Annotated in this window: 49 protein-coding genes, 2 tRNA genes and 1 pseudogene; 24 read left to right on the top strand and 28 right to left on the bottom strand. The window is 74.0% G+C overall.

Features of this window, described 5'->3' with window-relative positions:
• Window position 1: 1 nt before the first annotated feature.
• Window positions 2–1627 carry an ABC transporter ATP-binding protein gene (locus tag ACTWQH_RS26575; RefSeq protein WP_443289287.1) on the top strand — a complete coding sequence of 542 codons (1626 nt, stop codon included), beginning with the start codon at window positions 2–4 and terminating at the stop codon, window positions 1625–1627.
• Window positions 1624–2466, top strand: coding sequence for an ECF transporter S component (locus ACTWQH_RS26570; protein ID WP_443289286.1), 843 nt, complete (start codon window positions 1624–1626; stop codon window positions 2464–2466). The genes ACTWQH_RS26575 and ACTWQH_RS26570 overlap by 4 nt, the downstream gene beginning before the upstream one ends.
• Window positions 2467–2469: 3 nt before the next feature.
• Here ACTWQH_RS26570 and ACTWQH_RS26565 read toward each other — a convergent pair whose 3' ends face one another.
• On the bottom strand, window positions 2470–3393 hold the full coding sequence (locus ACTWQH_RS26565) for a peptidoglycan-binding protein (protein ID WP_443289285.1): 924 nt from the start codon (window positions 3391–3393) through the stop codon (window positions 2470–2472).
• A gap of 420 nt (window positions 3394–3813) precedes the next feature.
• Here ACTWQH_RS26565 and ACTWQH_RS26560 point away from each other — a divergent pair, with 420 nt between their 5' ends.
• On the top strand, window positions 3814–4509 hold the full coding sequence (locus tag ACTWQH_RS26560) for an HAD-IA family hydrolase (RefSeq protein WP_443289284.1): 696 nt from the start codon (window positions 3814–3816) through the stop codon (window positions 4507–4509).
• Here ACTWQH_RS26560 and ACTWQH_RS26555 read toward each other — a convergent pair.
• Window positions 4506–5123: a TMEM165/GDT1 family protein gene (locus tag ACTWQH_RS26555; protein ID WP_443289283.1), complete on the bottom strand. Its 618-nt coding sequence runs from the start codon at window positions 5121–5123 to the stop codon at window positions 4506–4508. The two genes, ACTWQH_RS26560 and ACTWQH_RS26555, sit on opposite strands and share 4 nt — an antisense overlap.
• Before the next feature lie 253 nt (window positions 5124–5376).
• On the bottom strand, window positions 5377–5973 hold the full coding sequence (locus tag ACTWQH_RS26550; RefSeq protein WP_443289282.1) for a superoxide dismutase family protein: 597 nt from the start codon (window positions 5971–5973) through the stop codon (window positions 5377–5379).
• Window positions 5974–6193: 220 nt separating this feature from the next.
• Between ACTWQH_RS26550 and ACTWQH_RS26545 the strand changes: the two genes are divergently transcribed.
• Window positions 6194–6847, top strand: a complete 654-nt coding sequence (locus ACTWQH_RS26545) for a DedA family protein (protein ID WP_443289281.1) — start codon at window positions 6194–6196, stop codon at window positions 6845–6847.
• Between the two features lie 74 nt (window positions 6848–6921).
• On the opposite strand, the gene ACTWQH_RS26540 is transcribed toward ACTWQH_RS26545, so the two are convergent.
• Complete coding sequence (locus ACTWQH_RS26540; RefSeq protein WP_443289280.1) at window positions 6922–7479, bottom strand: TetR/AcrR family transcriptional regulator; 558 nt, start codon at window positions 7477–7479, stop codon at window positions 6922–6924.
• 59 nt (window positions 7480–7538) lie between these two features.
• Here ACTWQH_RS26540 and ACTWQH_RS26535 point away from each other — a divergent pair.
• A pseudogene (locus tag ACTWQH_RS26535) lies at window positions 7539–7942 on the top strand (nuclear transport factor 2 family protein).
• A 44-nt stretch (window positions 7943–7986) separates the two neighbouring features.
• Here ACTWQH_RS26535 and ACTWQH_RS26530 read toward each other — a convergent pair.
• The 4 genes from ACTWQH_RS26530 to ACTWQH_RS26515 all read right to left on the bottom strand — a co-directional run bounded on the left by ACTWQH_RS26530 (window position 7987) and on the right by ACTWQH_RS26515 (window position 10524).
• The gene (locus tag ACTWQH_RS26530; RefSeq protein WP_443289279.1) at window positions 7987–8136 is read right to left on the bottom strand and encodes a hypothetical protein; all 150 of its coding nucleotides are present in this window, start codon (window positions 8134–8136) and stop codon (window positions 7987–7989) included.
• Between the two features lie 25 nt (window positions 8137–8161).
• Complete coding sequence (locus tag ACTWQH_RS26525) at window positions 8162–8413, bottom strand: hypothetical protein (protein ID WP_443289278.1); 252 nt, start codon at window positions 8411–8413, stop codon at window positions 8162–8164.
• Between the two features lie 306 nt (window positions 8414–8719).
• Window positions 8720–10291: a TROVE domain-containing protein gene (locus ACTWQH_RS26520; protein ID WP_443289277.1), complete on the bottom strand. Its 1572-nt coding sequence runs from the start codon at window positions 10289–10291 to the stop codon at window positions 8720–8722.
• A gap of 104 nt (window positions 10292–10395) precedes the next feature.
• Window positions 10396–10524: transfer RNA gene (locus ACTWQH_RS26515), tRNA-OTHER, on the bottom strand.
• 363 nt (window positions 10525–10887) lie between these two features.
• Here ACTWQH_RS26515 and ACTWQH_RS26510 point away from each other — a divergent pair.
• Window positions 10888–11760, top strand: a complete 873-nt coding sequence (locus ACTWQH_RS26510; RefSeq protein ID WP_443289276.1) for a sulfotransferase family protein — start codon at window positions 10888–10890, stop codon at window positions 11758–11760.
• A gap of 46 nt (window positions 11761–11806) precedes the next feature.
• On the opposite strand, the gene ACTWQH_RS26505 is transcribed toward ACTWQH_RS26510, so the two are convergent.
• A tRNA-Val gene (locus ACTWQH_RS26505) sits at window positions 11807–11878 on the bottom strand.
• Window positions 11879–11989: 111 nt separating this feature from the next.
• Between ACTWQH_RS26505 and ACTWQH_RS26500 the strand changes: the two genes are divergently transcribed.
• The 3 genes from ACTWQH_RS26500 to ACTWQH_RS26490 all read left to right on the top strand — a co-directional run bounded on the left by ACTWQH_RS26500 (window position 11990) and on the right by ACTWQH_RS26490 (window position 14361).
• Complete coding sequence (locus tag ACTWQH_RS26500; RefSeq protein WP_443289275.1) at window positions 11990–13303, top strand: hypothetical protein; 1314 nt, start codon at window positions 11990–11992, stop codon at window positions 13301–13303.
• A gap of 40 nt (window positions 13304–13343) precedes the next feature.
• Entirely contained in the window at window positions 13344–13574 is a 231-nt protein-coding gene (locus ACTWQH_RS26495; protein WP_443289274.1) for an FmdB family zinc ribbon protein, read from the top strand.
• A 76-nt stretch (window positions 13575–13650) separates the two neighbouring features.
• On the top strand, window positions 13651–14361 hold the full coding sequence (locus ACTWQH_RS26490; RefSeq protein WP_443289273.1) for a DUF4383 domain-containing protein: 711 nt from the start codon (window positions 13651–13653) through the stop codon (window positions 14359–14361).
• Here ACTWQH_RS26490 and ACTWQH_RS26485 read toward each other — a convergent pair.
• From ACTWQH_RS26485 to ACTWQH_RS26475, 3 genes are read right to left on the bottom strand one after another with little or no spacing between them, the layout of a single operon-like run.
• Window positions 14282–15142, bottom strand: coding sequence for an HAD family hydrolase (locus ACTWQH_RS26485; RefSeq protein ID WP_443289272.1), 861 nt, complete (start codon window positions 15140–15142; stop codon window positions 14282–14284). The two genes, ACTWQH_RS26490 and ACTWQH_RS26485, sit on opposite strands and share 80 nt — an antisense overlap.
• Window positions 15139–17625, bottom strand: a complete 2487-nt coding sequence (locus tag ACTWQH_RS26480; RefSeq protein WP_443289271.1) for a phosphoribosyltransferase — start codon at window positions 17623–17625, stop codon at window positions 15139–15141. The genes ACTWQH_RS26485 and ACTWQH_RS26480 overlap by 4 nt, the downstream gene beginning before the upstream one ends.
• A complete protein-coding gene (locus ACTWQH_RS26475; protein WP_443289270.1) occupies window positions 17622–18800 on the bottom strand; it encodes an HpcH/HpaI aldolase/citrate lyase family protein in 1179 nt (392 codons plus the stop codon). Before ACTWQH_RS26475 ends, ACTWQH_RS26480 begins: the two co-directional genes overlap by 4 nt.
• 102 nt (window positions 18801–18902) lie before the next feature.
• On the opposite strand from ACTWQH_RS26475, the gene ACTWQH_RS26470 reads away from it, so the two are divergent.
• The gene (locus tag ACTWQH_RS26470; RefSeq protein ID WP_443289269.1) at window positions 18903–19664 is read left to right on the top strand and encodes a TerD family protein; all 762 of its coding nucleotides are present in this window, start codon (window positions 18903–18905) and stop codon (window positions 19662–19664) included.
• A gap of 172 nt (window positions 19665–19836) precedes the next feature.
• On the opposite strand, the gene ACTWQH_RS26465 is transcribed toward ACTWQH_RS26470, so the two are convergent.
• The 6 genes from ACTWQH_RS26465 to ACTWQH_RS26440 form a co-directional block, all read right to left on the bottom strand.
• A complete protein-coding gene (locus ACTWQH_RS26465; protein ID WP_443289268.1) occupies window positions 19837–21156 on the bottom strand; it encodes a hypothetical protein in 1320 nt (439 codons plus the stop codon).
• Between the two features lie 51 nt (window positions 21157–21207).
• The gene (locus tag ACTWQH_RS26460) at window positions 21208–21954 is read right to left on the bottom strand and encodes a Tellurium resistance (protein ID WP_443289267.1); all 747 of its coding nucleotides are present in this window, start codon (window positions 21952–21954) and stop codon (window positions 21208–21210) included.
• A 96-nt stretch (window positions 21955–22050) separates the two neighbouring features.
• Window positions 22051–23202 carry a DUF475 domain-containing protein gene (locus ACTWQH_RS26455; RefSeq protein WP_443289266.1) on the bottom strand — a complete coding sequence of 384 codons (1152 nt, stop codon included), beginning with the start codon at window positions 23200–23202 and terminating at the stop codon, window positions 22051–22053.
• A 59-nt stretch (window positions 23203–23261) separates the two neighbouring features.
• On the bottom strand, window positions 23262–23852 hold the full coding sequence (locus ACTWQH_RS26450) for a TerD family protein (protein ID WP_443289265.1): 591 nt from the start codon (window positions 23850–23852) through the stop codon (window positions 23262–23264).
• Between the two features lie 86 nt (window positions 23853–23938).
• Window positions 23939–24397, bottom strand: a complete 459-nt coding sequence (locus ACTWQH_RS26445) for a peroxiredoxin (RefSeq protein WP_443289264.1) — start codon at window positions 24395–24397, stop codon at window positions 23939–23941.
• A gap of 148 nt (window positions 24398–24545) precedes the next feature.
• Entirely contained in the window at window positions 24546–24980 is a 435-nt protein-coding gene (locus ACTWQH_RS26440; RefSeq protein WP_443289263.1) for a DUF3052 domain-containing protein, read from the bottom strand.
• Between the two features lie 334 nt (window positions 24981–25314).
• Between ACTWQH_RS26440 and aceE the strand changes: the two genes are divergently transcribed.
• From aceE to ACTWQH_RS26425, 3 genes are all read left to right on the top strand, one after another.
• Window positions 25315–28047: a pyruvate dehydrogenase (acetyl-transferring), homodimeric type gene (aceE, locus tag ACTWQH_RS26435; protein ID WP_443289262.1), complete on the top strand. Its 2733-nt coding sequence runs from the start codon at window positions 25315–25317 to the stop codon at window positions 28045–28047.
• A 264-nt stretch (window positions 28048–28311) separates the two neighbouring features.
• On the top strand, window positions 28312–29523 hold the full coding sequence (locus ACTWQH_RS26430; protein WP_443289261.1) for an alpha/beta hydrolase: 1212 nt from the start codon (window positions 28312–28314) through the stop codon (window positions 29521–29523).
• Window positions 29524–29576: 53 nt separating this feature from the next.
• Window positions 29577–30446: a DUF4429 domain-containing protein gene (locus tag ACTWQH_RS26425; protein WP_443289260.1), complete on the top strand. Its 870-nt coding sequence runs from the start codon at window positions 29577–29579 to the stop codon at window positions 30444–30446.
• A gap of 118 nt (window positions 30447–30564) precedes the next feature.
• Here the strand turns inward: ACTWQH_RS26425 and ACTWQH_RS26420 are convergent, their stop codons facing one another.
• The 3 genes from ACTWQH_RS26420 to ACTWQH_RS26410 form a co-directional block, all read right to left on the bottom strand.
• Entirely contained in the window at window positions 30565–31596 is a 1032-nt protein-coding gene (locus ACTWQH_RS26420) for an aldo/keto reductase (RefSeq protein WP_443289259.1), read from the bottom strand.
• The gene (locus tag ACTWQH_RS26415; protein WP_443289258.1) at window positions 31593–32150 is read right to left on the bottom strand and encodes a MerR family transcriptional regulator; all 558 of its coding nucleotides are present in this window, start codon (window positions 32148–32150) and stop codon (window positions 31593–31595) included. The genes ACTWQH_RS26420 and ACTWQH_RS26415 overlap by 4 nt, the downstream gene beginning before the upstream one ends.
• 78 nt (window positions 32151–32228) lie before the next feature.
• Window positions 32229–32948: a DUF899 family protein gene (locus tag ACTWQH_RS26410; RefSeq protein ID WP_443289257.1), complete on the bottom strand. Its 720-nt coding sequence runs from the start codon at window positions 32946–32948 to the stop codon at window positions 32229–32231.
• Between the two features lie 324 nt (window positions 32949–33272).
• Between ACTWQH_RS26410 and ACTWQH_RS26405 the strand changes: the two genes are divergently transcribed.
• On the top strand, window positions 33273–34148 hold the full coding sequence (locus ACTWQH_RS26405; protein ID WP_443289256.1) for a serine hydrolase domain-containing protein: 876 nt from the start codon (window positions 33273–33275) through the stop codon (window positions 34146–34148).
• Window positions 34149–34151: 3 nt separating this feature from the next.
• Here ACTWQH_RS26405 and ACTWQH_RS26400 read toward each other — a convergent pair whose 3' ends face one another.
• A complete protein-coding gene (locus tag ACTWQH_RS26400) occupies window positions 34152–35018 on the bottom strand; it encodes a helix-turn-helix domain-containing protein (protein WP_443289255.1) in 867 nt (288 codons plus the stop codon).
• Window positions 35019–35120: 102 nt separating this feature from the next.
• Here ACTWQH_RS26400 and ACTWQH_RS26395 point away from each other — a divergent pair, with 102 nt between their 5' ends.
• The gene (locus tag ACTWQH_RS26395) at window positions 35121–35669 is read left to right on the top strand and encodes a YceI family protein (RefSeq protein ID WP_443289254.1); all 549 of its coding nucleotides are present in this window, start codon (window positions 35121–35123) and stop codon (window positions 35667–35669) included.
• 265 nt (window positions 35670–35934) lie between these two features.
• A complete protein-coding gene (locus ACTWQH_RS26390) occupies window positions 35935–36261 on the top strand; it encodes a hypothetical protein (protein WP_443289253.1) in 327 nt (108 codons plus the stop codon).
• Window positions 36262–36358: 97 nt separating this feature from the next.
• Here ACTWQH_RS26390 and ACTWQH_RS26385 read toward each other — a convergent pair whose 3' ends face one another.
• Entirely contained in the window at window positions 36359–37141 is a 783-nt protein-coding gene (locus ACTWQH_RS26385) for a calcium-binding protein (RefSeq protein ID WP_443289252.1), read from the bottom strand.
• Between the two features lie 258 nt (window positions 37142–37399).
• On the opposite strand from ACTWQH_RS26385, the gene ACTWQH_RS26380 reads away from it, so the two are divergent.
• Window positions 37400–37816: a cupin domain-containing protein gene (locus tag ACTWQH_RS26380; protein ID WP_443289251.1), complete on the top strand. Its 417-nt coding sequence runs from the start codon at window positions 37400–37402 to the stop codon at window positions 37814–37816.
• Between the two features lie 106 nt (window positions 37817–37922).
• Here ACTWQH_RS26380 and ACTWQH_RS26375 read toward each other — a convergent pair whose 3' ends face one another.
• The 5 genes from ACTWQH_RS26375 to ACTWQH_RS26355 are packed head-to-tail and all read right to left on the bottom strand — an operon-like array spanning window position 37923 to window position 42940.
• A complete protein-coding gene (locus tag ACTWQH_RS26375; RefSeq protein ID WP_443289250.1) occupies window positions 37923–38597 on the bottom strand; it encodes a pirin family protein in 675 nt (224 codons plus the stop codon).
• A 9-nt stretch (window positions 38598–38606) separates the two neighbouring features.
• Window positions 38607–39782 carry a serine hydrolase domain-containing protein gene (locus ACTWQH_RS26370; RefSeq protein WP_443289249.1) on the bottom strand — a complete coding sequence of 392 codons (1176 nt, stop codon included), beginning with the start codon at window positions 39780–39782 and terminating at the stop codon, window positions 38607–38609.
• Window positions 39783–39831: 49 nt separating this feature from the next.
• Complete coding sequence (locus ACTWQH_RS26365; protein ID WP_443289248.1) at window positions 39832–40638, bottom strand: ABC transporter permease subunit; 807 nt, start codon at window positions 40636–40638, stop codon at window positions 39832–39834.
• Window positions 40635–42020, bottom strand: a complete 1386-nt coding sequence (locus tag ACTWQH_RS26360; RefSeq protein WP_443289247.1) for an ABC transporter permease subunit — start codon at window positions 42018–42020, stop codon at window positions 40635–40637. The genes ACTWQH_RS26365 and ACTWQH_RS26360 overlap by 4 nt, the downstream gene beginning before the upstream one ends.
• Window positions 42017–42940: an ABC transporter ATP-binding protein gene (locus ACTWQH_RS26355; protein WP_443289246.1), complete on the bottom strand. Its 924-nt coding sequence runs from the start codon at window positions 42938–42940 to the stop codon at window positions 42017–42019. The genes ACTWQH_RS26360 and ACTWQH_RS26355 overlap by 4 nt, the downstream gene beginning before the upstream one ends.
• A 121-nt stretch (window positions 42941–43061) precedes the next feature.
• Between ACTWQH_RS26355 and ACTWQH_RS26350 the strand changes: the two genes are divergently transcribed.
• From ACTWQH_RS26350 to ACTWQH_RS26320, 7 genes are all read left to right on the top strand, one after another.
• On the top strand, window positions 43062–44210 hold the full coding sequence (locus ACTWQH_RS26350; RefSeq protein ID WP_443289245.1) for a sensor histidine kinase: 1149 nt from the start codon (window positions 43062–43064) through the stop codon (window positions 44208–44210).
• A complete protein-coding gene (locus ACTWQH_RS26345; protein WP_443289244.1) occupies window positions 44207–44941 on the top strand; it encodes a response regulator in 735 nt (244 codons plus the stop codon). Before ACTWQH_RS26350 ends, ACTWQH_RS26345 begins: the two co-directional genes overlap by 4 nt.
• A gap of 129 nt (window positions 44942–45070) precedes the next feature.
• Window positions 45071–46237 (top strand): PucR family transcriptional regulator, encoded by a 1167-nt coding sequence (locus tag ACTWQH_RS26340; protein WP_443289288.1) that lies wholly within the window; start codon window positions 45071–45073, stop codon window positions 46235–46237.
• A 109-nt stretch (window positions 46238–46346) separates the two neighbouring features.
• The gene (locus ACTWQH_RS26335) at window positions 46347–47327 is read left to right on the top strand and encodes an ACP S-malonyltransferase (RefSeq protein ID WP_443289243.1); all 981 of its coding nucleotides are present in this window, start codon (window positions 46347–46349) and stop codon (window positions 47325–47327) included.
• A 57-nt stretch (window positions 47328–47384) separates the two neighbouring features.
• Complete coding sequence (locus ACTWQH_RS26330) at window positions 47385–48383, top strand: ketoacyl-ACP synthase III (protein ID WP_443289242.1); 999 nt, start codon at window positions 47385–47387, stop codon at window positions 48381–48383.
• A 61-nt stretch (window positions 48384–48444) separates the two neighbouring features.
• Window positions 48445–48696, top strand: coding sequence for an acyl carrier protein (locus ACTWQH_RS26325; protein WP_443289241.1), 252 nt, complete (start codon window positions 48445–48447; stop codon window positions 48694–48696).
• 107 nt (window positions 48697–48803) lie between these two features.
• Window positions 48804–50066, top strand: a complete 1263-nt coding sequence (locus tag ACTWQH_RS26320; RefSeq protein ID WP_443289240.1) for a beta-ketoacyl-[acyl-carrier-protein] synthase family protein — start codon at window positions 48804–48806, stop codon at window positions 50064–50066.
• The last annotated feature ends 183 nt before the right edge of the window (window positions 50067–50249 follow it).

Raw genomic sequence — 50249 nt, 5'->3', positions numbered from 1 at the left:
GATCACCTTCGACGACGTCACCGTCACCTACGACGGGGCCGCCGCGCCCGCGCTGCGCGGCGTGGACCTGACCATCCCCGAAGGGGAGCTGTGCCTGCTCGTCGGCCCCTCAGGCGCCGGCAAGTCGACCCTCCTGGGCGCCGTCTCGGGCCTCGTTCCCCACTTCACCGGCGGCACCCTTAGCGGCCGCGTCACCGTCGCCGGACGCGACACCCGCACGCACCGGCCGCGCGAGCTGGCCGACGTCGTGGGCACGGTCGGCCAGGATCCGCTGGCGCACTTCGTCACCGAAACCGTCGAGGACGAACTCGCCTACGGCATGGAGTCCCTGGGCGTCCCGCCCGCCACCATGCGCCGCCGCGTCGAGGAGACCCTCGACCTGCTGGGCCTGGCCCCGCTGCGCGACCGCCCCATCGCCACGCTCTCCGGCGGCCAGCAGCAGCGCGTCGCCATCGGCTCCGTCCTCACCTCCCACCCCCGCGTGCTGGTCCTCGACGAGCCGACCTCCGCCCTCGACCCGCCCGCCGCCGAGGAGGTGCTCGCCGTGCTGCAACGCCTCGTCCACGACCTCGGGACGACCGTGCTGATGGCCGAACACCGCCTGGAGCGCGTCGTCCAGTACGCCGACCGCGTGCTGCTGCTGCCCGCGCCCGGCGCCCCGCCCGTGCTCGGCGAGCCCGCCTCCGTCATGGCCCGATCCCCCGTGCACCCGCCGGTCGTCGCCCTCGGCCGGGTGGCGGGCTGGACGCCGCTGCCGCTCACCGTGCGCGACGCCCGCCGCCGCGCCGGGCCGCTCCGCGAACGCCTCGGCGCAGCGCAACGCCCTGTCCCCGCCACCGGTGACGGCCAGGTTCTCGCCGCCGCCGACCGGCTGACGGTCCGCCGGGGCCGCGCCGAGGTGCTGCGCGGCGTCGAGCTGCGCGTCGCCGCCGGGCAGATCGTGGCGTTGATGGGCCGCAACGGCGCGGGCAAGTCCACGCTGCTGCGGGCGTTCCTCGGCATGCACGCCCCCGCCTCCGGCGGCGTACGCCTCGCTGGCGTCCCCGGGCCGCCGCACCGCACGCGGCCCGCCGAGCTGCTGCGCCGCGCCGGGCTCGTGCCGCAGGACCCGCGCGACGTGCTGTTCGCGGAGACCGTGGCCGCCGAGTGCGCGGCGGCGGACGCCGACGCCGGGGCGGCGCCCGGCACGTGCCGCGCGCTGGTGACGCGGCTGCTGCCCGAGGTGCCCGACGCCGCCCACCCGCGCGACCTGTCCGAGGGGCAGCGCCTGGCGCTCGCCCTGGCCGTGATCCTGGCCGCCGCCCCTCCCCTGCTGCTGCTCGACGAGCCCACCCGCGGCCTGGACTACGCCGCCAAGGCGCGGCTCGCCGGCGTGCTGCGGGAGCTGGCGGCCGGCGGCCACGGCGTGGTGCTGGCCACCCACGACGTGGAGCTGGCCGCCGACCTCGCCGACCGCGTGGTGGTGCTCGCCGAGGGCGAGGTGGTGGCGGACGGGCCGACGGCCGAGGTCGTGGTCGCCTCACCGGCGTTCGCGCCGCAGGTGGCGAAGATACTCGCCACCCCCGCCGGGCCGGCGACCTGGCTGACGGCCGGCCAGGTCCGCGAGGCCCTGGGCGTCGCGCCGTGACCCGGCGGGTGAACCCGGTGCGGCTCGGCTGGCGTTCGGCCGCCGCGCTCGCGCTGGTGTCGGCGGTCGGCGTGGTGGCGTTCGGCTGGCCGCTGCTGGCACCCCCCGAGTCCGAGCTGGCCGGGCACTCGGCCGACGCGCCCTGGCTCTTCGCGCTGCTGCTGCCGCTGCTGCTGGCCGTGGTGGCCGCCACCATCGCCGACACCGGCATGGACGCCAAGGCCGTGGCGATGCTCGGCGTGCTGGCCGCGGCCGGGGCGGCGCTGCGCCCGCTGGGCGCGGGCACGGCCGGGCTCCAGCCGATGTTCTTCCTGATGGTGCTGGCCGGGCGGGTGCTCGGCCCCGGCTTCGGCTTCGTGCTGGGCGCGGTGTCGCTGTTCGCCTCGGCGCTGCTGACGGGCGGGGTGGGGCCGTGGCTGCCGTTCCAGATGCTGTCGATGGGCTGGGTCACCATGGGCGCCGGGCTGCTGCCGGGCGCGCACACCCTGCGCGGGCGCGGGGAGCTGCTGCTGGTGGCGGCGTACGGGGCGGTGTCCTCGGTCGGCTACGGGCTGGTGATGAACCTCCAGGGCTGGCCGTACCTGGCGGGGATGAGCTCGGGCATCTCGTTCGTGCCGGGGGATCCGCTGAGCGAGAACCTGGGCCGGTACGTGGCGTACGTGCTGGCGACCTCGCTCGGCTGGGACATCCCCCGGGCGCTGCTCACGGCGGTGCTGGTCCTGGCCTTCGGCGGCAGCGTGCTGCGGGCCCTGCGGCGCGCCACGCGCCGCGCGGCGTTCGACGTCCCGATCCGCTTCGAGGAGCCGGCCCGGGGCCGGCCGCCGCGCCTCGGGCCCTAGCCGTCACCCTCGGGGCTCCGCCGTGCTCTCCTCCAGGCGGGCGCGGGTGTTGACGCCGTAGACGCCCTCCTCGTCGCCCTGCACGCCGTACGAAACCTGGAAGGTGGCGACGGCCTCGCGCGTCGCCGCGTCGTAACGCCCGTGCGCCCGGCCCTCGTAGAGCCAGTTGAGCTGGAGCAGCCGCTTCTGGAGCTCGACGACCTCCGGTCCGCGGTCGCCCTCGCGCAGCACGAGCGGCACGGGGTTGTCGGTGGCGGTCGGGGCGGCCTGCCCGGGCGTGGGATCCGGGTCCGGTCCGGGGTCGGTGGGGCTGCCGGAGGCTAAGGACCCGCCGCCGTCCGTGGCGGCGGGCGAGGGCTCGGGGCTGGCCACGCTTCCGCTGCCCTCGGTCTCCCCCGGCGACGGCGAACGCCCGCCCCCCGGCGCCGGGTCGGCGTCCCCCGCCCCGCCCGGCGACTCGCTCGGGGTGTCGCGCGGCGGGCCATCCGGCGTCGCGTCCGGCGTCGCGTCGGACTCGCCGGACTCGCCGGACTCGGTGGGCCCGGTGGACTCGGTGGGCCCCGGCGTCGGCAGCCTGCCGCCGTCCGGCAACGCCCTGCTGGAGCCCTCGTCGCCCTCCGGGAGGCCGCCGAGGAAGGCGGCGGCCAGCGCCGTGCAGCCGACCACCGCCGCCACCGCGCCGCCCGCCGTCGCCGCGATCCGGCGGTGGCGGACGGCGCGGTGGCGGGGCCCGCGGCGGATCGGGGGCGGCTCCGGCCGGCTCGGCTCGGTCGGTTCGAGCGGGAAGCGGGCCACATCGGCCGGATCCGGGCCGTGTTCCGGCGGGCCGACCGGGCGGGAGAGGCTGTGCGTCAGGCAGTCGCAGGACGGCTCGCCGGACGGCAGCGCGGGCCGGCCGCACACCAGGCAGTCGGTCCCCCAGATCACCGCTGAATCACCGTGCCCCACCCCTTCCCCAGTCCCCGGAGCGGCGGTTGGCAGCGATTATGCACGAACGCCCACGTCCGCGCGGCCGGATCGGTCAACTCGGCGACGGCTTCACGACCGCTCGGTGAGCGGCTCCACGGCGGGCGGGAGCGCCCTGGTTCTTCCACGATGAACCCATGGCCGCAGCCGCTACCGAGGCGGGGACGGGCGTCGCGGAGCGCCTGGCGGCGGCGAGTGCCCGCGTCGTTGAACGGGCGGCGTCCCGCAGTCGAATTGTCGGGGAGGCGGCGGAGAGGGGGTGGCGGAGCCGGCCCGGGTTTTGTATCGTAATCAAACAAAGTGGTTCCGCCCGATTCCCCGACCACTGAAACCGGGCGGAGCCACTGGCATGTTTGCGCTACGAGCCCAGGAGTCCGCGCCATGACGACCGTGGAACTGACCGCCCGAGCCCTGCTGCTGGACATGGACGGCACCCTGGTCAACTCCGACGCCGTCGTCGAACACGTCTGGCGACGCTGGGCGGCCCGGCACGGCCTCGACATGGAGCGGGTGCTGAAGGTGGTCCACGGGCGGCAGGCGTACGTCACCATGGCCGAACTGCTCCCCGACCGGCCCATGGAGGTCAACCGCGCCGAGGGCGCCCGGCTGCTGGCCGAGGAGACCGCCACCGTCGAGGGCATCGTCCCCGTCGCGGGCGCGCCAGCGCTGCTGGCCGCCATCGCCGAGGCCCCCCACGCCCTGGTCACCTCGGCCGACCTCGCCCTGGCCACCGCCCGGATGCGGGCCGCCGGGCTGCCGATGCCCGAGGTGGTGATCACCGCCGAGTCGGTGAGCGCCAGCAAGCCCGACCCCGAGGGCTTCCTCAAGGCCGCCGCCGAGTTGGGGGCGGCCCCGGCCGAGTGCCTGGTCTTCGAGGACTCGGGCGCCGGGATCGCGGCGGGGCGCGCGGCCGGGATGCGGGTCATCGGCGTCGGCCCGCGCGCCGCCCAGTACGCGCCGACGGCGTGGGTGCCCACGCTGGAGCACCTGCGTGCCGAGCCGCTGTCCTTCCCGGGCGGCGGCGTCCGGCTCATCGTGGACGGCCCGGACGGCCCGGACGGCCCGGACGTGCGCTAGCCCGCGAGGGCCTCGAAGAGGCTGAAGCCCGCCAGCGCCAGCATCACCGCCGCCGCGACCGTGCTGATCACCCGCAGCGGCACCCAGCGCAGCAACGCCCGGCCGCCGAGGATGCCGAGCGCCGCGACCGACCACAGCGCCAGCGCCGAGCCCACCGCCACCGACAGCGGATCGTCGTAGCGGGCGGCGAGGTTGGCCGTCATGATCTGCGTGATGTCGCCGAACTCGGCGACCAGGATCAGCGTGAAGCCGCTGCCCGCCACGCGCCAGAACGACGGCTCGCTCGGCACCCGCACTGCACCCTCGTCGTCCTCCTCGCCCTCGTCGTCCTCCCCGGCGCCCTGCTTGCGCGCCTCGCGCAGGACCAGCACGGCGCCGCCCAGGAACAGCAGCCCCACCACGGCCTGGAGCGGGCGCTGCGGCAGCAGCGTGAGCACGCTCCCGGCGGCCACGGCCAGCACCACGTGCAGGACGAAGGCGGCGGCCACCCCGGCGAAGACGTAGCCCGCGCGGAACCGGGTGCCGAGCAGCAGACCGGCCAGGGCCGTCTTGTCGGGCAGCTCGGCCAGGACGATGACGCCGAAGACCACGGCGGCGGTGCTGAGGGAGAACATGGACGGTCAGTCGCTCCTCGTGTCGGCCGCCGCGCCGAGGAGCCCGCGGGGAGCGCACACTTCGGCACGGCAGCGGTCGTGGTGTGATCGCTGCGGCCGAAGGTCTCGCTGACGGGCTGCACGGCGTGACGCGCTGGGCCGCCGCCCGCTCCGGGCACCGGGCCCGCCGCCTTCCGGTGGCGGGCCAGTATGTCGATGGTCCGGCGAAGAGCTACTCCCCTTCAGTCCCCCACACCGTACCGCCGCCCGGCCCTCACTCGCCCGCGAAGGGCACCGTGAAGCAGGCCACACGCTCGCCGGCGTCACCCGGCGTTCCCCCGTGGTGGCCGCCGACGGCGGTGGCGTGCTCGTGCAGGACCACGGACCGCGCCTCGCCCTCCCGGAAGACCCACCCGTGGCGGGCCTCCTCCGCGCCCCGGCCCGAGGCGTCGGCGGTGAGGTCCAGCCACACCTCGTTCCGGGGGTTGGCCCGCCACGGCTCCTCGCCCGGGCGGTGCTGGTAGTGGCCGCCCGCGTCGTCGGGGTCGGCGGTGCAGGGGGCGGTGTGCACGTGGACGCCGAAGGCGTGGCCGGGTTCTACGCCCTCGACGGCCACGCTCACCACCATCGTCCCGTTCGTGACCCGCTGCCCGACGCCGATCCGCGCCCCGGCCGGGACCAGCTCCTCGTCGTACGTCACCGCCTGGAGGACCCCGCCGCCGCTCGGCGCCTCGAACTGCCCGCCCATCCGCAGCCCGTGGGCCGCGTGCCCCTCCCCCGCCCCCTGCACGGCCGCCGCGCCCCCGCCCGCCGCCAGGGCCACCGTCGCGGTCATCGTCACCGCGGTCATCGCCGTCATCGCCTCACGCATGCCACGCTCCCACCGTGTCCGTGTCCGTGTCCGTGTCCGTCCTGAGGTGAACAACGCCGCGCCCCGGCTCACGACACGGGTGTGATGGCGAGGTGCTGAGAGTGTCAACACACTCACCCCTGTACACCACTCGAACGTGCTAGGCGTACGCTGTACGGCGGAACGGGACGCTCGTTGGGGGGCGGCCCTCGGCAGTTGCGGTAGGGGAGCGGGGACCATCGTGGAGGAGACGTTGGGGATGCTGCTCTACGCCCCCTGGATCTACGTCATCGTCGCGGTCTCCATCCTGCTCGACGTCTTCGTGCCGGTGCTGCCCAGCGGGGCGCTCGTCGTGACCGCCGCGACCGTCGCCGCCGGCACCGCCGCCGACGTCGCGGGCCTGCCCTCCCCCGATTCCCACCTGCCTCCGCAGCTGTTCCTGCTCATCCTCTGCGCCGCCTGCGCGTCCTTCGTCGGCGACCTCGTCGCGTACCGGCTCGCCATGCACGGCGGGCGCCGCTTCAGCGACGCGATCGCCCGTTCGCGGCGGCTGACGGCAGCCCAGGAGCGGATCGGCGCGGCGCTGGCACGCGGCGGCGGCTCGCTGGTGGTGCTGGCCCGCTTCGCCCCCGCCGGGCGCGCCCTGGTCAGCCTCGGCGCGGGCGCGACCCACCGCCGGGCGCGCGAGTTCCTCCCCTGGTCGGCCCTGGCGGCCGTGGCCTGGACCGGCTACAGCGTGGGCCTCGGCTACCTGGGCGGCCAGCTCCTGGGCGCGAGCTGGTTTGCCACGGGCTTCTCCCTGCTGGCCCTGGTGGCGGCGGGCCTCCTCGCGGCGCGCCTCCTCCGGACCCCGAGCCCGGCGGAGCAGCAGCCAACCCCCGCAGCGACGCCGTGACGCGCTGAGGGCAGGAGCCGTCGTCAAGGAGAACCGGGGGCCAGGGCCCGGAGGCGGAGCCCTCGGCTCGGCGGCTAGTCCGCCGCCAGGCCCTCGCGCAGCAGCCGCAGCAGGCGCCGCGCGCGGTCGGCCCCACCGGCCGCGATCGCCGTCGCGCTCGTGAGCGCGAGCAGGTCCGCCACCGCCAGGTCCGCGCGGACCGCGCCGGCTTCCCGCGCCCGCGCCAGCAGCGCCTCCGCCATCGTCCTCATCAACGCGTGCCGGCGGTCGAAGAGCTCGCTGCGACGGGCGCCGCCGACCCCGCCGACGCCGTCGTCCGTGATCGCCAACGCCAGGTCACGCTTGGTCGCCACGTGCACCACGAACGCCTCGAGCCAGGCGAAGAGCGCCTCGGCAGGGGCGCGTTCCCGGCCCAGTTCCTCGCCGCGCCGGACGAGCGCGGCCACCTCGTCGGCGTACACCGCCACCAGCAGGTCGCCGCGGGTCGGAACGTGACGGTGGAGGGTGGCGTTGCCGACGCCCGCTCGGCGGTCCACCTCGTCGAGCGGGACCTCGGGCCCACGTTCGGCGAACAGCTCCCTGGACACCGCCAGCAGCAGCCCGGCGTTCCGCGCGGCGTCCGCCCTGCGCACCTCTGACCGTCCACGCGTTGCCAACCGGGGATCTCCCCGGAAGGAGGCTGAACGCCGCCATGTCACTCAGCACCGAGGACCGCACGGCCATCGCCGAGCTGATCGCACTCCACGGGCACCTCGCCGACGCGGGCGAACTCGACCGCATGGGCGAGGTGTTCACCGCGGACATCACCTATGACGTGACCGACCTGGGCCACGGCACCATCGAGGGTCTGCGGCCCTCCGTGACCCGGCCCTCGGCATGGGCGAGGCGAACCCGGTGGGTCACCACGTCACCAACACCGTCGTCACCGAAATCGCCGAGGACCGGGCGCGCGCCCTGTCCAAGGGCATCGGCGTCAACGCGGACGGCACGTGCGGCAGCGTGACCTACGAGGACGCCGTCGTACGCGGCGAGCGGGGCTGGCGCATCACCCACCGCCGGGTGCTGGCCCGCCGGGCCCCGCTCGGCGGCGGGTAGCGGCGCGCCGCGGCGGCGTCAGGGGGGCGGCGGCGTCACGCGGCTCAGCAGCCGCCTCCGCCGCCCCAGCCGTCGAACCATCCGCCGCCGCCCCCGGAGCCACCGCCCGAGCGGCGCCGTCCACGGCCGCCGCCCAGGGGGGAGACCAGCATGGCGAGGAAGAGCGCTCCGCACACCACGGCGATGATCGTCATCCCCGGTTCCATGGCGTCCCCCCTCTCAGCAGCCGCCCCCGCCGCCACCGCCGTCGCCGCCCCCACCGCCGCCACCGCAGTCGCCGCCCCAGCCGCCACCGCCACCACCGCCACCACCGCCACCGTCGAACCAGCCGCCACCGCCACCGTGCGAGCCGCCGCTGTAGGTGGGCCCGTAGTGACCGCTCCTGCGCTTCCTGCTGTCGTCGACGGCCAGCAGCACCACCACGAAGGCCAGCAGCAGCACCACCACGCCGAGAAAGATCATGGTCCCCATCGCATCCCCCTTCTTCGTTACCTCTACGACGCGCCGTCGCCCGGCACCGCTGCGCGCGCTCCGGAAGCGTCACACAATCTCCGCTTCCGGAGCGCGCGCCGCCGCTGGGTACGGCGCACGACGAACCGGCAGTGTGGGCCGCCCTCCCCGATGGCGGTGGGGCGTTCGAAGGCGAATCCGTGCCGCCACGTAGCGGTCGCCGCCGTCGCGGGACCACGGCGCTGACCTGCCTGTGCGGTTGTCAGCGCCGTGGCGGCGGCGACGGGGAGCGGGCGTCGACTCCGCTCCCCGCCCCGCGCCCCGGGCTCAGTTCTCCCACGGCCAGGCCGCGTCCGCGCCCGCCTCGACCAGGCCGACCAGCCGGAACGCCTGGTCGCTCAGGCCGCCGAAGACGTGCCGGTTGCCGTTGCCCGTGCCGGACGGGCCGTGGCCCGCCCGGTACCCGGCGAGGTTCCAGGTGTAGACCGGCACCTGCGGCGGAATCTGCGCCGTCGGGTCGCCGTGGTGGCTGTGGTGCGCCTGCTCGTCGGTGACGATCACCACCCGGTCGTGCCCGGCGTAGTGGCGCCGCACCGCCTCGGTGGTGTTGGTGCCACCGAGGTCGCCGAAGCGCTCCAGCACCCGCAGCACGGACTCGCCGCGCGCGAAGGGCACCGCGCGGCTGGACGTGCCGAACTCCACCAGGTCCGCCCGCTTCGCCCGCAGCGCGACCGCCGTGCCGAACACCGAGGCGGAGTCCGCCCGGTTGAGCTTCGTCCGCTGCGAGACCCCGCCGAACATGGACCCCGACCGGTCCACGAGGACCAGCGTGCGGCCCGGCAGAGTGGGCACGTTGCGCAGCGAGTGCCCCAGCGCCCGCTCCAGCGCCCACGCCCACCGCAGCGACGGCGCGTGCCGGTACGCCGCGAGGAACCGGAACGGGAACTGCCGCGAGCGCGCCACCTCGTCGGCGTCCGCCAGCCGCGCCGCGACGCGCCCGGCGACCTCGTCGGAGACGCCGGCCTCGTCGAAGTTCCGCAGGTTGCGCAGCAGCGCCATGTACCCCATGGAGGGGATGACGGACTCCCACGCCTGCCGGTCCATCGGGCCCTGGAGCCACCCGGCCAGCGCCTCCCAGGTGATGCCGGCGCGCGCCAGCCGCTCGCGCTCCCCGGCCAGCACCCGGCGGCGCTCGTCCACCGGCACGGCCATCAGCCGCTCCCGCTCGGCCAGCATCGCCAGCGACGCCGGAATCTCCTCCCCCCGGCCGTGGCGGCGGTCGATGGCGTGCCGGAACAGCTCGCCCTGCCACGGCCGCTCCGGGTCGGGTGCGGCGTGGACCAGTTCCAGCACGTCGCCGAAGCGGAACGCGTGCGAGGCGGTGTCGTACTTCAGCAGCGACCGCTCCGTGTACAGCCGCCGCGCCGCGTCCGCGACGCCGCGCTTGACCGGCTTGGGGATCGCCCGGCCGTACCGCGAGGTCCAGTAGCCCAGCATCTCCCCCGGCTCGTCGGCACGCCGCAGCACGGACGCCACGACCTGCCGCGACAGCCCCGCGGCGCCCGCGTCGAGCCGGGCCCTGGTGAACTCCGCAGCCCCGACGAGCGCGGCCGTGCGCATCTGGCCCTCGCCGCGCAGCCAGCCGAGGAGCCCGGCCGTCCACGCGGGGTCGGCCACCGCGAGCCGCCGCACGAGCCGCGCGTACCGCTCGTCGCGGTCGCCGCCGCGCTCGTAGAAGGTGTCCTGCCCGACCATGTTCGCGACGGCGAGCAGGAAGAGCTCGCCGCGCTGGTCGCGCAGGAATCCCAGGCCGCCCTCGTGGGTGGCCGTCCGGCGGCCAATGGAATTCACCGGAGAAAGGACCGCCCGGCGTACGGCGCGGGCATTGAAGCGTGCCACGACAAACCCCCTCATCGCTTTTCGGGGGAAGCCCAGAAAAAGGGGCGCCCGAGATCACGGCGACGGCGCGAACGCCCAACCAACAGGGCAACGGGGCCATGCGGTGGCCCCGAATGGAATCGAACCACTGAAGAACGCGCAATCTGCGCACCGGGCGCTCCGGTGCCTGGGCCTCCCGAGTTCACAGGCGGCTCCGGTACTTTCTCTTTCCCAAAACAGAAGCAACCAGGGCCTTCGCACCGGGAGGTGCGGACGTCTGAAGTTGTAGCAGGTGGATGACGGACGATGGACAGAAGCAGGCGGTCCAGAGTTCAAGGGTCGGCGACGGAACATAGGCGCTCTGCCTCTGAGCTACCGGCGCGAGAAAACGCCGGGCGGGATTCGAACCCGCGACCACCCGCTCCGAAGGCGAAGTAACCGTCTCCTTCGCACCTGGACCGCTTTCAGCGTATCCAGCAACTCCCGCAGCGCAAACGGAATTTCGGGCGCACGCCACCTCCCTCTGTGCCGACGGCGACACGCTGGGTGAATATGAAGGGACGTCAGGTGTCCGGGGGGCTGCCATTCACGCTTTACACTTGTTATGTTTTCGCGCCATGGAGTGGACGCGGAGAGCCAACGATGTCCTGGAACGAGCGACCGGTCTGCGGGCGACCCGCGCGACCCGCGTGCCCCGCAGATCGCGGCGCGCCCGGCGGGGCGCGCCCGTCACGGCCTCCGCCAGGCCGCCCGCGCGCCCGGCGATCGACCGCCTGCTCAAGGCCCCGGTCTTCGTGTTCTCGCCGCCCCGCTCCGGCTCCACGCTGCTGCGCGTCGTGCTCAACAGCCATTCCCAGCTGCACGCCCCGCACGAGACGCACGTCAGGATGCTCACCCTCAACCTGCGCCGGCGGCCGACGGTGGTGCGGGCGATGGCCGGCTTCGGGCACAACCGGGCCGACCTGGAACACCTGCTGTGGGACCGGATGCTCCACCGCGAGCTGCAGCTCAGCGGCAAGGAGACGATCGTGGAGAAGACGCCCGCCAACGTCTTCGTGTGGCGGCGGATCGCCACCTGCTGGCCGGACGCCCGCTTCATCTTCCTGATACGCCACCCGGCGTCCATAGCCCGCTCCTGGCACGAGGGCGACCCCGCGAGGCGGCCGATGTCCAAGGCGGTGCCGCACATACTCAGGTACGCCCAGACCCTGGAGACCGCCCGCCAGACCCTTCCGGGCCTCACCGTGCGGTACGAGGACATGACGGAGGACCCCAAGGCCCAGACGCAGCGCATCTGCGAGTTCCTCGGCCTCGACTGGGAGCCGGAGATGGTCGACTACGGCCGGAACGACCACGGCCCGTACGTCATGGGCTTCGGGGACTGGAAGGAGAAGATCAAGACCGGCACGATCCAGCCCGGCCGGGGGCTGCCGGCGCCGGAGGAGGTCCCGCACGAGCTGCGGGACATGTGCCGGACCTGGGGGTACTGAGCCCGGGGAAGCCGAGTGGGGCCGCGGGGCCGGGTGGGGCCGCGAGTGGGTGCAGACGGGTTCGAACCGCCGACATCCGCCTTGTAAGGGCGGCGCTCTACCGCTGAGCTATGCACCCGGGGGACACCGGAGAACGGTGAACCTCAGCCTACAGGGCCCGTGCCCGGCGCTCGTGGCTGGTGGGACAATGGCCGTCACGGCTCTGGCCCGAGGTCGTGAGAGGGGACAGGTGACGGTGAGGGTTGTGCTGCTGCCGCTGTCGCTGCTCGCCCTTGCCGGCGCGGCGGTGCCGGGGGCGTTCACGGGGGGCGGCACCCGGCGGTGGGGACGCGGGCGGGGCGAGGACCTGCGGGCGGCCGCACAGGAGGCGCGGGACGCGGCGGCCACGGCGTTCTACGAGCTGGACACCGCCCAGCGGGACCTGCGGATCACGATCGAGACGATCGCGGCGGCGGACGACTCGGCGGAGGGCCGGGGCGCCGAGGTCGCGTTCAAGGCGCTGAGCGAGCGGGTCGACCAGGCGAGCGCGGAGTACATCAGGGCGATGGACTCCCACGACCTGGACGCCGTCGAGCTGGACGCGGGCGCGGCCGCGCGGGCGCGGGACGAGCTGCTGCGGGTGCGGGACGCGCTGGAGCGGACCCGCGCGGAGCTGGAACGTTTCGGGCAGGGCCTGGCCGGGCTGGTGGAGCGGGCCGAGTCGCAGCTCGCGCTGGTCGCGCCGGCGGTGGAGCGGGCGCGGCAGGCGCTGCGCACGGCCACGGCCGCGCTGGACGCGGCGCGGGCCGCCGGGCTGCGGGCGGACGAGCTGGCCGGGTCGCTGGCCGCGCTCGGGCCCGAGCTGCGGCTGCTGAACGAGGGCGCCGGGCAGCACGGCATCAAGCCGACGATCCGGCGGGCCGAGCAGGTGCGGCGGCGGGCGGAGGCGATCGCGGCCGAGGCCGAGCGGCTGCCGAAGCGGGCGGCGGAGATCGAGCGGCGGCTGGCCAGCCTGCGGACCCGGGCGGAGGCCATCACCACCCGGGCGGGGAAGGTGGAGCCGGTCCTCAGCGAGCTGCGGCGGCGCTTCAGCATCGGGTGCTGGCAGGACCTCCAGGGGGTGCCGCGGCAGGCGGCGGAGTCGGTGCGGAAGGCGGAGGCGACGCTGCGGCAGGCGCGGCAGGCGCTCGCCGAGCAGCGGCTCTCCGAGGCGGAGGCGGCGCTGTCGGAGGTGCGGGGGCTGCTCGGGCGTACGGACGAGGCGGTGTCGGCGGCCGACGAGCGGCTGCGGCGGCTGAACGAGGTGTCGTTCGACCCGAAGAAGGAGATCGACCGGACGCGCTTCGTGATCCGGGACGCGCAGCGGCTGGCGATGACCGGTCGCAGCGTTCCCGACCCGCGCCACGCGAGGCCGCTGGACGCGGCGGTGGAGCGGCTGGAGCGGGCGGTGAGCGACCTGGAGAACGGCGGGCGCAACCCCGACTACTGGCTGTTCCTGACGGAGGCGGAGGCGGTGCGCGCCACCGTGGCCGCCGTGGTGGAGGAGATCCGGGGCGGGCGCTGAGCCTGACGCCGAGGCCGCCTCCGGCGCTAGTCTCTGAGGCATGCCCCGTTACGAGTTCCGTTGCCGCGCGTGTGGCGACCAGTTTGAGGTGAGCCGTCCGATGGCCGAGTCGGACGCGCCCGCGAGTTGCCCGGCCGGGCACGACGACACGGTGAGGCTGCTGTCGATGGTGGCGGTCGGCGGCCGCGCCACGGCCTCGGGAGCCGCGCCCGCCGCGGGTGGCGGGGCCGGTGGCGGCGGTGGCTGCTGCGGGGGCGGCTGCTGCGGTTGAATGAGCCGCGCCGGAGCGGGAACCTGGAAGTGCCGGAGACGATTTTCCCTGGCCCCCAGGTCCCTAGGAGGCGTCGATGGCCTCGCCCGAGCAGCGGCGTATGCAGGAGGAGCGGCGCGACTGGCGTGACCGCCTGCCGTGGAGCCAGTACGCGCGGGCCGAGCCCCGCGTCCCGAGCAGCGGCCCTCGCGCGCTGCTGGCGCGAGCCCGGCTGGACGAGCACCTGCCCGTCCACCACCGGCTGAGCCTGGTCTACCGGATCGGCGCTGGCCTGATGGGCGCGTTCCTGTGTGTGTTCGGGGTGCTGGGCGTCACCGAGAACATCGGGTTCTTCGCCACCGGCGACGACGAGGTGCTGGGCCTGAGCACCAACGGCGCGCTGAGCTGGCTGTCGATCGTGGTGGGGCTGATCCTTCTCGGCGGCATGGTGAAGGGCGGGAACGTCGCCTCCTCGCTGAACCTGGTGATCGGCGTCGCGTTCGTGCTGAGCGGCTTCGCCAATCTCGCGGTGCTGGAGACCGACGTCAACGTCCTCAACTTCCGCATGGGCAACGTGATCTTCAGCTTCGCCGTCGGCCTGATGCTGATGATCTTCGGCATGTACGGGCGCGTCAGCGGGCGGCTGCCGCACGACAACCCGTACTGGCAGGCGCGGCACCCGGGCCAGGCCGAGGCCGAGGCCGAGCAGCGCAGGCGGCGGCGCGCGGTCACGGGCGGCCCGCCGCCCGCCGGCCCTCCCGCCGCGCGCGCGTCAGCAGGGCACGGACGATCTCCTCACCGCAGATGACGCCGCGCTCCGGCAGCGCGGTGACGTGCGGCGCGCCCCAGCCCGACTCGGCGAGTTCGCCGTGGCCGGGGCGCCAGCCGTGGTCGGCGGCGAGCAGCAGGTCGGTGTCGAGCAGCGAGTCGCCGGCGGCGAGGACCGTGCCCGCGCCCGTCCGCTCCGCGATCTCCGCGACGGCGGCGGACTTGGTGAGCGGGCGCGGCACGGCGTACAGCTTGCGGCCCTGGAGGGAGACGGTCCAGCCGCGCGGCTCCGCCCAGTCGGCCAGTTCCTTGGCGAAGGTCTCCGGCAGCCGCTCGCGGTCGACGACGAGGTAGGCGAAGAGACCCTCGGCGTCGCGCTCCTTCAGCAGCCAGGCGGGGTCGGCGGCGGCGCGCAGGTGGCGCTGGACCTCGGCCAGCGGGGCGCACTCGGCGGCGAGGCGGCGGCGTACGCCGGCGTGCCAGGCCTCGTCGCTGCGGCCGTCGACCAGCAGGTGGCCGCCGTTGGCGCAGACCGCGAAGCGGGGCTGCGGGCCGGGGAGGCGGATGCGCAGGTACTGCTCGCGGGTGCGGGTCGTGGTCGGCACCAGCAGCGCGGCGGGCTCGGCCGCCAGCTCGGCGAGCAGCCCGGCGGCCGTCTCGGTGAGGAAGGACTGCGGCCGGGAGGCGTACACCTCGACGCACAGCAGGCGGGGGGCCTGGGCGTCGGGCATGCCGTCGAGGGCGAGCGCGCCGGGCGAGTAGATGAGGGTGCGGTCCAGGTCGGTGGCCACCAGCACGGGGGGCGCCGCGTCGCCGGTCACTGTGTTGCCGCCTTTCCGTCGGCGCCGGTGGCGCCCTTGGTGTAGCGGGGATGGATCAGCCCGACGCAACTGTAGGGGAGGTCGTCGCCGATGTCCGCCTCCTCGACGGGCACCCCGCGCTGTTCGGCCAGCAGCCGTATGTGGTCCAGCTCGGCGCCGGCGCCCCGGCGGGTGAGGATCCGCCAGGGCACGCGGCGCAGCAGCACGCGGGTGGTCTCGCCGACGCCGGGCTTGACCAGGTTGACGTCGCCGATGCCGTACTCCTCGCTGATGCGCTCCACGGCCCGCCAGCCCGACCAGGTGGGGGTGCGGTCGGCGGCCAGCAGCGCGGCAGCGTCGGCGGCGGCTCCGGCGGCGAGGGCGGGGTCGGCGAAGTGGGAGCCGACGGCGTCGAGGAAGTCGCCCGAGACGTCCGAGGCGGCCAGCTCGCGGTAGTGCTTGGCGCCGTGGAAGTCGTTCGGCCCGATGAGGTCGGCGCGCAGCACGGTGCGGGAGATCAGGCCGGAGACGGTGGAGTTGAGGCAGGCGGAGGGGATGAGGTAGTCCTCGCGGGTGCCGAAGGTCGTCACGCAGCGGCCGGGGTCGGCGAGGACGGCGAGGGAGGGGTCGAAGCGCCCGCGGCCGGGGCCGTCGTACGCCGCGACCGCCTGGGCGAGTTCGCGGGCGATGGCGCCCTTGCCGGTCCAGCCGTCGATGAAGACGACGTCCTCGGGGTCGTGGTGGGTGGCCAGCCAGCGCAGCGCGGTGGCGTCGAGGCCGCGCCCGCGCACGATGGAGACGGCGTAGTGCGGCAGGTCCAGGCCGTGCGCGTGGGCGGCCCAGCGGCGCAGCAGGATGCCGATGGGGGTGCCGGCGCGGGCGAGCGACACGAGGACCGGGCGGCTGCCCGGGCGGGTGCGCTCGGCCAGGATCGCCTCGGTGACCGTGCCGACGGCGCGGGCGATGCGGCGGGCCGAGGTGTCCAGGGCGGCGTGGAAGAGGCGCTGGTAGTCGGCGCTGGGCTGGTACTCGACCGGCAGCATCTCGGCGTAGTGCGCGCCGCCGTGCTGGATGGCCTCCTCGCGCTCCTCGGTGGGGCGTTCGAGGGTGACCTCGGAGAGGTCCTTCAGCAGCCAGCCGACCTCCTCGGGGGTGTAGGAGGAGAACGCCGGGCCGCGCAGCGGCTCGGGCAGGGGCGTGTGGGAGGGAATCACGGCGAGGAGGAGGTGGGGGGCGTGGGCGGCGAGGGTGTCGAGGAGGCCGCCGGGGGCGTGGAGCTGGGGGGTGTCGCCGGTCGAGTCGGTGACGGCGACGATGGCGTCCCACTCCCGGCCGGCGATGTTGTACGCGAAGCGCGGGCCGGGGCCGTCGGCGGGGGCGTCGTGGGCGGGGAAGGTGAGGCGGGTGCGGATGGCGTAGCCGGGGTCGTCGACGGCGAGGACCGGCGAGCGGGTGGTGGTGGAGAAGTACACCTCCGCCGGGTGCGCGTCGTCGAGGGCGGCGGCCAGGCGGAGCGGGGCGTACATCAGCTCCTCGGTGCCGAGGACGAGCACGCGCCGCGCGGCGCCGGGGAGGGCGGCGGCCAGGCGGGCGGCCATGTCCGGAAGGGCCGCCTGAAGGCGTTCGCGGTCCGCGGGCGTGAAGCCGTGGCGGGCGCCGTCGGGGAGGCCGGCGGGCCAGCCGAGGTCGACGCCGGCCAGGGTCCCGGGGGCCGACGGGGTGGCCAACCGGCCCTGCTCCTCCTCGCCCGCCTCGCTGGTGAGGTCGGCGGCGCGGGCCAGCACGTCGTCCGGCAGGCTCAGCCGCCCCCGGGCGAGCGAGGTGACCTCGACCACGACGCCCAGCTCGGCGGAGAACTTCGCCAGCGCAGCCCGGTCGGCGTCGGTGCGCATGTCGGCCAGGGCGGCGACGACGTACCGGTCGCGCGGCCAGCGGCGGTGGAGCGCGGCGATGGTGTTGCGCACGGTGCGGCCGGTGGACAGCTCGTCGTCGACCAGCACCAGCGGGCCCCGCGCGGCCAGCAGCGCGGGGTCGCCGGGCAGCAGCAGGTGCGAGGTGTGGTGGCTGTGCTCCTCCTCGAAGCCGCCGACCGGCGTCACGCCCGGCACCGGGCGGCGGGTGGAGTGCAGGTACGGCACGCCGCCCCCGGGCCCCTCGCCGATGCCGTCGGAGACGCTGTGGCCCAGGCCGGTGGCGGTCTCGGCGTAGCCGAGCACCACGGCGCGGCGGGCGGCGTCCTCGCCGAGCAGCGCGCGCACCTGGCGGCCGAGTGCCACGCCGGTGCCGTGGACGCGGGCGGGGCGCTGCGGCACGTGCTTGCCGAGCACCGTGGAGACCAGCAGGTGGGCGCGGCGCGGGTTGCGGCGTATGGCCAGGCCCAGCAGCTCGCGGACGGCGGCGTCGTCGCGTGCGCCGTCCGCGCCGCGCAGCTCGACGCCGAGCCGGCGGGTCACCCACTCCCCCGGCCATGTCGCACCGGTCGCTGTGCCTGTCGTCGCGCTCATGCCGTGCGTCCTTCGATGCCGGTGGCCAGCAGGTCCACGAAGTCGACGCCCTCGCGGGCCACCCCGAAGAGCTCGGCGCGCAGCACGGTGCGCTGCGCCCAGGCGCGATGGGGCTTCACCTCGTTCATCTTGTTGGTGTAGGCGGAACGCAGCACTCCCCCGCCGTCCGGCCCGGTGCGCAGGATGTCGGCGGCGTCGCTGAACTCCTCGTGGCTGACCACGGAGAGTGCGTGCACGGGGGCGACGTGGGAGGGGTGGATGCAGGTCTTGCCCATCAGGCCGTTGGCCCGGTCGAGCTCGATCTCCTGGAGCAGGCCGTCCATGTCCCGGTCGATGAGGCGGGTGCGCAGCTGCTCGGCGCCCCGGCCGCTGAACGGGCTGGTGCGCAGCTGCGGCTTGAACATGCGCTCGGGGGTGCGGAAGTACTCCCACACCGGCCCGGTGACGGTGTAGCCGGTGCCGTCGGCCCGGCCGAAGACGTTGACGACGTCGCCGATGATCGAGGCGACGAGCTGCACGTCGTAGGCGGTCATCTCGGGGCTGCGGCGCAGGCCGTAGGAGGAGCAGAAGTCGGTGACCCCGAGGCGTATGGCGGGTATGCGGTCGCGGTGCTTGTCGAGCACGCGGGCGGTGGCGCGCAGGGCCTCGGCGCGGGTCTCCAGGTGGAGCAGCTCCGGGGACTCCAGCACCGGCATGGCCAGCAGGCGGCGCTCGCACACGGCCTCGGCGGCGGTGAGGGCTTCGAGGAACGCCGGGCCCGAGGCGGCGGTGAACTTCGGCATCACGTATCCGGCGAGCAGCCGCAGGGCGGGGCCGAGCCGCTCGGTGAGGCCGGTGATCTGCTCGGGGACGCGCACCCGGATGAAGAGCAGCGGCAGCGAGGCGTGGTCCCCGGCGGCGTGCAGCTCGGTGAGGTGGCGCAGCAGGTTCTCCTCGGCGGCGGGCACCTCGGCGTCGCTGATGGAGTCCTCCAGGCACAGCACCATGGAGACGACGCCGTTGGCGGCCTGTCTGCGGATGTCTGCGGCGAGTCCGGGGCGGGTGGCCGGGGAGTAGAGGGTGGCTCCGAGGGCGATGCCGAGGGTGGTGACCGGCGAAGCCATGCCGAACTCGGCGGGCTCCTGATGGAAGAGGGCGCGTCGCTGCGCAGCCGATAGGTGCCCGTAATGCCGCATAGATCGCCCCACTTCTCGCTGCTTCTTGCCGGTTGCCATCTCTCGCGGCAATCGTAAGGGTGGCGTTGTTTCGGGTGTGCGGCGGCAGGCAGGATTCGTTACATGACGCATGCGCTGGAGAAGGGGGCGACGGTCCGTATCCCGTCGTCGGTGGGGGTTGTGCGGGCGGTTCTCCGCTGGATGCCGGGAGGCGGCGGGGCCGGGGAGCCGGATATCGACCTGTCCGCGCTGCTGCTCGGCGTGACCGGGCGGGTACGGGCGGAGAGCGACCTCGTCTTCTACAACCAGCCCCGGCATCCCTCGGGACTGGTGCGGCGGCTGCCGAAGCGGCGGGACGCGGCGGGGCTGATGGACACGGTGGAGGCGGAGCTGGCGCTGCTGGAGCCCGGGGTTGAGCGGGTGGTGCTGGCGGCCTCGGCGGAGGGCGGCTTCCGGGCGGAGTCGAGCCGCCCGCGGCTGGTGCTGCACGGCGCGGCCGGGGCGGGGGCGGCGACGGGCCCGGAGCTGGCGGTCGTCGAGCTGGCGCCCGAGCCCGGGGCGACGGCGTTGGCCTGTGGGGAGCTGTCGCGGACGGCCGGGGGCGTGAGCGGGGGCGGCTGGGAGTTCCGGGCCTCGGGCCAGGGCTTCGGGGGCGGCCTGAGCGAGCTGGCGGCGGCGTACGGCGTCTCGGCCTCGTCCGCGCCCCAGCAGGCGCCGCCGCCCGCGCAGCCGGCACGCCCGGCCCCCGCGGTCCCGGCGCGGCCGCCGGCGCCGGCCCCCTCGCGCCCGGATCCCCGGCGGCACGGCGCGTACGGCTACCCCCAGCCGGACCCGGCGTTCACGCTGCCGCCGCAGGGCCCGCAGTTCCTGCCGCCGCCGCGCTAGCGCCTGCGGCGGGCCGTCGCGGGCCGCTCCTGCGGCGCGGGACGCGGGACGCGGGGCGCAGGACCGGCCCGTGGTCCGGCCGTCGGTCGGCACGCGCACGCCCCCGGCGCCGGCGCGACCACCGCCCCTGCCCCGGCACCCCGCCCCGGGTGGGGCCCGCGGGAGTCCGGCATCAGCCGGCGGAGGCACCGAGACGCGGCAGCAGCGCCGCGACCTCGGCGGCGATGGCCTCGGTGGTCTGGCCGTCGGTCGGCACGCGGACGTCGCCGAAGGCGGAGCCTTCCAGTGTCTCGGCCTCGCGGGACGCCGCCTCGGCGTGGCGCAGCAGCTCCTCGACGGGGCGCCCGCGCAGCTCGTCGCCGGGCAGGGCGGGCCCGCCGCCGCGGCCGCGCAGCAGGGTGCGCTCCCTGAGCGCCTCGGGGCCCGCGTGGAGCCTGACGAGGGTGAGCCGGGCGCCCGGCACGGCGTCGGCGTAGGCGCGGACGGCCTCGGGGTGGTCGACGCCGCCGCAGAGGATGAGGCAGCGGGCTCCGGCCGCGCGGTACGCCGGCCACACGGCGGCGAGGCCCTGGGCACGCAGGCGGTGGCCGTCCGGGTCGCCGGCGGGCGCGGGGCGGCGGAAGGCGAGCTGGGCCAGGTCGACGTACGCCGCCGTCACGCCGGAGGTGAAGAGGCGCGCGAAGACCGACCAGGCGACCTCGGACTTGCCGACGCAGGGCGCGCCGCAGACCCACAGCACGGGCACCGGCGGATGGTCGACGGCGGGCGGCGCCGCGATCCCGGCCGGGCCCGGGCCAGCGGGCAGGCCGTGGGCCAGGGGCACGGAGCCCGGCCGATCGGGCCGCGCGCCGGGCAGGGCCGGGGCCGGCTCAGGGCCCGGGCCGTCCGGCAGGGGCTCGGCGAGGGGCGGGACCCGCGCGGCGGGCACGCCGCGCACGGCCGGGGCCGGCGCGGGCCACGGGTCGCCGTCGACCGTGGCCGCGCGCTCGCGCACCAGCCGTGCCGTCCCGGGCACCGACAGCCCCGCCGTGTCGATGGTCACGTCGGCGAAGTCGCTGCGGTCCAGTGCCGCCGCGACCGCCTCGTTCTCCGCCAGCAGCTCCGTCATCCACCCCCGGCCCAGGAAGCGCGCCCGCAGTTCCTTGATCGCGACGCGGAGCCTGACCACCGTCAGTGCCGCTCCCGGCACCGCCTCGGCGTACGCCCGCGCCTCGTCGGCATGCTGCACTCCGCCGGAGAAGACCAGGCACCGGGCCCCCGCCTCCCGCAGGACCGGGGCCATGGCGCCGAGGTTGCGCGCCTTGACGCGGTGGTTCTCGGGGTCGTGGGGGGGCGTGGGGTAACACAGGCCGAGCTGGTCGGCGTCGAGGTAGCCGGCGGGGATTCCCTCCCTGCCGAGCTGGGTGAAGATCTCGAATCCGGCGGAGGACTTGCCGACGCCGGAGGGACCGGTGAGCCAGAGGAGGGGGAGCAGGGGCCAGTCGTCGCGCACCGCGCGAGGCTAGCGAGCGGCCAGGGCGGGCTGCGACCCGTTTTCCTGTGCCTACACCCGGGTCTTGGTGCCCCGGCCCCAGGACATGCCCCAGCCGTAGAGGCGGTCGATCTCCGACTGGAAGCCGTAGACGTACTTCACCTCGCGGCGGGCGACGAGTTCCCCCTTGTGGTGCTCGATCATGGCCACGGCGCAGGAGCGGGCCTGCGGGGCCGGGTCGGTGAGGCCGATCTCGATGTTCTTGCCGTCGCTGGCGACGAGGGTGACGACCACGTCGGCGCGGTCGAAGGCGGGAACGCCGTCGTAGATGTAGACGAAGATCAGCAGCCGCTTGAACTGGTCCTTGTGGTCGAGGTTGATGTACAGCGTCTCGCCCGACGCGGTGCCGAAGCGGTCGTCGCCGCTGAGCTTGACGTACGGCGGCTCGTTGAAGTCGCCCATCAGGCCGCCCAGCGGCTGGACGACGCCCTTGGTGCCGTCCGTCAGCTCGTACAGGCAGGCCAGGTCGAAGTCGACGTTGGCCAGGCCCTGGGTGTGGCTCTGGATCTCGGCGGGCTTGAAGAGCCGGAGCGGTTGGCGCCAGTGGTTGAGGCGGCGGGTGGCCCGGCCCAGGTCGGAGGTGTGCATGCGCCAGGACAGGTCGACGCGCAGCGTGCCGGTCTCGGCCCCCTCGCTGGTGAGGGGGGCGGTGGGGGAACGCCGGGTGAGCTCGATGGCGTAGCTCATCGAGCCGCCGACGGTGTCGAACTTCTGCGTGCGCGCCCCGCTACCCCGCCAGTACGACCACAGGGACACCATGACCGGACATCTCCCCTCTCACGCTCTCACACCGCGACGGGGCGGCCAGCGTGCTGGCCGCCCCGTTCCTTATGGCTTCCCGTCTTCCGCCGGGGCTCACACCCCGGAGGGCACCGCCGGTTTCTCCTCGGATCCGCCCGCGCCGTCGGCCTCGGCGGCCCGGTCGGCGCGGTTGTGCAGGACCGAGGTCCAGAAGGAGGCGCCGATCAGCGCGACGCCGCTGAGGCCGGTGATGACCTCGTTGATGTGCCAGCGGATGCTGATCAGCAGGATCACGGCGAGGACGCCGATGGCGTAGTGCGCGCCGTGCTCCAGGTACCGGTACTCGTCGAGCGTGCCCTGGCGCACCAGGTAGACCGTGAGGGACCGGACGTACATCGCGCCGATGCCCAGGCCCAGCGCCATCCAGAAGATGTCGTTGGTGACGGCGAAGGCGCCGATGACGCCGTCGAAGGAGAACGAGGCGTCCAGCACCTCCAGGTAGAGGAAGAGGAAGAACGCCGCCTTGCCGCCCAGCCGCACCAGCGAGGGCTCGCGCCCGGCGCGGTGAGCGGCCTCCTCGGCCTCGTGCTCCCGTTCCTCGTCCTCCTCCAGCTTGTTCTCGAAGTATCCGGAGAGCCCGCCGACCACGAGGTAGGTGAGCACGCCGGCGACCCCGGCCAGCAGAACCGTGTCGGCCTTGTCGGCGTAGGTCCCGCCGTGCTGGTACGCGTGGGTGGCGACCGTGCTGGCGGTCAGCAGCAGGGCGGCGAGGGCGATGCCGACGGAGGCGGCGTCGATGTGCCCGACCTTGGACAGCGGCTTCTCCAGCCACTTGAGCCACATGGTCTCCCGCTCCTCGAAGATGAAGTCGAGGAAGATCATGAGGAGGAACATCCCGCCGAAGGCCGCGATGGCCGGGTGGGCGTCGGTCACCAGCTGCTCGTACAGGTCTGGGTCGTCGATCGCGAGGTCCACCGCCTCCATCGGGTCGATTCGGGCGGTGATGGAGACGATGAGAACGGGGAAGACCAGCCGCATCCCGAAGACCGCGATGAGGATGCCGATGGTGAGGAAGATCCTCTGCCAGAAGTCGTTCATCTTCTTCAGCACACCGGCGTTGACCACCGCGTTGTCGAAGGAGAGGGAGATCTCCAGGATGGACAGAATCGCCACCACGGCGAAGCCCTCCCATCCCCACAACAGGAAGGCGGCGACAAGGCCGACGGCGGTGACGGCGAATGACCAGCCAAAAGTTCTCAGTACCACGGGTCTTCCCAGCTCTTGGATATGCGATCGGACATAGCAGAGGATTCGGTTGTTTTCGGCTAGACGTTGACGCCGTAGTCAAGGGCGATGCCCCGCAGGCCGGAGGCGTAGCCCTGGCCGATGGCGCGGAACTTCCACTCGCCGCCGTACCGGTAGAGCTCGCCGAAGACCATGGCGGTCTCGGTCGAGGCGTCCTCGGTCAGGTCGTAGCGGGCCAGCTCGCGGCCGTCGGCCTGGTTGATGATGCGGATGTACGCGCCGGTGACCTGGCCGAAGTTCTGGTGGCGGGCGTCGGCGTCGTAGATGGAGACCGGGAAGATGACCTTCTGCACCTCGGGCGCCATCCGGGCCAGGTCGACCTTGACCTCCTCCTCGTCCTGCTCGGCGCCGGCCGCGCCGCCGACCAGCTCGTCGCCCATGTGCTCGACGGTGCCGTCCGGGCTCTTGAGGTTGTTGAAGAAGACGAAGTGCTCGTCGCTGAGGACCCTGCCGTTGGCGCCGATCATGAGGGCGCTGGCGTCGAGGTCGAAGTCGGCACCGGTGGTGCTGCGGGCCTGCCAGCCCAGGCCCACGGTGACGGCCGTCAGGTTCGGCGCCTCCTTCGTCAGCGAGACGTTGCCACCCTTGCTAAGGCTGACTCCTCCTGCCACGGGGTCCTCCACTCCTGTTCTGCGGGGCTGATGCGCCCCGGCTTGGCCCGTTGCCGTTCGTAGCTTCCCTTAGGAGGACGCGGCAATCACAGTGCCTGGAGCGCCGTGACGTAATCGTTCAGATCGCGCGCGTCGGGCAGGGCGTTGATCACCGTCCAGCGCACCACGCCCTCCTGGTCGATGATGAAGGTGCCGCGCACCGCGCAGCCCTTCTCCTCGTCGAAGACGCCGTAGGCGCGCGAGACAGTTCCGTGGGGCCAGAAGTCCGACAGCAGGGGATAGCCGAACTTCTCCTGCTCGGCGAAGACCCGCAGCGCGAAGGGAGAGTCGTTGGAGACGGCGAGGAGCTGCGTGTCGTCGTTGACGAAGGTGGGCAGGCGATCGCGCAGCGCGCACAGCTCCCCGGTGCACACGCCCGTGAAGGCGAAGGGGAAGAACAGCAGCACGACGTTCTTCCGGCCGCGGAAGGCCGCCAGAGAGACGCTCTGGCCGTGCTCGTCCTTCAGCTCGACGTCGGGCGCCTTGGCGCCGGGCTCGATCGCCATGGGCGAGGGCCTCTTTTCTCGGGGAGATCTTAAAGAGTTGGCAAATGATCTGCCCAGCCTACGACGCTCCCCGGCGATCCGGTGAGGCACCCCCACCCGATTCCGCCCGGATTCGGCTTCCTGTCCGGCTCCTTGGCCGGTCAGGGCCCTACTTCTTGCCCGCCGTCTTCGGCGTCACCAGGCGGCTGCCCGACCAGTCCCTGCCGGCGTTGACGCTCTTGGTCTGGGCCAGCCCCGCGGTCTGCGCCGCCTCGCCGATCTCGCTCGGCTCGACGTACCCGGCCCGCCCGGTCTTCGGCGTCAGCAGCCACACGGGCGCCCCGGGATCGATCATCGTGGTGGCATCCACCAGCGCGTCGGTGAGGTCACCGTCGTCCTCGCGGAACCACAGCACCACGGCGTCGGCCACGTCGTCATACGTCTCATCGACGAGTTCCTGGCCCGTGATGGCCTCGATTCCCTCGCGGAGTTCCTGTTCGGTGTCGTCACCGTAGCCGAACTCCTGGACCACCTGTCCGGGCTGGAAACCCAGCCTCGCGGCGGGGTTGGTCCGCTCCTCCGCGTGGTCCGCGGTCGCGCTCACGGATTGCTCCTGTCCTTGTCTGGAATGCGTACGGGTGGGACCGCGCGTGCGCGCGGCTTGGGGCGTAGTCCACACGGGCGGAACGGATCGCGCAAGTACCCACCTGCGCGCCCGCCCGAACGTTGACGCCCTTCTCCACGCTACTGGTCGAGCGCATGGGTCCTCCGTTATGCCGCGATCACATCGCGTGACCGCATCCCCGTCAGGGTCGCCCGCGGGCCAAAGGGCCGTTCGCATTACCGTTCAGTAGAGATGACGTTTCGCCGTCGGCGGGTACACGATGGAGACGGCGCGACACCAGCAGAGCAGACAACACTCACAGTGAAGGAACAGCGTGGCTTCCGGATCAGATCGCAACCCGATCATCATTGGCGGCCTTCCCAGTCAGGTCCCGGATTTCGATCCAGAGGAGACCCAGGAGTGGCTCGACTCGCTCGACGCGGCCGTGGACCAGCGCGGCCGGGAACGCGCCCGCTATCTCATGCTCCGCCTGATCGAGCGCGCCCGCGAGAAGCGGGTGGCCGTGCCCGAGATGCGCAGCACGGACTACGTCAACACGATCGCGACCAAGGATGAGCCGTTCTTCCCCGGCGACGAGGAGATCGAGCGCAAGATCCTGAACGCGACCCGCTGGAACGCGGCCGTGATGGTCTCGCGCGCCCAGCGCCCGGGAATCGGCGTCGGCGGCCACATCGCCACCTTCGCCTCCTCCGCCTCCCTCTACGACGTCGGCTTCAACCACTTCTTCCGCGGCAAGGACGGCGGCGACAGCGGCGACCAGGTGTTCTTCCAGGGTCACGCCTCGCCGGGCATCTACGCCCGCGCCTTCCTGCTGGACCGGCTGAGCGAGGCGCACCTCGACGGCTTCCGGCAGGAGAAGTCCAAGGCCCCGCACGGCCTGTCCAGCTACCCGCATCCGCGGCTGATGCCGGACTTCTGGGAGTTCCCGACCGTCTCCATGGGTCTGGGCCCCATCAGCGCCATCTACCAGGCGCGGATGAACCGCTACATGCACGCCCGGGGCATCGCCGACACCTCCCGCTCGCACGTGTGGGCCTTCCTCGGCGACGGCGAGATGGACGAGCCGGAGTCCCTTGGCCAGCTGTCGATCGCGGCCCGCGAGGGCCTGGACAACCTCACCTTCGTCGTCAACTGCAACCTCCAGCGGCTCGACGGCCCGGTGCGCGGCAACGGCAAGATCATCCAGGAGCTGGAGTCGGTCTTCCGCGGCGCCGGGTGGAACGTCATAAAGCTCGTGTGGGACCGCTCCTGGGACCCGCTGCTCGCGCAGGACCGCGACGGGGTGCTGGTCAACAAGCTCAACACCACCCCCGACGGGCAGTTCCAGACGTACGCCACCGAGACCGGGGCGTACATCCGCGAGAACTTCTTCGGCGGCGACCACCGGCTGCGCGCCATGGTCGAGGACATGACCGACGACCAGATCCTGCACCTGGGCAGGGGCGGTCACGACCACCCCAAGGTCTACGCGGCGTACAAGGCGGCGCTGGAGCACCAGGGGCAGCCCACGGTGATCCTCGCCCAGACGATCAAGGGCTGGACGCTGGGGCCGAACTTCGAGGGCCGCAACGCCACGCACCAGATGAAGAAGCTGACGGTCGCCGACCTGAAGGGCTTCCGCGACCGGCTGAAGCTGCCGATCCCGGACAGCGAGCTGGAGTCGGGCCTGCCGCCGTACTACCACCCGGGCAAGGACTCGCCGGAGATCCAGTACATGCACGACCGGCGCCGCGAGCTCGGCGGGTACCTGCCGAAGCGCGTCAACCGCGCGAAGCCGCTGGCGCTGCCCGGCGACAAGGCGTACGCGGCGGTGAGGAAGGGCTCGGGGACGCAGCAGGTCGCCACGACCATGGCGTTCGTGCGGCTGCTGAAGGACCTCTTGCGGGACAAGGAGATCGGCAAGCGCTTCGTGCCGATCGCGCCCGACGAGTACCGGACCTTCGGCATGGACTCGCTCTTCCCGTCCGCGAAGATCTACAACCCGCTCGGGCAGACCTACGAGTCGGTCGACCGCGACCTGCTGCTGTCGTACAAGGAGTCGCCGACCGGGCAGATGCTGCACGACGGCATCACCGAGTCCGGCTGCACGGCCTCGCTGGTCGCGGCGGGCTCGGCGTACGCCACGCACGGCGAGCACCTCATCCCGGTCTACGTCTTCTACTCGATGTTCGGCTTCCAGCGCACCGGCGACCAGTTCTGGCAGATGGCCGACCAGATGGCGCGTGGCTTCGTGCTGGGCGCGACCGCCGGGCGCACGACGCTGACCGGCGAGGGCACGCAGCACGCCGACGGGCACTCCCAGCTGCTGGCCTCCACGAACCCGGCGTGTGTGGCGTACGACCCGGCGTACGGCTATGAGATCGCCCACATCGTCAGGGACGGGCTGCGCCGGATGTACGGCGAGGACTCCGAGGACGTCTTCTACTACCTGACCGTCTACAACGAGCCGATCGTGCAGCCCGCCGAGCCGGAGAACGTGGACGTCGAGGGCATCCTCAAGGGCCTGTACCGGCTGAGCGAGGGCGGGGCCGGCAGCATCCCGGCGCAGGTCCTCGCCTCGGGCGTCGCGGTGCCCTGGGCGCTGGAGGCGCAGAAGATCCTGGCCGAGGAGTGGGACGTGCGCGCGGCCGTGTGGTCGGCCACGTCGTGGAACGAGCTGCGCCGGGACGCGGTCGACGCCGAGGAGCACAACCTGCTGCACCCGGAGGAGGAGCAGCGTGTGCCGTACGTCACGCGCAAGCTCGCCGGGGCGGAAGGGCCGCTACTGGCCGTATCCGACTGGATGCGCTCGGTGCCCGACCAGATCGCGCGGTGGGTGCCCGGCACGTACCAGTCGCTGGGCGGCGACGGCTTCGGCTTCGCCGACACGCGCGGCGCGGCGCGGCGTTTCTTCCACATCGACGCCCAGTCGATCGTGCTCGGCGTGCTGACCGAGCTGGCCAAGGAGGGCAAGATCGACCGCTCGGTGCTGAAGCAGGCCATCGACCGGTACCAGCTGCTGGACGTGGCCGCGGCCGACCCGGGCACGGCCGGCGGCGACGCGTAGCCCTCGCCGGGCGGGCTTGAGCCGCCCCCGTATGTGCCCCGGGCCCTCCGGCCCGGGGCACACCCGTGCCGGGGGCTCCGCCCCCGGACCCCGGCACCCCACCCGGGGTCAGCGCCGTCGTCAGCCGCGGGCGGTGTGACGGAGGCGCCGGAAACGCCCCCGGTGTGGAATTACGCACAACTGCGCACGACTCCGGGACGGGTGGGGTGCGTGGGACGGGGGCCGACCTCCTATGATGCAGCGGTAGTGCTGAAAGTCCGTTCGATGAAAACCACGGGGAAATCCACCGCCAAGCGCGTGCTGCTGCCGTTGGCGGTGGTGTTCGCTGTGCTCGCAACCGCGGGATGGATCGCACGCGGCGACGGCGCCCCGCCCTACCCCTACGAGCTCCAGCTCGACGCCTGGGAGCGCGGCACCGTCGCGGGCCGCCCGCTGCCGGACGCCGACGCCCCGCCCGAGCGGATCGAGGACTTCTTCGCCGGCCTCCAGGTGCCCCAGCGGCGCCACCTCGCCGACAGGTACCCGCTGGTGGTCGGCAACCTGCCCGGCGCGCCCGTGCGGCTGCGCTACCGCGCCAACCGCAGGGCGCTGGCCGACGCCCGCGACGCCGAGCGGCGCCGCACGCACGACGACCGGCTCTCGGAGGACGGCCAGTACTGGGCGGGCCGCCGGATGAACCGCTTCGACTCGATGATGGCGCCCGGGCGGCAGATCCTCGCCTTCGACCCGACCGGGCACGGCCGCGCCGCCGAGGTCTTCGGGAACCTGGAGACGGCGGAGCGGATCACCGTCGTCGTGCCCGGCGTCAAGAGCGACGTGATCAACTTCGAGCGCACGGTCGGCCACTACACCGCCCCGCAGGGCATGGCCGAGGCCCTGTACGAGGAGCAGCGCGCGTTTCAGCCCGACGAGTCCACCGCGGTCATCGCCTGGGCGGACTACGACGCGCCGCAGGGGGTGTCGATGTCGGCCGCGACCGCGTACATGGCCGCCGACGGCGCCGAGCGGCTGGCGGAGACGGTGGCGGCGCTGCCGGGTGGCGGCGAGGTGCCGGTGACGCTCGTGTGCCACTCCTACGGCTCGGTCGTCTGCGGCGTCGCGGCCGACGAACTCCCGCGCCGCGTCACGGACATCGCGGTGGCGGGGAGCCCCGGCATGCGCGCCTCGGACGTGGACGACCTCGACACCCTGGCGCGGGTGTGGGCGATGCGGGCGGAGGACGACTGGATCGGCGACGTGCCGCACGTGGAGATCGGCCCGATCGGTCTTGGCGAGGACCCGGCCGACGAGTCGTTCGGCGCGGGGCTGCTGGACGCCGGCGACGCCGAGGGGCACGACGGGTACTTCGTGCCGGGCACCGCCAGCCTGGAGAACCTCGCGCTGGTCGCCGCCGGTGAGGTGAACGACGTCACGTGCGCGCCGGGCGCCGAACGGTGCGCGCCGCTCGACCCCTGTGTGCCCGACGCCCAGGAGTGACACACCGCTCGGTGGCGGCGTTTTCATCAGCTCGGGCCCTTACGATGAGCCGCATGGGTGATGTGCTGGCGGGAATCCACTCCACGTGGGAGTTCGACACCGACTCCGTGCTCATCCGCTTCGAACGGGGAATACGCACACCAAAGCTTTTCCAGGTGCTCGGCGAGCGCCGCATCCCGTACGAGGCGCTGCGTTCGGTGACGCTGGAGCCGGGGGGCAGAAGGGGCACGGTGGTGCTGCACACCGTGCCGAGACCGGGCGCCGATCCGCTGTTCGACGCGGCCGACGGGCAGCTCCGGCAGGCCGCCGACCCCTACCGCCTGGTGCTGCCGGCCGAGCGGGAGACGCTGGGCGACTACTACGCCTCCGAGCTGCGCTCCGCCCTCGTCCCGCAGGCCGGGGAGGACTGCGAGGACTACCTGGTGGCGGCGCCCGCCGCGCCGCTGCAGTTCAAGGCGTTCGACGGCAAGGCGTCCTTCGACGGCAAGGTCGTGTCGTTCCGCTGGTTCTGGACGGGGGCCTCGTCGGCGAAGTGGAAGGCGGGAGACCAGTCCTTCCCGGTCAGCGAGCTGGCCGGGGTGGAGTGGCGCTCCCCCGAGATCGCCGGTGGCCATCTGCGGCTGCGCCGGCGCGGCCCCGACGGCGAGCCGGAGGACATCGGCGGCCCGCCCGACCAGGACCCGGCGGCGGTGGTCTTCGGCCTGGGGTACGGGCTGGTGCACGAGTCGCTGCCGCTGGCGGCGGCGGTGCTGGAGGCGGTGCGGGCGGCTGAGCCGGTGACCGCGGGCCACGAGCGGATGCGCCGCGCCGACCCGGCGGACATCGCGGAGCGCATCCGGCATCTGGGCGAGCTGCACAAGGCGGGGCTGCTGACGGACAAGGAGTTCACGTCGAAGAAGGCGGAGCTCCTCGCGGAGCTGTAGCCCCGCCCACCCTCCCCGGGTGGGGGGAGGGTGGGCGGTTGGCGACGACGACGGCCCGCCCACGGCCGGGTGCCGGGGTGTGGGCGGCACCCGGGGTTCCGGGGCGGAGCCCCGGGTGCTACTCGCGGGCGGCCGAGGTGAAGGTCATGTCCGCGTAGCGGTCGCCCGCGACGTTCGCCGCGATGGGGGCCAGCTCGGCCAGCTCGTCCTCGCTCAGGACGATGCGCGTGGCCGCCGCGTTCTCCTCCACGCGGGAGCGCTTCGTCGTGCCGGGGATCGGAATCACCGTCATCCCCCACACGGACGCCTGCTGCTGGACCCAGGCCAGCGCGACCTGCCCGAGGCTCGCGCCGTGCGCCTCGGCCACGCGGCGCACGGGCTCCAGCAGCGCGCGGTTCGCGGCGGCGTTGTCGCCGGTGAAGCGGGGCTGCGTACGCCGGAAGTCGTCGGCGCTCAGCTCGCTCGCGGCGGCGAAGGAGCCGGTGAGGAAGCCGCGGCCGAGCGGCGAGTACGGCACGAACGCCACGCCCAGCTCGCGTGCGGTGGGCACGGCGGTGCGCTCCACGTCGCGGGAGAAGAGCGACCACTCGGACTGGACGGCGGCGATGGGGTGGACGGCGTGGGCGGCGCGCAGCTCGGCGCCCGTCACCTCGCTGAGCCCGAGGTGGCGGACCTTGCCCTGCGCGACCAGCTCGGCCATGACGCCGACGGTCTCCTCGATCGGCACCTTCGGGTCGCGGCGGTGCATGTAGTACAGGTCGATGACGTCCAGGTCCAGCCGCCGCAGGCTGTCATCGACGGCCTGGCGGATGTACGCGGGCTCGTTGCGGATGATCCGCCTCGCCGGTTCGGCCGGGTCGATCTGGAGGGCGAACTTGGTGGCGATGGTCACCTCGTCGCGGTGGGCGCGGAAGAACGGCGAGAGGAAGGTCTCGTTCTCGCCCGAGCCGTAGACGTCGGCGGTGTCGTAGAGCGTGATGCCCAGCTCCAGCGCCCGCTCCAGCGTGGCGCGGGACGCCTCGGCGTCGGTGGGGCCGTAGGCCCAGCTCATGCCCATGCAGCCGAGTCCCTGAACGCCGACCTGGGGACCGTTGGTGCCCAGCGGGACGGTGACGAGCGGGGTGGTGCTGTCGTTGGGGGTGGTGCTCATGCGGATGCTCCGGACCTTTCGGATGCGGTGGGCGCGGTGGGCGCGGTGGGCGCGGCGTGCGCGGCGTGCGCGGCGTCGGCGTAGATGCTGATCTTGAAGTCGAGGACGGTGAGGGTGCCCTGGAGCTCGGCGATGCGGCGGAGCACCTCGTCGCGGGTGGCGCACAGCAGCGCGTGCCGCTCCGGGAAGGTGTGGTCGCCCTGCCGGACGAGATCGGCGTAGCGGACCATGTCCGCTACCGCCATCCCGGTCAGCCTGAGCTTGCCGACCAGGGCCAGCCAGTCCAGGTCGCGGTTGGTGTAGCGGCGCTGCCCGGTGTGGGAGCGGTCGATGTGCGGCATCAGGCCGATCCGCTCGTACCAGCGCAGCGTGTGCGGGCTCAGGCCCGTGTGCGCGGCGACCTCGCTGATGGTGTAGCGGTCCCGCCCGTCGGGGCGCGGGTGCGGCCGGTCGACCGAGGCGCAGTGGTCGACGTCCTCGGCTTCGGCTTCGGCTTCGGCTTCCTGAACGTCGTTGGCGACGTCGTCGGGAGTGGCCTCGCGTGTCAGCGTCATGCCTTCACGCTAAAGAGTTGGAGTGCGCTCCAGGCAAGCCGAGCGGGCCAGGCGTCGAGGCGGCAGGCGGCGGGTGTTTCACCCCGATGACCGGGAGACCCCCGGAACCGGATAGGTGAGGCTGGGCATCCAGTCGCCGCCGCGGCCGGCCGGCGTGCGGTCGAGGATGGCCCACATCGGCCACATGAAGTCGACGTGGCGCGGGTACTGGCCCGGCTCCGAGGGGACCATCAGCAGCTCGCTGCTCCAGAAGTGGCGGATCCGGCCGTCGCGGCGGACGAACACGTGGGCCATCGGGACCTGCGCCTCGTCCGGCCCCTCGGCCCGGTAGTCGGCGTTGAACGTCGTGTTCCGCGAGCTCAGCAGCCGCGCGTGGCGCCAGCCGCGCGCGTGGGCGTGGGCGGTGAGGCGTTCGGCCGGCGCCTTCGCCACCACCGCGACGTTGATGTGCTGCCTGAGGTGCGGGACCGCGCCGTCGACGCCGTCGACGATCGAGGTGCAGTCCGGGCACGGCGTCTCGACCGGCCCGTCCGGCCCGGGCAGGAACATGAAGTTGTAGAGGAAGAGGGTGTCCCTGCCGTCCTCGAACAGCTCCGAGAGGCGGACGGTGCGCACGCCGCCGACGCTCGGGTCCCACTCGCCGAAGGCGTAGTCCTCCCGGATCTCGCCGCCGGGCGGCAGCGCGCGGCGCTGCGCGGCCACGGCCTCGACCCGCCGGCGCAGCTCCTTCTCGTCCTCGAGCAGCGCGTCGCGGGCCCGGCGGTACTCGTCGCTCTCGTTGGGAAACCGGCGTTCCATGGGTCCTTTCTCCTTTCTCCTTTCTCCTTTCTCCACGCCGATCCTCCGCCCCGCGCGGACGCGCCGCGACCCGGGACAGGGCCATAGGGCGCGGCGACCGACGCGTCAGGAGTGTCAGGGGCGGTCAGCGCGGTCGCGCGGCGCGAAAGCGACCGTGTCGAGGGTGTCCCACGCGCCCCGGGGCGCGGGCGGCGCGCCGGACCAGGACGCCAGGCGCATGTCGGGGCGACCTCCCGCGACGGCGATCGTCCGTGGCCGCGTCGGAGCCGAGGGCCGAAGCCCCCGGGCGCCGGGGGATGTGGCCGGCGTCGTAGGCTCGCACGCATGTCCCTTGCGAGCCTGGAGATCATCGACCGCTGGCCCGTGCCCACGGCCGCCGCGACCGTCGTAGTCGGCGACACCGACACCGACACCGACACCGACGGCGACGGCGACACCGCCGTCGCCGGCTCGCGCGGCCCTCGGGAGCGGCGTTTCGACCTCGCCTCGGTCACCAAGCCGCTCGCGGCGTACGCCGCGCTGATCGCCGTCGAGGAGGGCGCGATCGAGCTGGCGGAGCCGGCCGGGCCGCCCGGCTCGACCGTGCGGCACCTGCTGGCGCACGCCTCTGGGCTGGCCTTCGACGAGCACCGCACCATGGCCGAGCCCGGCACCCGCCGCCTGTACTCCAACGCAGGGTTCGAGGTGCTGGGCGAGCACCTCGCCAAGGCCGCGGGGATACCGTTCGCGGAGTACCTGCGGCAGGCCGTGCTGGAGCCGCTGGGCATGCACGCCACCGGGCTGACCGGCACCGCCTCCCCCGCCAAGGACGGCGTCTCGGCCCTCGCCGACCTGACCCGCTTCGCGGCCGAGCTGCTGCGTCCCCGCCTGCTGGCGCGCGAGACCCTGGACGAGGCCACCGAGGTGGCGTTCCCTGGGCTCTCCGGCGTGCTGCCCGGCTACGGCCACCAGCGGCCCAACGACTGGGGTCTCGGCTTCTCGCTGCGCGGCCACAAGTCGCCGCACTGGACCGGCGCCGACTCCTCCCCGGGCACCTTCGGCCACTTCGGCCAGGCGGGCACCTTCCTGTGGGTGGACCGCGAGGCGGCCGGCGGCCGGGGCGCGGCCTGCGTGGTGCTGACCGACCGCGCCTTCGGGCCGTGGGCGATCGAGACGTGGCCGGCGTTCACCGACGCGGTGCTGGCCGAGCTGCGCGCCTGAGCGTCAGCCCGCGACGGCGCGCAGCGCGCCCGGCTGGCGGCCGGTGACACGGTCGAGCGCGGCGGAGGTGGCCTCGTCCGCCGGGAGGTAGACGACAATGCGCTGATCGCCGGTGTCGGGCAGCTCCAGGGTCTCGTAGGCCAGCCGCAGCTCGCCCGCCTCCGGGTGGGCCAGCCGCTCGACGCCGTTGAGCCGGGGCGGCCCGGCCACCTCGGCCAGCCGCCGGGCGAAGGGCGTGCCCGCGGCGGCCGTCAGCTCCTCGGTGAGCGCCACGATGTGCGGGTCGTCGCGGTAGGCGTGGATCTTCAGGTGGGCCACCAGCCGGTCGGCGGCGTGCTCCCAGTCGGGCCGCGCGGCGCGGGCGCGGGGGTCGGTGAAGTGGTACCGCAGCAGGTTGGGCGACTCGCCGTCGAGCAGACCGCTCGGACGGACGAGCCGCTCGTACGCCGCCGTGTGGGCCAGCACCTCGCTCAGCCGGTTGACGAGGACAGCGGGCGAGGGCTCCATCCCCTCCAGGAGCGCCCGGACGGTGGGGCGCAGCTCGCGCGCCGGGGGCGGGGCGCCCTGGCAGCAGGCCGCCTCGTTCACGTCCTTCGCAAGGCGGCGGAGGTACACGAACTCGTCGACGGTGAGGCGTAGGGCCTCGGCGAGGGCGCCGAGCACCTGCAGGGAGGGGTGGCGGTCGCGGCCCTGCTCCAGGCGCGTCAGGTACTCGACGCTGATCCCGGCGACGGTGGCCAGCTCGGAGCGGCGCAGCCCCGGGGTGCGGCGGCGGCCACCGGTCGGCAGCCCCACCTCGGCGGGGGTCACCGCCTCCCGGCGGGCCCGGATGAAGGCCCCCAGGTCGTTGTCGCTCGCGTCGGCACTCACGCTGTGAAGTGTACGGAGGCGCCCGGGGCGGAGGGTGGCCCTGTCAGGGCCAGTCTCGGCACGGCCTTCCTCGGCGGCGTGCGCGGGGGGAGCGTGTGGGGCATGACGACAGACGCACACACCACGAGCCTCCCGCTGCGGGCCGGCCGCTGGACCCCCGACCTCCTGCACTCCTCCGTCGGATTCACCATCCGCCACCTGGGCATCTCCAAGGTGCGGGGGCGTTTCGCGGAGTTCGCGGCCGAGCTGGTGGTGGGAGAGAGCGTCGAGACGTCCTCGGTCACCGCGACCGTGGCGCTCGCCTCGATCGACACCGGCAACGCCCAGCGGGACGAGCACGTCCGCGCGCCCGACCTGCTGGACGTGGCGCGCCGCCCGAGCATGGCGTTCCGCTCGACCCGGATCCGGGGTGCGGGCGAGGAGTGGGTGATGGAGGGCGAGTTGACCATCGGTGAGGTGACGCGGCCGGTGACCTTCGAGGTCGAGTTCGGCGGTGTCGGCGAGTTCGGGGAGGAGCGGCACGCGGGCTTCGAGGCGACGGGCGAGATCAAGCGCGGCGACTTCGGCCTGGGCTTCGGCGCGGCGGACGCCGTCATCGGCAACGCGATCAAGATCCACCTGGACGTGCAGTTCACCGAGCCGTCGGCCTGAGCCGCGCGGCGTTCGCGTTCGCCGTCGGACGTGGCCGGGGCCCGCTGGGCCCTCCGAGTTCTCCCTCACCCACCCCTTCCGCACGCTGCGCGAGGCGGGCCTGATCCGGTCAGCCGACCCGGTCGCCGAGTCGAAGCGGCGCATTCGATATCCCTCCGACGGCGATTTCCGGCCACGCGCCGCGCTTGCGCTTCCGCCCCGCCACCGGCCCCCGCACGATGACGGCGCGGGACAGGACCCGCAGACCGAGCGAGGAGAGAAACGCATGAGACGCACCGTCAGAGCCGCCGTACTGGCCGGAGCGACGTCGCTGGTCGCGGCGTCGGGCGCCGTGCTGGCCACCCCGGCCGCCGCCGACCCGGCCGACTGCACGACCGGAACGACAAGCAGCACTTCCGCGTACGCCGAATGCCCGGCGGGCGCGGGCGACTTCGAGTTCCGCGTGGTCGCGCAGAGCGGCGGCATCGCCGGCCTGACCACGGTCTACGGCGAGTGGAAGACCCCCGCGCCCGACGTCGCGGTGCGCTCGGGCGTCGGCTGCGAGTACGCGCCGAAGTGCGCGATCGTCTCGGTCTCGATCGAGTTCCGCTGAGGACCGGGCCTCCCCGCCCGGCCGATCGTCTGCCGGGCGAGGAGGTGTCGTGTCCCTGCTCTTCGGGCCTTCGGCCGCGGCGCACAGCGCAGCCCGCTCAGTCCTGGTATTCCTCGTCGTTCCCGGGGCCGCCGTCGAGCTGGTCGGTGTGTTTGCCGCCGTACAGCGCGTCGTTGCCGTCGCCGCCGTAGAGGATGTCCTCCCCGCTGAACCCGCGGAGCTCGTCGTCGCCGGCTTCGCCGTAGAGCACGTCGTCGTCGTTGTCGCCCCAGAGATTGTCCCTTCCGTCCCCGCCGTGGATCTCGTCCTTGCCCCGGTTGCCGCCCAGGTGGTCGTCGCCGCCCTGGCCGAGGATCGTGTCGGGGCCCCAGCCGCCGAAGATCCACTCGGTGGCGTCCGTGCCGATGAGCACGTCACGCCCCCCGTCGCCGCGCATGCTGTACGCCCCGCTGATGGTGTCGTGCCCGTTCCCACCCCAGAGACCGTGATCCCCGCTGGCGGTCATCACGTCGTCGCCGGCTTGGCCGTCAACGTGGACCTGGCCGCCGGCCGTCACCTCGACCTGGTCAGCCAGGTCGCCCAGCTGGGCCCGCAGCGCGCTGTAGTGGATATCCGGATTCGTGCGCGTGCATGCCACCCGGGTGGGGTCGGCCTCGTCGGGGTGCACGCAGCCCACGCCGACGTCGATGGGCACCACGTCGTCGATGAGGTACTCGTGGGCGCTCGCGCCCTGAGAGATGACCACGTCGTTCGATTCCCCGGCGCCCGCCAGGTAGTGAATGGTGGTCAGGACCTCGTCGACGTGGGCTGTCGCGCCGGTCTGGGCGGCCGCCGGGGCCGGCCACAGGACCATTCCGGCCCCGGCGCCCGCGAGGGCCACGGCTCCCAGCGCGCTTAACGACTTTCGGTGTCTTCGCAGATGTCTCATGTCTCCCCTTGGATCGCGGAGTGCGTGAGTGGCGGCGGCTCGCACGAGTCAGCCGCATCGTATGGCTGGAGGGCACAGCCCGGACGCCGATTCCCGGCCAACAGCCGTCACGAGCACCTGGGCCGCTCATCGTGCGGCGTGGCTGGCCGCACGCGTACGCCGTGCCCCCTGGCACTGGCCCTTGAGGCCGGCGTCCTGGAAGATACGGACATGACAGCCCCACAGGTCGCCATGACCCGCCTGGCCGACGGCGTTCTCGCCCCGAGCGACTCCGGCCTGGTGCTGGCCGAGTGGACCGCCGAGGGTGCCACCAACGGCGAGCCGCCCGTCTATCAGGCGCCGCTGCACCTCCACGAAGAGGACGAGGCGTGGTACGTGCTCGACGGCGCGCTGCGGGTGCGGGTGGGGGAGGAAGAGGTGGAGGTCTCGGCGGGCGGTGCCGTCGTCGTGCCGGGCGGTACGCCGCACACCTACTACAACCCCCGCCCGGAACCGGCCCGGTATGTGCTGGTGATGGGCGCCCGTACGTGGGCCCTGATCCAGGCCATTCACTCGGCCGGGGACCGCGGCTCCGAGGCGATGCGCGAGCTGTTCGCGCGGTACGGCGCCCGGCTCCTGGAGGAGTAGGCCGACCGCCGCGCGACGACCTCGCCGTCCACCGCCACGACCAGGCAGTCGCAGTCGCACCCGCAGTCGCAGCGTAGGTACTCGTGTGATCACGGGTTCACAGCGGTCACACGTACACGGGCTCGGTGTGCAGCTCCCACAGCAGCAGCTCGGCCGCGCCGTCGGCCCGCACCACCATCCCGTCCGCGTCCGTGGTGCGGGCCGCGTCGCCCGCCGCCAGCCGGTCGCCGCCCAGCTCTGCCGCGCCCCGCACCACGTGCAGGTACACCCAGGGCGCGGCCGGCAGCGCCGCGCGCTCCCCGCCGGCCAGGCGCCGCACGTGCAGCACCGCGTGGGTGCGCGGCAGGGCGTACGGCGTGCCGTCGGCGATACCGCGCACCACCTCGTACTCCGGCTCGCCGCCCGGCTCGGCCGGGATCAGCCACATCTGGAGGAAGCGCACCGGCGCGCTCCCGGCGTTGCGCTCGGCGTGGCGTACGCCGGAGCCCGCCGTCAGCCGCTGCACGTCGCCGGGCCAGACGACGGTGGCCGGGCCGCCGCCGGCGTGCTCGTGGGTCAGCTCGCCCTCGATCACCCAGGTGACGATCTCCAGGTCGCGGTGGGGGTGGCTGGGGAAGCCCGCGCCGGGGGCCAGGAGCTCCTCGTTGCAGGCGGTCAGCGGCCCGAAGCGGACGTTGTCCGGGTCGTAGAAGCCGGAGAAGGAGAAGGCGTGCCAGGTGTCGATCCCGGCGGCGGGATCGCCGCCCCGGTACCGTTCGCGGTCGCGCCACACCTGGAGCATGGGTCCACGCTAACCGGTCCGGCCCGCGAGCAGCTCGGCGAGGCCGAGGGTGAGGGCGCGGTCGTGCTCGTCGATGTTCCACCGGCCGTCGCGGTAGGCGTGGTTGCTGACCCAGAACACCATCACGCCGAGGTCCGGGAAGAAGGCGTTGCGGGCGTAGGACCAGTCATTGCCCCCGTTGTGCGTGAGGACCGTGCCGACGTCGCCCGGGAGGGCGCCGGGGGCGAAGACGTCCCAGCCGTAGCCGTAGGAGACCTTGCCTTCGCCCCCGGGCTCGGGGACGTGCGGGGTGAACATCAGCTCCTTGGCGCGCCGGTCGAGGATCTCCTCGCCCGCCAGGGCGCGGTACCAGCGGTGCATGTCGCGCGCGGTGGTCAGCAGTCCGCCGTTGCCCCGCAGGTTCCAGTACGGCCCGTCCTCGGCCCAGGGGTGTTCGTACGGCCTGCCCTGCGGCCTTCCCCGCCGGTCGTACTCCACGGCGACGCGCTCCTCCTCCCACTCCGGGAGCGTGTATCCGGTGTCGGCCATCCCGGCGGGGGTGAACAGCTCCTCCACCAGGTACTCCTCGTAGCCCATGCCGGAGGCGGTCTCGACGACGGCGGCGAGCAGGCTGTAGCCGGTGTTGGAGTAGCGGAACGCCGCCCCCGGCTCGGAGCGCAGCTCGGCGTCCATGGCGGCGGCCACCATCGCGTCGCGCGTCAGCGGGTCGTAGTCGTCGCCGAGGCCCTCGGGGAGGCCGGAGGTGTGGGTGAGCAGGTGGTGGAGGGTGATGCCGCGCTTGTCGTCCGGGACGTCCGCCGCCGGGGGGAGGTGGGCGGCGAGGGGGTCGGCGTAGTCGAGGCGGCCGGTCATCTCCAGCCGCACGATGGCGGCGGCGGTGAAGGACTTGGTGACGGAGCCGATGTCGTAGACGGTGTCGCACGCCGCCGCGATGCCGGCCTCGCGGTCGGCGAGGCCCCGGCCCTCGCAGGCCGCGGGCTCGGCCTCGCCCTCGCGGGCGGCGACGACGGTGCCGCCCGCGCCCTGCGGCCAGTGCGCGTCGAGGTACCGCTCGATCCGGCGCTCGTTCCGCCGTTCGTTCCGGCGCTCGTCGTCGTTGCCCGCGCGATCGTGCTCGCTGCTGCCGCAGGCGGCGGTGGCCGCCGCCCCGAGCGCGGCGGCGAGAAGGTGACGTCGGGAGGTCATCTCTCTCCTTCAGATGTCTGGCATGACTTTCGGATGACTTTCGGACCGTTCAGATGTCGCGGACGGCGAACGCCAGCCCGCCCAGCAGCAGCGCCGCGGCGGCGTAGGCGGCGAGCACGCCGAGGCCGGGCCAGGGGCCGATGGGCAGCTCCGCCAGCCGCGTGGTGGCCTGGACGGACAGCCCCGCCGTCATGGGCGTCAGCGCCTCCAGCCGCTCCTGCCAGCGCGGGTCGCCGACGAGCTGCACGAGGGCTGGGGCGACCAGCAGCAGGGCGAGAACGCCGGTGAGCGCGGCGGCGGTGTCGCGGACCGCCGTGCCGACGCCGAGGGTGAGGAGGGCGACGAGGACGAGGTAGAGCACGGTGCCGACGGCCGCGCGCAGCGTCGGCCCGTCCGCGAGGGACAGCGGCGGGTAGCCGTTGGCGGCGGTGAAGCCGTTGCCGGGCAGCAGGAGCCGCCCGGCGGCCAGCGAGCCGAGCACGCCGATCGTCCCCGACACCAGCACCAGCGCGGCCAGGACCGCCGCCTTGGCGGCCAGCACCGGGTGCCGCCGGGGGCTGGCGGCGAGGGTGGGCTGGATCGTCCCGGTGCCGTACTCGCCGGTGATGGCGGTGCAGGCGAGCACGACGACGGGGATCTGCCCGAGCCGGACGCCGGAGAGGCCGAGCCGGGTGGTGTCCTCGAAGCACTCGGCCGGCGAGGGGCAGTGGGAGGTGTCGACGGCGGCGGTGGCCGCCGCGCCCGCCAGCGCGGTGCCGGCGGCGACGGCGAGCAGCAGCCACGCCGTGGCGGGCAGGGTGCGCAGCTTGGTCCACTCGGCGTGCGCCGCCAGCAGCGCGGGGCGCGTCGGCGTCATGCGTCCCGCCGCCTCAGCAGCCACAGCGCGAGCGCGAGCGCGGCGGCGGCGTAGCAGCACAGCACGCCGAAGCCCGCCCACGGGCCGATCGCGGTGTCGTAACGCGGCACGGTCTGCTGGATCGCGAAGCCGGCGGCCGGGGTGAGGCGTTCGAGCCACTGGGCAGCCGACAGCGGCAGGCCGGTGCCGAGGATCCGCGGCACCAGCAGGAGCAGCAGCACGACGGCGACCGCGGCCGCGCTGCGGCGCAGGATGCTGGCGACGCCCAGGCTGAGGACGGCGACGACGGCCACCAGCGCCGCCGTGCCCGCGACCGCGCGCAGCACCGGACCGTCGGCCAGCGACGCCGTGGGGACGCCGTTGGAGCGCAGCACCGGCGCGGAGAGCAGGAAGGCGCCGAAGCCGGCCACGGCCCCGGCGGCGAGGCAGGCCGCGCCGATCACGATCGCCTTGGCCGCCAGCACCCGGCCCCGCCGTGGCGTGACGGCCAGGGTGGTGTGGATCGCGCCCCACCTGTACTCGGCGGTGACGAACAGCACGGCGAGCGGGACGATCGCCATCAGCCCGACCAGCACGGCGTTCAGCGTGCTGCGGGTGGGGTCCTCGCCGAACCCGTAGGGCCCGATGTCGCCGGACCCGGTCAGCGTGGGTGTCGCCGCGCCCGGCCAGGGCCCGGGGGTCAGCCGTACGCCGTCGAAGGCGGCCCGGCCGGTGGTGGTGTTGCCGTTGACGATCTCGCCGCCGAACTGCCGCTCGACCTCGACGGCGTCGGGCGAGGCCACGAAGAGGCCGATCTCGACGTCCGCCGGCAGCCCCTCGCGCTCGACCGTGCCGACGCGGTTCCAGGCGGCGCCGTCGGCCGACTCGTACGCCGTGACGGAATCGCCGGAGCGCGTCAGCTTCAGCCAGCGCGGCGCGGCGGCCGGGCCGTCGCCGCCCGCCACGTCGGCGAAGTCCGACTGGAGGCGTACGCCGTGGCCGGGGGTGAGCATGACCGCCGCGTACCAGGAGCCGGGCTCGGTGGACTCGCGGAGCATCAGGCCCGCCTTGGCCCAGTCGTGGCTGTCCTCCTGCTCCGTCACCCGGGCGACGAGGCTGCCGTCGCCCGACAGCGTGTGGTGCTCGAAGCGGCCCAGGTCCTGGACGCCGTCCGTGGCCGCGGGGGGCGGCGCGCCGCCCTCGGTGCCCGGCGCGTGGCTGGTCTCCCGGACCGTGCCGGCGGCCGCGAGCAGGGCGACCGCCACCGTCAGTACGGCCGAGGCGGCCAGCGCGATCACCCATCGGGGAACCGTCCGGAGCTTGGTCCACTCCGACAGCAGCAGGCGCCCGAAGTGGTCGCCCCCGGCGGGGACGGTGCTGCGGTACGGGGCCGGCGCGCTCATCGGTCCTCCCGCGCGGCCCGGAACTCCACGGCGTCGCCGGTCAGGTCCATGTACGCCTCCTCCAGCGACGCGCGGTGGGCGGCCAGTTCGCCGACCGGCAGGCCGTGCTCGGACAGCAGGGCGGCCACCCGTTCGGCGGGCAGGTCGCTCACGACGACCGTCTCGTGGCCGGTGACGGCGACGGTGGCGCCCGCGCCCGCGAGGACGGTCATGGCCTCGGAACGCCGGGCGGTGCGCAGCCGCAGCCGGTTGCGGGAGGCGGCGGCGATCAGCTCGGCCACCGGGGCGTCGGCCACGAGCCGGCCCTTGCCGATGACGACGAGGTGGTCGGCGCTGTCCTCCAGCTCGCTCATCAGGTGGCTGGAGACCAGGACGGCGCGGCCCTCGTCGGCCCGCGCGCGCAGCAGCCCGCGTATCCACCGGACGCCCTCCGGGTCCAGGCCGTTGACGGGCTCGTCGAACATCAGCATCGGCGGATCGCCCATGAGGGCGGCGGCGATGCCCAGGCGTTGACGCATGCCGAGGGAGAAGCCGCCGACCGGCCGCCGGGCCACGCTCGCCAGGCCGGTCAGCTCGATCACCTCGTCCGCCCGCCGCGCGGGCAGGCCGCCGGCGTGCGCGATCCACAGCAGGTGGTCGCGGGCGCGCCGGGCCGGGTGGATGACGCCGGCGTCGAGCATGGCGCCGACGTGGCACAGGGGGGTGCGCAGCTCGTGGTAGGGCCGCCCGCCGAGCAGCGCGGCGCCGCCGTCGGGCCGGACGAGGCCGAGGATCATGCGCAGCGTGGTGGACTTGCCCGAGCCGTTGGGCCCCACGAAGCCGGTCACCTGCCCGGGGACGACGGTGAACGACAGGTCGTCCACGGCGAGGGTGGGGCCGTAGCGCTTGCGCAGCCCGCGGACTTCGATGGTCGCTTCCATGGCCGTGAGCCTAGGAATCCGGCGGCGGGCGGGGCGTCACGCGGTGGAGCGGTCTTCGCGTCCCCGGCGTCCCTCGCGCGGGGGACGCGATGGTCGCGGCGGCGCCGGGAGAATGGTGCGCATGAGACAGCCGAGGCCGTGGGGCTCCGCCCCCTGGAACCCGCGCTTCGGGGGCGCGGTGCTCGCGCTGGTCTCCGTCGTCGAGACGGCGCTGCGCGTGGACGCCTCCGGCGCGGACCTGCCGGTCGCCTTCCTGCTGAGCGCGTGCGCGACCCTGCCGCTCGCGGCGGTCTCACGACCGTGGGCTCCGCCCCCGGACCGCCGGCCGCCCACACCCCGGAGCCCCAGCCGGGGGTGGGTGAGGGCCGGCGCCGTCGTCACCCGCCCCGTAAGGAGTGGGTGGGCGGGGGACATCGCCCCCGCCGCCGCGGTCGCCGTGGCGAACTGCCTGCTCGGCGCCGTCTACGGCGGCCCGAGCGCCGCGGGCCTCGTGGCCCTGCTCGTGATCTCCTGGCTGCTCGTGCGGCGCCACGGGCGCCGCTTGCGCGCGAGCGCCGCCGCCCGCGACGCGTCCCGCCAGGACATCGAGCGCTCCCTCCTGGAGCTCACCGCCCGCGGCGAACGCGCCCGCATCGCCCGCGAGTTGCATGACGTCGTCGCCCACCACCTGTCGATGATCTCCGTGCAGGCGGAGGCCGCGCGCCTGGCCACACCCGGCATGCCGCCGGCCGGCGCCGCGCGCCTGCTCGCCATCGGCGACACCGCCAGGTCCGCGCTCACCGAGATGCGGCGGCTGCTCGGCGTGCTGCGCGAGGACGCCGGCGCCGAGCCGACCCGCCGGCCGCAGCCCGGCCTGCGGCAGCTGCTGGCGTTGATCGACGAGACGCGCGACGCCACCGGCGGCCACGCCCGCCTCCTCGTCCGCGGCCGCGTGGGGCCGCTGGACCCCGGCGTCGAGCTGGCGGCGTACCGCATCGTGCAGGAGGCGCTGACCAACGCCCGCAGGCACGCCCCCGGATCGGCGGTCGACGTGGAGCTGGAGTACGCCGCCGACGCGCTGCGCGTGCGCGTCCGCGACAACGGGCCCGGGCCGCGGGGTCCGGCGGGCGGCGACGGGCATGGCCTGCTCGGGATGCGCGAGCGCGCCGCGAGCGTGGGCGGCGAGCTGTGGACGGGCCCGGCGCCCGTCGGCGGCTTCCTCGTCACGGCCACGCTTCCCACGGCCGAAGCGGCGGCCGCGGCCGGTGCCGCGCCGGAGGCCACGGCGTGAGCCCGCGTCCGCCGGTGCGCCTGGTCGTCGCCGACGACCAGGAGGTGGTGCGCGCCGGGTTCGCCGCGCTGCTGGACACGCAGCCGGACCTGACGGTGGTGGGCACCGCCGCGGACGGCGCGGAGGCCGTCCGGCTCTGCCGCGAACGGCGGCCTGACCTCGTGCTGATGGACGTGCGCATGCCCGAGGTCGACGGCATCGAGGCGACCCGCCGGATCGTGGCATCCGCCGAGGCCGGAGGCGAGGGCGGGGGCGGGGACGGCGGCGGGGGCGGCGGAGGCGCGCCCGTCCGGATCCTGATCCTGACCACCTTCGACCTCGACGAGTACGTGTACGACGCCCTCGCCGCCGGGGCCAGCGGCTTCCTGCTGAAGGACGTGACGGCGGAGCGCCTCTTCGACGCGGTGCGGGTGGTCGCGGCCGGCGAGGCGCTGCTGGCGCCGAGCGTGACCCGGCGGCTCATCGGCGAGTTCACCCGGCTCCGCCGCCGCCCGGCCGGGGCGGCCACGCCGCTCGACGCGCTCACGCCGCGCGAGACCGAGGTGCTGCGGCTGCTGGCCGAGGGGCTGTCGAACGCCGAGATCGCCGCGCGCCTCGTCGTGGGCGAGGAGACGGTCAAGACGCACGTCAGCCGGGTGCTGCGCAAGCTGGGCCTGCGCGACCGGGCGCAGGCGGTGGTGACGGCGTACGAGTCCGGTCTCGTCGTGCCAGGGGCACCCCGCCGGGCATGACTCGCCGCGGAATGAGGCAGGCTGGTCCTCGTGTCCGATGACTCCGAAATCTCCGGCGGCGACGCGCAGGCCGACGACAAGCCCGATGATCAGGCCGGTGGCAGGGCCGGCGGCCGCGCCCGGTCCTCCGTGGATGAGCAGGCGCATGCCGCGACCGTGCGCCGCCTCGAGCGGGCCTCGGGCAAGCTGGCCGCCGCCGCGATCGCGCGCATGGATCAGCAGCTGCCGTGGTATCGGGCGATGCCGCCGGAGAACCGCTCCTGGATCGGCCTGGTCGCCCAGGCCGGCATCGCGGCGTTCACCGAGTGGTTCCGCCACCCGGACGCCCCGCAGGCCATCAGCACCGACGTCTTCGGCACGGCCCCGCGCGAGCTGACGCGCGCCATCACGCTGCGGCAGACCGTGGAGATGGTGCGCACCACGATCGAGGTCGTGGAGTCCGCCATCGACGAGCTGGCCGCCCCCGGCGGCGAGCGGGCGCTGCGCAACGCCATCCTCGTCTACGCCCGCGAGATCGCCTTCGCCACCGCCCAGGTCTACGCCCAGGCCGCCGAGGCGCGCGGCGCCTGGGACGCGCGCCTGGAGTCGCTGGTGGTCAACGCCGTCGTCTCGGGCGAGGCCGACGAGTCGGACATCTCGCGCGCCGCCGCGCTCGGCTGGAAGGCGCCCGACCACGTGACGGTGGTGCTGGGCAGCGCGCCCAGCGGGGAGAGCGAGCTGACGGTGGAGGCGATCCGCCGCGCCGCCCGGTACGCCAAGCTGCAGGTGCTCACGGGCGTGCTCGGCAAGCGCCTGGTGGTGGTGGCGGGCGGCAGCGACGACCCGGTGCAGGCGGCGAAGGCGCTGCTGGGGCCGTTCGCCGCCGGGCCGGTGGTGGCCGGGCCCGTGGTCGGGGACCTGCTGGCGGCGACGCACTCGGCGCAGGCGGCGGCGGCCGGGCTGCGGGCGGTGGCCGCCTGGCCGGACGCGCCGCGGCCGGTGCATGCCGACGACCTGCTGCCGGAGCGCGCGATGGCGGGTGACCCGGTGGCGCGCCGCCTGTTGGTGGAGGAGGTCTACACACCGCTCCAGGAGGCGGGGTCGGCGCTGCTGGAGACGCTCAGCGTCTACCTGGAACAGGCGAGCAGCCTGGAGGGGGCGGCCAGGATGTTGTTCGTCCACCCCAACACCGTTCGCTACCGCCTCCGGCGTGTGACAGACGTCACCGGATGGCCACCCTCCGATGTACGATCGGCCTTCACGCTGCGCATCGCGCTGATGCTGGGCCGCCTCGCGGAGACCGCCCGGCGGCAGTGACCAGGCACTAGTACGGCCCAGTATTTGTTCGAGGACCACAAATCCCCCGGAGGTTCTTCGTCCCCGCCGCCACGGGCGGAAACCCCGCCCCCCGGGAGAGAGTGTGAGGGTGCTGGTACTCGTCGCTCCCGGCCAGGGCTCCCAGGCGCCTGGCTTCCTGCTTCCGTGGCTCGATCTCCCGGGCGCCGCCGACAGGCTGCGCGCCTGGTCGGAGCTGATCGGGCTCGACCTCATCCACTTCGGCACCGAGGCCGACGCCGAGGAGATCCGTGACACCGCCGTGGCGCAGCCGCTGCTCGTGGCCGGCTCGCTGCTGTCCGCCGCCGCCCTCTTCGACGGCGCCGACGGCGCCGACCCCCTCCCCCGCTCGGCGGTCGGCGTGATCGCCGGTCACAGCGTGGGCGAGCTGGCGGCCGCCGCCATCGCCGGGGTGATGTCCGAGGACGAGGCGATGGCCCTGGTCCGGCGGCGCGGTCTGGCGATGGCCGAGGCGGCGGCGGTCTCCGACACGGGCATGTCGGCGGTGCTCGGCGGCGACCCGCAGGAGGTCGCCGACCACCTGGCGAAGCTGGACCTGATCGCCGCCAACAACAACGGCGGCGGCCAGATCGTCGCCGCGGGCGCCCGGGCGGCGCTCGCCGAGCTGGCCGAGAACCCGCCCGGCGGTGCCAAGGTCCGCGCGCTGACCGTGGCGGGGGCGTTCCACACCGAGCACATGGCGCCGGCGGTGGCGGCGATGGCCGAGGCCGTGGGCGGCGTCAAGCCCGCCGACCCGGCTATCCGCTACGTGTCGAACGCCGACGGGGAGCCCGTCGAGGACGGCGCGGACATCGTGCGGCGGCTGGTGCGGCAGGTCTCCAGCCCCGTCCGCTGGGACCTGTGCCAGCAGACGTTCCAGCGGCTGGGCGTGACCGGCCTGGTCGAGCTGTGCCCGGGCGGCACGCTCACCGGCCTGGCCCGTCGCACCATTCCCGAGGTGCCCAAGCAGCGCCGGCTGCCCCTGAAGACGCCGGATAGCCTGGCGGCGGCCCGCGAGCTCGTCGCCGAGTACGCGGCCACAGAACCCGCACATCCCTCAGATCCCGCGTAGACCGCGCACACGACGACGAGCAGCACGACCGACCCGAGGCTAAGGAACAGGGAGAGCATGTCCGCGACACTCAAGGTCAGCAGGGGCGCGCCCTACGCCCGGATCCTCGGCGTCGGCGGCTACCGGCCGACCCGTGAGGTGCCGAACGAGGAGATCCTCAAGCACATCGACTCCTCGGACGAGTGGATCCGGTCCCGCTCCGGCATCGTCACGCGCAACTGGGCGAGCCCGGAGGAGACGGTGACCGAGATGTCGCTGGCCGCCTCCGGCAAGGCGCTGGCCGACGCGGGCCTCGACGCCGAGCGGGTCGACGCCGTCATCATCTCGACGGTCTCGCACTTCAAGCAGACGCCCGCCGTCGCCACCGAGATAGCCCACCGGCTGGGCGCGGGCTCGCCCGCGGCGTTCGACATCTCCGCCGCCTGCGCCGGCTTCGGCTACGGGCTGACGATCGGCAGGGGCCTGATCGTCGACGGCAGCGCGCGGCACGTGCTGATCGTCGGCGTCGAGCGGCTGTCGGACCTGACCGATCTCACCGACCGCTCCACGGCGTTCCTCTTCGGCGACGGGGCGGGCGCGGTGGTGCTCGGCCCTTCGGAGGAGCCCGGCATCGGCCCCACGATCTGGGGATCGGAGGGCGACAAGTCGGACACCATCTCCCAGACCGTACCCTGGGACCGGTACGAACCCGGTCAGAAGTTCCCGGCGCTGCGCCAGGAGGGCCAGACGGTCTTCCGCTGGGCGGTGTTCGAGATCGCGAAGGTCGCGCAGCAGGCGCTGGACGCGGCCGGGATCACCGCCGAGCAACTGGACGTCTTCATCCCGCACCAGGCCAACCTGCGGATCATCGACTCGATGGTGAAGACCCTCAAGCTGCCGGAGCACGTCGCGGTCGCCCGCGACGTGGAGACGACCGGCAACACCTCGGCCGCCTCCATTCCGCTCGCCATGGAGCGGATGCTGGCGACCGGGCAGGCGAAGAGCGGGGACACCGCCCTCGTCATCGGCTTCGGGGCGGGCCTCGTGTACGCCGCGACGGTCGTTACTCTCCCCTAGCAAGCCCTAGCAAGGCTAGTAAGCCCCAGCAAGATCCCGAGCACACCGAAGGAGCGCCGCAATGGCCGCCGACAAGTCAGAGATCGTCGCGGGACTGGCGGAGATCGTCAACGAGATCGCCGGTATCCCCGAGGAGGAGGTCACGGAGGAGAAGTCCTTCACCGACGACCTGGACGTGGACTCGCTGTCCATGGTCGAGGTGGTCGTCGCCGCCGAGGAGCGCTTCGGGGTGAAGATCCCGGACGACGACGTCAAGGGGCTGAAGACGGTCGGGGACGCCGTGGGGTACATCCTCACCCACCAGGACAGCTGAGTCCTCCCCGCAGTCTCCTCCCCTCCTACCGCCGACGCGCGTATGTCGCCGCCCACGCGGGTGGCACGATCCAACCAACCCCCGAGTAGCGGAGTCAGGAAGTTCCCGTGAACACGCCCAATCGAACGGTGGTCGTCACCGGTATCGGCGCAACCACACCGCTGGGTGGCGACAGCGCGACGACGTGGGAGGGCCTGGTGGCCGGCCGGTCCGGCGTCGCCACCATGAAGCACGAGTGGGCGGCCGGGATGCCGGTGCAGATCGCCGCCGAGGTGGCGGTGGACCCCTCCGAGGTCATCCCCCGCCCGCACCTGCGCAAGCTCGACCGCTCGGCGGCGCTCGCGCTGATCGCGACGCGCGAGGCGTGGGCGGACGCCGGGTTCACGGCGAGGGCCGGCGAGGACCCGGCCGCTGAGCCGACGCGGGTCGGCGCGGTCATCGCCTCCGGCATCGGGGGCGTGACCACCCTGCTGAACCAGTGGGACATCCTGAGGGAGAAGGGCTGGCGCAAGGTGTCGCCGCACGCGGTGACGATGCTGATGCCCAACAGCCCGGCGGCCAACGTCTGCATCGAGGTCGGCGCGCAGGCGGGGGCGCACACGCCCGTCAGCGCCTGCGCCTCGGGCGCGGAGGCGGTCGGGTACGCCACCGAGATGATCCGCAACGGCCGCGCCGACGTCGTCGTGGCGGGCGGCACCGAGGCGGCGATCCACCCGCTGCAGATCGCGGCGTTCTCCAACATGATGGCGCTGTCGAAGAACAGCGGCGACCCGACCAAGGTCTCGCGGCCCTACGACGTGGCGCGCGACGGCTTCGTGCTCGGCGAGGGCGCGGGCGTGGTGGTGCTGGAGTCGGCGGAGCACGCGGCGGCGCGCGGCGCCCGCGTGTACTGCGAGATGCTGGGTCAGGGTCTGTCCGCGGACGCCCACCACATGGCCCAGCCGGAGCCCAGCGGCCGCGGCATCGCGGCGGCGCTGCGGCACCTGCTGGAGCAGACCGACCTCAAGCCGGAGCAGATCGCGCACGTCAACGCGCACGCCACGTCGACGGAGCAGGGCGACCTGGCGGAGATCCGGGCGCTGCGCCGGGTGCTGGGGGACGACCTGGACCACGTGGCGCTCTCGGCGACGAAGTCGATGACGGGCCACCTGCTGGGCGGCGCGGGCGGCGTGGAGACGGTGGCCACGGTTCTGGCGCTGCACCACAGGCTGGCTCCGCCGACGATCAACGTGGACGAGCTGGACCCGGAGGTGGACGCGGACGTCGTCCGCGACGAGGCGCGCGCGCTGCCGTCCGGCACGATCGCCGCCATCAACAACTCCTTCGGCTTCGGCGGCCACAACGTGGTCCTCGCCCTGCGCTCGATCTGATCCGTCCACCCGCCCGCCCCTCGGGGCTCCGCCCCCGGCCCCTGTTTTCCCCCGCCCACCCCCCCCTACCTCAACCCCTCCCGGGGGTGGGGTAGTTGACGACGGCGCTCAGCCCCGGGTGGGGTGCCGGGTGTGGGCGGCAATCGGGGGTCCGGGGGCGGAGCCCCCGGCGACCTCCTACCC

The organism is Streptomyces sp. 6N223, from assembly GCF_052246635.1.
Taxonomy (GTDB): domain Bacteria; phylum Actinomycetota; class Actinomycetes; order Streptomycetales; family Streptomycetaceae; genus Streptomyces.
This window is presented reverse-complemented; position numbering and strand designations above follow the sequence as displayed.

Bases quoted from the DNA above. Each gene is read 5' to 3' on its own strand.
- ACTWQH_RS26560 (WP_443289284.1), top strand. From the start codon at position 3,814: ATGACGACCGTGGAACTGACCGCCCGAGCCCTGCTGCTGGACATGGAC.
- ACTWQH_RS26555 (WP_443289283.1), bottom strand. From the start codon at position 5,123: ATGTTCTCCCTCAGCACCGCCGCCGTGGTCTTCGGCGTCATCGTCCTG.
- ACTWQH_RS26550 (WP_443289282.1), bottom strand. From the start codon at position 5,973: ATGCGTGAGGCGATGACGGCGATGACCGCGGTGACGATGACCGCGACG.
- ACTWQH_RS26530 (WP_443289279.1), bottom strand. From the start codon at position 8,136: ATGACGATCATCGCCGTGGTGTGCGGAGCGCTCTTCCTCGCCATGCTG.
- ACTWQH_RS26525 (WP_443289278.1), bottom strand. From the start codon at position 8,413: ATGGGGACCATGATCTTTCTCGGCGTGGTGGTGCTGCTGCTGGCCTTC.
- ACTWQH_RS26510 (WP_443289276.1), top strand. From the start codon at position 10,888: ATGGAGTGGACGCGGAGAGCCAACGATGTCCTGGAACGAGCGACCGGT.
- ACTWQH_RS26495 (WP_443289274.1), top strand. From the start codon at position 13,344: ATGCCCCGTTACGAGTTCCGTTGCCGCGCGTGTGGCGACCAGTTTGAG.
- ACTWQH_RS26490 (WP_443289273.1), top strand. From the start codon at position 13,651: ATGGCCTCGCCCGAGCAGCGGCGTATGCAGGAGGAGCGGCGCGACTGG.
- ACTWQH_RS26480 (WP_443289271.1), bottom strand. From the start codon at position 17,625: ATGAGCGCGACGACAGGCACAGCGACCGGTGCGACATGGCCGGGGGAG.
- ACTWQH_RS26475 (WP_443289270.1), bottom strand. From the start codon at position 18,800: ATGCGGCATTACGGGCACCTATCGGCTGCGCAGCGACGCGCCCTCTTC.
- ACTWQH_RS26470 (WP_443289269.1), top strand. From the start codon at position 18,903: ATGACGCATGCGCTGGAGAAGGGGGCGACGGTCCGTATCCCGTCGTCG.
- ACTWQH_RS26460 (WP_443289267.1), bottom strand. From the start codon at position 21,954: ATGGTGTCCCTGTGGTCGTACTGGCGGGGTAGCGGGGCGCGCACGCAG.
- ACTWQH_RS26445 (WP_443289264.1), bottom strand. From the start codon at position 24,397: ATGGCGATCGAGCCCGGCGCCAAGGCGCCCGACGTCGAGCTGAAGGAC.
- ACTWQH_RS26430 (WP_443289261.1), top strand. From the start codon at position 28,312: ATGAAAACCACGGGGAAATCCACCGCCAAGCGCGTGCTGCTGCCGTTG.
- ACTWQH_RS26425 (WP_443289260.1), top strand. From the start codon at position 29,577: ATGGGTGATGTGCTGGCGGGAATCCACTCCACGTGGGAGTTCGACACC.
- ACTWQH_RS26420 (WP_443289259.1), bottom strand. From the start codon at position 31,596: ATGAGCACCACCCCCAACGACAGCACCACCCCGCTCGTCACCGTCCCG.
- ACTWQH_RS26415 (WP_443289258.1), bottom strand. From the start codon at position 32,150: ATGACGCTGACACGCGAGGCCACTCCCGACGACGTCGCCAACGACGTT.
- ACTWQH_RS26410 (WP_443289257.1), bottom strand. From the start codon at position 32,948: ATGGAACGCCGGTTTCCCAACGAGAGCGACGAGTACCGCCGGGCCCGC.
- ACTWQH_RS26405 (WP_443289256.1), top strand. From the start codon at position 33,273: ATGTCCCTTGCGAGCCTGGAGATCATCGACCGCTGGCCCGTGCCCACG.
- ACTWQH_RS26395 (WP_443289254.1), top strand. From the start codon at position 35,121: ATGACGACAGACGCACACACCACGAGCCTCCCGCTGCGGGCCGGCCGC.
- ACTWQH_RS26390 (WP_443289253.1), top strand. From the start codon at position 35,935: ATGAGACGCACCGTCAGAGCCGCCGTACTGGCCGGAGCGACGTCGCTG.
- ACTWQH_RS26380 (WP_443289251.1), top strand. From the start codon at position 37,400: ATGACAGCCCCACAGGTCGCCATGACCCGCCTGGCCGACGGCGTTCTC.
- ACTWQH_RS26375 (WP_443289250.1), bottom strand. From the start codon at position 38,597: ATGCTCCAGGTGTGGCGCGACCGCGAACGGTACCGGGGCGGCGATCCC.
- ACTWQH_RS26370 (WP_443289249.1), bottom strand. From the start codon at position 39,782: ATGACCTCCCGACGTCACCTTCTCGCCGCCGCGCTCGGGGCGGCGGCC.
- ACTWQH_RS26365 (WP_443289248.1), bottom strand. From the start codon at position 40,638: ATGACGCCGACGCGCCCCGCGCTGCTGGCGGCGCACGCCGAGTGGACC.
- ACTWQH_RS26360 (WP_443289247.1), bottom strand. From the start codon at position 42,020: ATGAGCGCGCCGGCCCCGTACCGCAGCACCGTCCCCGCCGGGGGCGAC.
- ACTWQH_RS26355 (WP_443289246.1), bottom strand. From the start codon at position 42,940: ATGGAAGCGACCATCGAAGTCCGCGGGCTGCGCAAGCGCTACGGCCCC.
- ACTWQH_RS26350 (WP_443289245.1), top strand. From the start codon at position 43,062: ATGAGACAGCCGAGGCCGTGGGGCTCCGCCCCCTGGAACCCGCGCTTC.
- ACTWQH_RS26330 (WP_443289242.1), top strand. From the start codon at position 47,385: ATGTCCGCGACACTCAAGGTCAGCAGGGGCGCGCCCTACGCCCGGATC.
- ACTWQH_RS26325 (WP_443289241.1), top strand. From the start codon at position 48,445: ATGGCCGCCGACAAGTCAGAGATCGTCGCGGGACTGGCGGAGATCGTC.